Origin of the sequence: Marinobacter lutaoensis, from assembly GCF_001981305.1 — a bacterium.
Classification (GTDB): Bacteria; Pseudomonadota; Gammaproteobacteria; order Pseudomonadales; family Oleiphilaceae; genus Marinobacter; species Marinobacter lutaoensis.
In genome coordinates this window covers 1-56,431 of sequence record NZ_MSCW01000007.1, presented here as the reverse complement: position 1 = coordinate 56,431, position 56,431 = coordinate 1, and the positions used below count along the sequence as shown (strand labels likewise).

50 protein-coding genes and 1 pseudogene (1 of these 51 cut by a window edge) are annotated in these 56,431 nt (G+C 65.3%); 27 read left to right on the top strand and 24 right to left on the bottom strand.

Annotated elements, in window-relative coordinates:
• Positions 1-317, top strand: the final stretch of a protein-coding gene (locus BTO32_RS09835; protein WP_076724471.1) for a LysR family transcriptional regulator. The gene continues 589 nt to the left of window position 1, outside the view; 317 of the gene's 906 nt are visible here — the last part of the coding sequence; its start codon lies beyond the left edge, outside the window; it ends in the stop codon at positions 315-317.
• Between the two features lie 75 nt (positions 318-392).
• Positions 393-1,295: an NAD-dependent protein deacetylase gene (locus BTO32_RS09830; RefSeq protein WP_076724470.1), complete on the top strand. Its 903-nt coding sequence runs from the start codon at positions 393-395 to the stop codon at positions 1,293-1,295.
• A gap of 49 nt (positions 1,296-1,344) precedes the next feature.
• Here the strand turns inward: BTO32_RS09830 and BTO32_RS09825 are convergent, their stop codons facing one another.
• The 3 genes from BTO32_RS09825 to BTO32_RS09815 all read right to left on the bottom strand — a co-directional run bounded on the left by BTO32_RS09825 (position 1,345) and on the right by BTO32_RS09815 (position 7,490).
• Positions 1,345-2,757 carry a sodium-dependent transporter gene (locus BTO32_RS09825; protein ID WP_076724469.1) on the bottom strand — a complete coding sequence of 471 codons (1,413 nt, stop codon included), beginning with the start codon at positions 2,755-2,757 and terminating at the stop codon, positions 1,345-1,347.
• A gap of 83 nt (positions 2,758-2,840) precedes the next feature.
• Positions 2,841-3,941 carry a Glu/Leu/Phe/Val family dehydrogenase gene (locus BTO32_RS09820; RefSeq protein ID WP_076724468.1) on the bottom strand — a complete coding sequence of 367 codons (1,101 nt, stop codon included), beginning with the start codon at positions 3,939-3,941 and terminating at the stop codon, positions 2,841-2,843.
• A 66-nt stretch (positions 3,942-4,007) separates the two neighbouring features.
• Positions 4,008-7,490 carry an indolepyruvate ferredoxin oxidoreductase family protein gene (locus tag BTO32_RS09815; protein WP_076724467.1) on the bottom strand — a complete coding sequence of 1,161 codons (3,483 nt, stop codon included), beginning with the start codon at positions 7,488-7,490 and terminating at the stop codon, positions 4,008-4,010.
• A 541-nt stretch (positions 7,491-8,031) separates the two neighbouring features.
• On the opposite strand from BTO32_RS09815, the gene BTO32_RS09810 reads away from it, so the two are divergent.
• The gene (locus BTO32_RS09810; protein WP_076724466.1) at positions 8,032-8,787 is read left to right on the top strand and encodes an AzlC family ABC transporter permease; all 756 of its coding nucleotides are present in this window, start codon (positions 8,032-8,034) and stop codon (positions 8,785-8,787) included.
• The gene (locus BTO32_RS09805; RefSeq protein WP_076724465.1) at positions 8,777-9,094 is read left to right on the top strand and encodes an AzlD family protein; all 318 of its coding nucleotides are present in this window, start codon (positions 8,777-8,779) and stop codon (positions 9,092-9,094) included. The genes BTO32_RS09810 and BTO32_RS09805 overlap by 11 nt, the downstream gene beginning before the upstream one ends.
• Here BTO32_RS09805 and BTO32_RS09800 read toward each other — a convergent pair.
• On the bottom strand, positions 9,091-9,864 hold the full coding sequence (locus BTO32_RS09800) for a DUF3750 domain-containing protein (RefSeq protein WP_076724464.1): 774 nt from the start codon (positions 9,862-9,864) through the stop codon (positions 9,091-9,093). The two genes, BTO32_RS09805 and BTO32_RS09800, sit on opposite strands and share 4 nt — an antisense overlap.
• 65 nt (positions 9,865-9,929) lie before the next feature.
• Entirely contained in the window at positions 9,930-10,295 is a 366-nt protein-coding gene (locus tag BTO32_RS09795; protein ID WP_217904869.1) for a hypothetical protein, read from the bottom strand.
• Between the two features lie 196 nt (positions 10,296-10,491).
• Between BTO32_RS09795 and BTO32_RS09790 the strand changes: the two genes are divergently transcribed.
• The 6 genes from BTO32_RS09790 to BTO32_RS09765 all read left to right on the top strand — a co-directional run bounded on the left by BTO32_RS09790 (position 10,492) and on the right by BTO32_RS09765 (position 15,534).
• Positions 10,492-11,178: a response regulator transcription factor gene (locus BTO32_RS09790; RefSeq protein ID WP_076724463.1), complete on the top strand. Its 687-nt coding sequence runs from the start codon at positions 10,492-10,494 to the stop codon at positions 11,176-11,178.
• Positions 11,175-12,497 carry a sensor histidine kinase gene (locus tag BTO32_RS09785; protein WP_076724462.1) on the top strand — a complete coding sequence of 441 codons (1,323 nt, stop codon included), beginning with the start codon at positions 11,175-11,177 and terminating at the stop codon, positions 12,495-12,497. Before BTO32_RS09790 ends, BTO32_RS09785 begins: the two co-directional genes overlap by 4 nt.
• A 49-nt stretch (positions 12,498-12,546) precedes the next feature.
• Positions 12,547-13,152, top strand: a complete 606-nt coding sequence (locus tag BTO32_RS09780) for a YigZ family protein (protein ID WP_076724461.1) — start codon at positions 12,547-12,549, stop codon at positions 13,150-13,152.
• Positions 13,153-13,235: 83 nt separating this feature from the next.
• A complete protein-coding gene (locus tag BTO32_RS09775) occupies positions 13,236-13,763 on the top strand; it encodes a DUF4136 domain-containing protein (protein ID WP_076724460.1) in 528 nt (175 codons plus the stop codon).
• A 25-nt stretch (positions 13,764-13,788) separates the two neighbouring features.
• A complete protein-coding gene (locus BTO32_RS09770; RefSeq protein ID WP_076724459.1) occupies positions 13,789-14,142 on the top strand; it encodes a translation initiation factor Sui1 in 354 nt (117 codons plus the stop codon).
• A gap of 138 nt (positions 14,143-14,280) precedes the next feature.
• On the top strand, positions 14,281-15,534 hold the full coding sequence (locus BTO32_RS09765) for a D-amino acid dehydrogenase (RefSeq protein ID WP_076724458.1): 1,254 nt from the start codon (positions 14,281-14,283) through the stop codon (positions 15,532-15,534).
• Between the two features lie 50 nt (positions 15,535-15,584).
• Here the strand turns inward: BTO32_RS09765 and BTO32_RS09760 are convergent, their stop codons facing one another.
• The 9 genes from BTO32_RS09760 to BTO32_RS17905 all read right to left on the bottom strand — a co-directional run bounded on the left by BTO32_RS09760 (position 15,585) and on the right by BTO32_RS17905 (position 24,111).
• On the bottom strand, positions 15,585-17,228 hold the full coding sequence (locus BTO32_RS09760) for a fatty acid--CoA ligase (protein ID WP_076724457.1): 1,644 nt from the start codon (positions 17,226-17,228) through the stop codon (positions 15,585-15,587).
• 150 nt (positions 17,229-17,378) lie between these two features.
• Positions 17,379-17,660: a pyrimidine/purine nucleoside phosphorylase gene (ppnP, locus tag BTO32_RS09755; protein ID WP_076724456.1), complete on the bottom strand. Its 282-nt coding sequence runs from the start codon at positions 17,658-17,660 to the stop codon at positions 17,379-17,381.
• Positions 17,661-17,742: 82 nt separating this feature from the next.
• Positions 17,743-18,075: a Na+/H+ antiporter subunit G gene (locus tag BTO32_RS09750; RefSeq protein ID WP_076724455.1), complete on the bottom strand. Its 333-nt coding sequence runs from the start codon at positions 18,073-18,075 to the stop codon at positions 17,743-17,745.
• A gap of 9 nt (positions 18,076-18,084) precedes the next feature.
• Entirely contained in the window at positions 18,085-18,354 is a 270-nt protein-coding gene (locus BTO32_RS09745; protein WP_076724454.1) for a K+/H+ antiporter subunit F, read from the bottom strand.
• Complete coding sequence (locus BTO32_RS09740; RefSeq protein ID WP_076724453.1) at positions 18,348-18,839, bottom strand: Na+/H+ antiporter subunit E; 492 nt, start codon at positions 18,837-18,839, stop codon at positions 18,348-18,350. The genes BTO32_RS09745 and BTO32_RS09740 overlap by 7 nt, the downstream gene beginning before the upstream one ends.
• Entirely contained in the window at positions 18,839-20,356 is a 1,518-nt protein-coding gene (locus BTO32_RS09735) for a monovalent cation/H+ antiporter subunit D (RefSeq protein ID WP_076724452.1), read from the bottom strand. Before BTO32_RS09735 ends, BTO32_RS09740 begins: the two co-directional genes overlap by 1 nt.
• Positions 20,353-20,718 (bottom strand): Na+/H+ antiporter subunit C, encoded by a 366-nt coding sequence (locus BTO32_RS09730; protein WP_076724451.1) that lies wholly within the window; start codon positions 20,716-20,718, stop codon positions 20,353-20,355. The genes BTO32_RS09735 and BTO32_RS09730 overlap by 4 nt, the downstream gene beginning before the upstream one ends.
• Positions 20,718-23,519, bottom strand: a complete 2,802-nt coding sequence (locus BTO32_RS09725) for a monovalent cation/H+ antiporter subunit A (protein ID WP_076724450.1) — start codon at positions 23,517-23,519, stop codon at positions 20,718-20,720. Before BTO32_RS09725 ends, BTO32_RS09730 begins: the two co-directional genes overlap by 1 nt.
• 427 nt (positions 23,520-23,946) lie before the next feature.
• Positions 23,947-24,111: a hypothetical protein gene (locus BTO32_RS17905; protein WP_175618658.1), complete on the bottom strand. Its 165-nt coding sequence runs from the start codon at positions 24,109-24,111 to the stop codon at positions 23,947-23,949.
• A 186-nt stretch (positions 24,112-24,297) separates the two neighbouring features.
• Between BTO32_RS17905 and BTO32_RS09715 the strand changes: the two genes are divergently transcribed.
• Entirely contained in the window at positions 24,298-26,100 is a 1,803-nt protein-coding gene (locus BTO32_RS09715) for an acyl-CoA dehydrogenase (RefSeq protein ID WP_076724448.1), read from the top strand.
• 85 nt (positions 26,101-26,185) lie between these two features.
• On the opposite strand, the gene BTO32_RS09710 is transcribed toward BTO32_RS09715, so the two are convergent.
• Positions 26,186-27,499: an alkane 1-monooxygenase gene (locus BTO32_RS09710; RefSeq protein WP_076724447.1), complete on the bottom strand. Its 1,314-nt coding sequence runs from the start codon at positions 27,497-27,499 to the stop codon at positions 26,186-26,188.
• Between the two features lie 179 nt (positions 27,500-27,678).
• Here BTO32_RS09710 and BTO32_RS09705 point away from each other — a divergent pair, with 179 nt between their 5' ends.
• The 5 genes from BTO32_RS09705 (at position 27,679) to BTO32_RS09685 (ending at position 32,759) form a co-directional block, all read left to right on the top strand.
• A complete protein-coding gene (locus BTO32_RS09705) occupies positions 27,679-27,936 on the top strand; it encodes a hypothetical protein (RefSeq protein ID WP_076724446.1) in 258 nt (85 codons plus the stop codon).
• A gap of 91 nt (positions 27,937-28,027) precedes the next feature.
• Positions 28,028-28,318, top strand: coding sequence for a hypothetical protein (locus BTO32_RS09700; RefSeq protein ID WP_076724445.1), 291 nt, complete (start codon positions 28,028-28,030; stop codon positions 28,316-28,318).
• 160 nt (positions 28,319-28,478) lie between these two features.
• On the top strand, positions 28,479-30,485 hold the full coding sequence (locus tag BTO32_RS09695) for a PhoX family protein (protein ID WP_076724444.1): 2,007 nt from the start codon (positions 28,479-28,481) through the stop codon (positions 30,483-30,485).
• A gap of 209 nt (positions 30,486-30,694) precedes the next feature.
• Positions 30,695-32,335, top strand: coding sequence for a methyl-accepting chemotaxis protein (locus BTO32_RS09690; RefSeq protein WP_076724443.1), 1,641 nt, complete (start codon positions 30,695-30,697; stop codon positions 32,333-32,335).
• A 61-nt stretch (positions 32,336-32,396) separates the two neighbouring features.
• Positions 32,397-32,759 (top strand): DUF4870 family protein, encoded by a 363-nt coding sequence (locus BTO32_RS09685; RefSeq protein WP_076724442.1) that lies wholly within the window; start codon positions 32,397-32,399, stop codon positions 32,757-32,759.
• Positions 32,760-32,854: 95 nt separating this feature from the next.
• On the opposite strand, the pseudogene BTO32_RS09680 reads toward BTO32_RS09685, so the two are convergent.
• The 6 genes and pseudogenes from BTO32_RS09680 to BTO32_RS09655 form a co-directional block, all read right to left on the bottom strand.
• Positions 32,855-33,058 (bottom strand): annotated as a pseudogene (locus BTO32_RS09680) (hypothetical protein); the annotation flags it as partial.
• 51 nt (positions 33,059-33,109) lie between these two features.
• Entirely contained in the window at positions 33,110-34,207 is a 1,098-nt protein-coding gene (locus BTO32_RS09675) for a DUF1513 domain-containing protein (RefSeq protein WP_076724441.1), read from the bottom strand.
• 12 nt (positions 34,208-34,219) lie between these two features.
• Positions 34,220-35,263 carry an imelysin family protein gene (locus BTO32_RS09670; RefSeq protein WP_076724440.1) on the bottom strand — a complete coding sequence of 348 codons (1,044 nt, stop codon included), beginning with the start codon at positions 35,261-35,263 and terminating at the stop codon, positions 34,220-34,222.
• A gap of 9 nt (positions 35,264-35,272) precedes the next feature.
• Entirely contained in the window at positions 35,273-36,682 is a 1,410-nt protein-coding gene (locus BTO32_RS09665) for a di-heme oxidoreductase family protein (protein ID WP_076724439.1), read from the bottom strand.
• A 138-nt stretch (positions 36,683-36,820) separates the two neighbouring features.
• A complete protein-coding gene (locus tag BTO32_RS09660; RefSeq protein WP_076724438.1) occupies positions 36,821-38,116 on the bottom strand; it encodes an imelysin family protein in 1,296 nt (431 codons plus the stop codon).
• A 361-nt stretch (positions 38,117-38,477) separates the two neighbouring features.
• Positions 38,478-39,650 (bottom strand): cytochrome-c peroxidase, encoded by a 1,173-nt coding sequence (locus BTO32_RS09655; RefSeq protein WP_076724437.1) that lies wholly within the window; start codon positions 39,648-39,650, stop codon positions 38,478-38,480.
• A 120-nt stretch (positions 39,651-39,770) separates the two neighbouring features.
• Between BTO32_RS09655 and BTO32_RS09650 the strand changes: the two genes are divergently transcribed.
• The 7 genes from BTO32_RS09650 (at position 39,771) to BTO32_RS09620 (ending at position 49,675) form a co-directional block, all read left to right on the top strand.
• On the top strand, positions 39,771-43,001 hold the full coding sequence (locus BTO32_RS09650; RefSeq protein ID WP_139339055.1) for a carboxypeptidase-like regulatory domain-containing protein: 3,231 nt from the start codon (positions 39,771-39,773) through the stop codon (positions 42,999-43,001).
• Positions 42,998-45,523 (top strand): TonB-dependent receptor plug domain-containing protein, encoded by a 2,526-nt coding sequence (locus tag BTO32_RS09645; protein ID WP_076724435.1) that lies wholly within the window; start codon positions 42,998-43,000, stop codon positions 45,521-45,523. The genes BTO32_RS09650 and BTO32_RS09645 overlap by 4 nt, the downstream gene beginning before the upstream one ends.
• Before the next feature lie 69 nt (positions 45,524-45,592).
• Positions 45,593-46,432 carry a 23S rRNA (adenine(2030)-N(6))-methyltransferase RlmJ gene (locus BTO32_RS09640; RefSeq protein ID WP_076724434.1) on the top strand — a complete coding sequence of 280 codons (840 nt, stop codon included), beginning with the start codon at positions 45,593-45,595 and terminating at the stop codon, positions 46,430-46,432.
• Positions 46,433-46,451: 19 nt separating this feature from the next.
• A complete protein-coding gene (locus BTO32_RS09635) occupies positions 46,452-47,666 on the top strand; it encodes a hypothetical protein (protein ID WP_076724433.1) in 1,215 nt (404 codons plus the stop codon).
• 8 nt (positions 47,667-47,674) lie between these two features.
• Positions 47,675-48,496, top strand: a complete 822-nt coding sequence (locus BTO32_RS09630; protein ID WP_076724432.1) for a mechanosensitive ion channel family protein — start codon at positions 47,675-47,677, stop codon at positions 48,494-48,496.
• 2 nt (positions 48,497-48,498) lie between these two features.
• Complete coding sequence (locus tag BTO32_RS09625; protein WP_076724431.1) at positions 48,499-49,404, top strand: DMT family transporter; 906 nt, start codon at positions 48,499-48,501, stop codon at positions 49,402-49,404.
• The gene (locus tag BTO32_RS09620) at positions 49,397-49,675 is read left to right on the top strand and encodes a GIY-YIG nuclease family protein (protein ID WP_076724430.1); all 279 of its coding nucleotides are present in this window, start codon (positions 49,397-49,399) and stop codon (positions 49,673-49,675) included. The genes BTO32_RS09625 and BTO32_RS09620 overlap by 8 nt, the downstream gene beginning before the upstream one ends.
• Here the strand turns inward: BTO32_RS09620 and BTO32_RS09615 are convergent.
• Positions 49,605-50,546 (bottom strand): alpha/beta hydrolase, encoded by a 942-nt coding sequence (locus BTO32_RS09615; protein WP_076724429.1) that lies wholly within the window; start codon positions 50,544-50,546, stop codon positions 49,605-49,607. The genes BTO32_RS09620 and BTO32_RS09615 overlap by 71 nt on opposite strands.
• A 79-nt stretch (positions 50,547-50,625) precedes the next feature.
• On the opposite strand from BTO32_RS09615, the gene BTO32_RS09610 reads away from it, so the two are divergent.
• Positions 50,626-51,666, top strand: a complete 1,041-nt coding sequence (locus BTO32_RS09610) for an alpha/beta hydrolase (RefSeq protein WP_076724428.1) — start codon at positions 50,626-50,628, stop codon at positions 51,664-51,666.
• Complete coding sequence (locus BTO32_RS09605; RefSeq protein ID WP_076724427.1) at positions 51,663-52,319, top strand: YiaD family glycine zipper/OmpA-like lipoprotein; 657 nt, start codon at positions 51,663-51,665, stop codon at positions 52,317-52,319. The genes BTO32_RS09610 and BTO32_RS09605 overlap by 4 nt, the downstream gene beginning before the upstream one ends.
• A 73-nt stretch (positions 52,320-52,392) precedes the next feature.
• Here BTO32_RS09605 and BTO32_RS09600 read toward each other — a convergent pair whose 3' ends face one another.
• Together BTO32_RS09600 and serA are read right to left on the bottom strand one after the other, a co-directional pair.
• Positions 52,393-52,677 carry a FliH/SctL family protein gene (locus BTO32_RS09600; RefSeq protein ID WP_076724426.1) on the bottom strand — a complete coding sequence of 95 codons (285 nt, stop codon included), beginning with the start codon at positions 52,675-52,677 and terminating at the stop codon, positions 52,393-52,395.
• Positions 52,678-52,844: 167 nt separating this feature from the next.
• Positions 52,845-54,074, bottom strand: coding sequence for a phosphoglycerate dehydrogenase (gene serA / locus BTO32_RS09595; protein ID WP_076724425.1), 1,230 nt, complete (start codon positions 54,072-54,074; stop codon positions 52,845-52,847).
• A 189-nt stretch (positions 54,075-54,263) separates the two neighbouring features.
• Between serA and BTO32_RS09590 the strand changes: the two genes are divergently transcribed.
• A complete protein-coding gene (locus BTO32_RS09590; protein WP_076724424.1) occupies positions 54,264-55,667 on the top strand; it encodes an FAD-binding oxidoreductase in 1,404 nt (467 codons plus the stop codon).
• Positions 55,667-56,344, top strand: a complete 678-nt coding sequence (locus tag BTO32_RS09585; RefSeq protein ID WP_076724423.1) for an SIR2 family NAD-dependent protein deacylase — start codon at positions 55,667-55,669, stop codon at positions 56,342-56,344. Before BTO32_RS09590 ends, BTO32_RS09585 begins: the two co-directional genes overlap by 1 nt.
• The last annotated feature ends 87 nt before the right edge of the window (positions 56,345-56,431 follow it).

The following is a 56,431-nucleotide window of genomic DNA, read 5'->3' as shown; positions in this document are numbered from 1 at the left end:
ACTTGGCCACCGGCCGATGGTATCGCCGCCACCTCAGGCACGCGGTCTCGGTGATCCGCTGCAACAGCCTTCAGACCATGGTGTCGCTGGCCCGGGCGGGTGCCGGCCTGGCCGTGCTGCCGTGCTACATCGGCGAGCGGGCCGGCGACCTGCGGCGGCTGTCCCCGCCGCTGGAGGGGGAATCGGTCGACCTGTGGCTGCACGTCAACCAGGACACCCAACAGATGACCCGAGTCCGCGTGGTCATGGAGTTTCTGGCCGGGCGCCTCCGGGAACTGGCGGTGAATCCGGAGCCGGAGGCCGGTTCTTCGGGTTGATGGAAACGCGGCCGCCGGCCAGAATGAAGGTCACGCCACATGAAGGTCACGCCACGGCCGTGTTTCAGGACCCCCATGACCCGGACCCCGCACCGAATCCGCCCCTTCAGCGCCAGTCAGCGCCTGCCGGCGACCGCAGCCCCTTCCGAGCCGATGCCGCCGGAACGGGCTGGGGCGCGGCTGGCGGAATTCATCCACCGACATCCCCGGCTGCTGATTCTGACCGGTGCCGGGGTCAGCACCGATTCCGGCATCCCGGACTACCGTGATGTGGACGGAGGCTGGAAACGCCGGCCGCCGGTCCAGCATCAGGAGTTCATGGAGCGGGCCGCCACTCGCCAGCGCTACTGGGGACGCAGCCTGATCGGCTGGCCGGTCATCCGCGACGCCCGCCCCAACGCCAGCCACGCCGGCATCGCCGAGCTGGAGTGGCGCACCCACTGTCACCTGCTGGTTACCCAAAATGTCGATGGCCTGCACCAGAAGGCCGGTAGCCGAGCGGTGCTGGACCTGCATGGCCGGGCCGACCGGGTCCGCTGCATGGGGTGCGGCCTCCGCCTTGCTCGGGACGACGTGCATGCCCGCTGCGCAGACCTCAACCCGGCATTTCTTGGCCACACCGCCCACTCCGCGCCGGACGGGGATGCCGACCTGGACGTGGATTTCTCCGGCTTCCGGGTGGCGGACTGCCCCACCTGTGGCGGTATTCTCAAACCGGACGTGGTGTTTTTCGGCGACTTCGTGCCCCGGGAACGGGTCACCCGGGCGCTGGAGGCCCTGCGGGCCTGTGACGGGCTGCTGGTGATCGGCTCATCGTTGATGGTGTATTCCGGCTTTCGTTTCTGCCGCCATGCCCGGGACTGGGGATTGCCCATGGCCACGCTCAACCGGGGCCGGACCCGGGCCGACGAGCTGGTGGATCTGAAGCTTGATGCGGACATCGCCGGGACCCTGGCGGTGACGCTGGCGAGCCTGTAACCGGCGGGGGGGATACGGGGAGGGGAGCCCGGCTGGGCTCCCCGGAAGGTCAGATCAGGTTGTAGACGAACACCACGGCCACCGCCACCGGAGTGAGGAAGCGGACGGTGATGAACCACAGGTTGAACGCCGGCGCCGACAGCGACAGCTCGTTCTCCATGGCCTGGCGGGACATCACCCAGCCGGCGAACAGCGCCACCAGAAGACCGCCCAGGGGCAGCAGGATGTTGGCGGTGAAGAAGTCGAGCAGGTCGAAGATGGTCTTGCCTTCCAGCGCCGGGATGAACGACAGCGGCGCCACGTCGGACCAGAGATTCAGCGACAGGATCGAGGCGATGCCCAGCGCCCAGCAGATGAAGCCGGCGCCCAGGGTGCTGACGGCCCGGTTCAGGCCTTTCTGTTCCTCCAGCCATTCCACGATGGGTTCCAGCAGGGAAATGCCGGAGGTCCAGGCGGCGAAGATCAGCAGCACGAAGAACAGGGTCCCGAAGAAAGCGCCCAGGGGCATCTGCCCGAACGCCAGCGGCAAGGTCTGGAAGATCAGACCGGGCCCGGCGCCGGGTTCCAGGCCGTTGGCGAAGACCACGGGGAAAATCGCCAGGCCCGCCAGCAGCGCCACCGCGGTGTCAATCACCGAGACGGTGATGGAAGTCTTGGCGATGGACACGTGCTTGGGCAGGTAGGAGCCGTAGGCCATCATCACCGCCATGCCCAGGCTGAGGGTGAAGAAGGCATGCCCCAGGGCAATCAGTACGCCGGAGGTGGTGAGCTTGGAGAAGTCCGGCTGGAACAGGAACGCGGCGGCCCGGCCGAAGGCCCCGGTGGTCATGGCGTAGCCGACCATGATCAGCAGCAGCACGAACAGGCCCGGCATCAGGATGCTGACGGCCCGTTCGAGACCGGAGCGCACGCCCCGGGCCACCACCACCATCACCAGAGCCATGAACACGGTGTGCCAGAGCAGCAGTGTCATCGGGTCGCTCAGCAGATCGGAGAAGATCGCACCGACCGCTTCCGCGGACTGACCGGTGAGGGCCCCGCTGGCGGTGGTGCCGACGTAGGACACCGCCCAGCCGCCAATCACCGAATAGAACGACAGAATCAGGAACCCGGCCAGGATGCCAACCGCGCCAACCAGTTTCCAGGCCGGATTGAGCCGGTCCCGTTCCGCGATCAGGCGCAGGCTGTTAACCGGGCTGCGGCCACCGCGACGGCCGATCATCACCTCCGCCATCATGATGGGGATGCCCACCACCGCAATGCACACCAGATAGACCAGAACGAAGGCGCCGCCGCCATTCTCGCCGGTGATATAGGGAAACTTCCAGATGTTGCCCAGGCCGACCGCCGAACCGGTGGCGGCCAAGACGAAGGCGAGCCGGGAGGACCAGAGCCCGCGTTTGGCGTTGGCACCCTCGAGTGCCCCCGTGTAGGTGGCGGAACCGGATGAACTCAAAGACATGACTTGCTCCTGTCGTACTTGTTGTTGTCAGGGAAAAGGGGCCGCGGCGAACCGCGGCCCAAGGGGGATGCGCCGGCGTCAGGTCAACCGGCGCGAGCCAACCGCCCAGGCGCCAGCCCAGCACCGGCGGTGTGCTTCCGGAACCGCTCCTCCGCCAGTTCGTTGGCGATCTCGCCGGTCGGCAGGCCGGTCCGGCGCGAGCGGTTGAAGATTTCGGTCAGGGTGTCGCCGATGGTCTCGATGTGGGCGCGCACCTGCTCCGGGCGGCCGCCGGTACGCTCGTGGAACACATCGATGATGCCGCCGGCGTTGATGGCGAAGTCCGGGGCATAAAGGATGTCGCGTTGCTTGAGCAGGGCATCGTGCTCCGGACGTTCCAGCAGGTTGTTGGCGGCGCCGGCGACAATACCGGCCCGCAGTTTGGGAATGCTGCGGTCGTTGAGGACCGCGCCCAGGGCGCAGGGGGCGACCACGTCCACCGGCAGGAACAGAATGTCCTCGGCGGTGGCGGGCTTGGCTCCCAACTGTTCCACCGCCCGCTGCATGTTGTCGGCGTGGATGTCATACACCCACAGTTCGGCGCCGGCGTCCCGCAGGTGCCGGGCCAGCCGGAAGCCGACGTTGCCAACTCCCTGTATGGCCACCTTCAGGCCTTTGAGGTCGTCCTGTCCGTATTTGTGCCGCACCGCGGCCTTGAGGCCGATGAAGGTGCCGTAGGCGGTGGCGGGGGAAGGGTCGCCGTTGCTCGGCAGACCGTTGAAACCGGTGCGTTCGGCAATGCCCGCCACGTGGCGGGTGTACCGGCCCATCACCTTGAGGTCGGGCACGCTGGTGCCCGAGTCCTCGGCGGCGATGTAGCGACCGCCCAGGGTTTCCAGATGCCGGCCCATGGCCTCCAGCAGGCCCTCGGTTTTGTGCCGGCGCGGATCACCGATGATCACCGACTTACCGCCGCCCAGATCCAGGTTGGCCAGCGCGGATTTGTAGGTCATGCCCCGGGACAGGCGCAGCACGTCACGCAGTGCCTCCTCGTCGGTGGCGTAGGGGTACATGCGGCAGCCGCCGAGGGCCGGGCCACGGGAGGTGTTGTGGATGGCGACAATGGCCTTGAGTCCGGTTTCCGCGTCGCAGAAAAAGGACAGGTGTTCGTGCTGATCGAACTCGGGATGGCTGAATACGTTCATGGCGTTTCACCTCTGGTTCATGGCGGTCACCACCCGTGTGGGGCCCGTGACCGCCGTTTTTTGTTGTCAGACGGCCGCGTTGGCGATTTGCTGGTGCTCGCGTGCGCTCGGGTTGATTTCCGCCCGCAGCTGTTGACGCTCCTTGCGGGTGGCCTGATAGGCCTTTTCCTTCACCGGACCGAAGCCACGGATGCGGGCCGGCAGGCTGGCCAGGCCTCGGGCGGCGTCGGCGTGATCCCGGCTCAGGTGCTTGAGCAGGAAGCCGATGTCCGCCTCATACTCACGGATGATGCGCCGCTCCAGCCGGCGGTCGGCGGTGTAGCCGAACGGGTCGAAGGGGGTGCCGCGCAGCACCCGTGCCTTGGCCAGCCAGCCAAACACGGTCTCCATCCAGGGGCCGAACGTCAGTTTTTTCGGGCGCTCGCCGTTGCCAGCCCGGCTCAACAAGGGCGGCGCCAGGTTGAACTCCAGTTCGAAGTCCCCCTCGAACTCCTGCGCCAGCTGCCGGCGCAGGCTGCCGTTGCTGAACAGCCGGGCCACTTCGTATTCGTCCTTGTAGGCGAGCACCCGGGCGTAGTTGTCGACGATGGAGCGCAGCAGCATCGGGTCCTGGCCCAGCTTCTGCCGGATGGTCTGCTCGGCCTTGCGCACCAGTTTTTCGTAGCGCTGGGCCAGAGCGGCGTTCTGGTACTCGGTCAGGTACGCCATGTGGCGCTGAATCCGCTGCTCGGTGGTTTCCATCACCTGTACCACCTCGCCCTTGGCGGCGGGGAAGGCCAGTTGCCGGACCCGCTCCAGATCGTGGGCGGCACGGCGACCCCAGAGGAATGCCTGCTTGTTCTTGGCCACCGCCACGTTGTTCAGTTCGATGGCCCGCTCGATGGCCTCGGCGCTCAGGGGCAGCAGGCCCTTCTGGTAGGCGAAGCCGACGGTGAACAGGTTCACCGCCATGCCGTCACCCATCAGGGCCTTGGCCAGACCGCCGGCATCCAGGAACCAGCTGCCGTCCTCACGGCAGGCCTCGCGCACGCTTTGGGCCATGGACTCACCCGGGAAGCGGAGATCCGGGTCGCGGGTGAAGGCGGCGGGCATGGCCGGCTCGGTGTTCACCACGGCCCGGGAAAACCGGTTGTCGAGCTTGGCCAGGGCGTCGTCGGAGGCGGCCACCATCAGGTCGAAGGCCAGCATCAGATCGGCCTCGCCGGCGGGAATGCGCACTGCGTGGATGTCGTCCTGACGGTCACTGATCCGCACGTGGCTGACCACCGCGCCGAACTTCTGGGCCAGCCCGGTCTGATCCAGTACCGACACGCCCTTGCCTTCCAGGTGCGCGGCCATGCCCAGCAGGGCACTGACCGTGACCACGCCGGTGCCGCCCACGCCGGTCAGCAGGATGCCGTAGGGGGTGTTGCCGGTGACTCGGGTGGGCTCGGGCAGTTCCGGAAAGTCCACGTCCGAGCGCACCCCGGCGGGTTTCCGCAAACGGCCGCCCTTGACGGTGACGAAGCTCGGGCAGAACCCGCGCACGCAGGAGAAGTCCTTGTTGCAGGCGGACTGGTCGATGGTGCGCTTGCGACCGTGTTCGGTCTCCTTGGGCAGGATCGACAGGCAGTTGGACTGAATACCGCAGTCGCCACACCCCTCGCAGACGTCGGCGTGAATGATCACCCGCTGGTCCGGGTCGGCCAGGGTGCCGCGCTTGCGCCGCCGGCGCTTCTCCGCCGCGCAGGTTTGGTCGTAGATGATCACCGAGCAGCCTTCCACCTCGCGCAGTTCCCGCTGCAGCGCGTCCAGATCGTCACGATGATGGAACGTGGTGCCGTCGGCGAAATCGGCCCGGGACGGATACTTGCCGGGATCGTCACTGACCACGGCAATGCGCCGGACGCCTTCGCCGTAGAGCTGATGGGTGATCTGCTGAACGGTCAGGGTGCCGTCCACCGGCTGGCCGCCGGTCATGGCGACCGCGTCGTTGTATAGGATCTTGTAGGTGATGTTGGCGCCGGAGGCGATGGCCGCGCGGATGGCGAGGGTGCCGGAGTGGAAATAGGTGCCGTCACCGAGGTTCTGGAACACGTGTTTCTGACGGGTGAACGGCGCCTGGCCCAGCCAGGTTACCCCTTCACCGCCCATCTGGGTGAAGGTGTCGGTGCCCCGGTCCATCCAGGTGGCCATGTAATGACAGCCGATTCCGCCCAGAGCGCGGCTGCCCTCGGGCACCTGGGTGGAGGTATTGTGGGGGCAACCGGAACAGAAATGGGGCGTGCGCTCCAGCCGTTCCCGGGGCTTGGCCAGACTGTTTTCCTTTTCCGTCAGGAAGTCCAGTCGTTGCTTCAGCGTATCGGTGCAGTAGCGGCCGTCCAGCCGCGCGGCGATGGCTCGCGCCACCATGGCCGGGGTGAGCTCACCGATGGTGGGCAGCAGCTCGCGGCCCTGATCATCGTGCTTGCCGACCACCCGGGGGCGACGGCTGTCCTGCCAGGTGTAGAGTTGGGATTTGATCTGTTCTTCGATCAGGCCGCGTTTTTCCTCAACCACCAGGATTTCCTCGAGACCGGAGGCGAATTCGTAGATGCCCTCCGGCTCCAGCGGCCAGGGCATGGCCACCTTGTACACGGTCAGGCCGATGGCCTCCCGCTCCGCCTCGCCCAGGCCCAGGTCGGCCAGGGCCTGAATCACGTCCAGATAGGCCTTGCCGGTGGTGACGATACCCAGCCTGGGCTGGCGCGCGGAGAGCACGGTCCGGTCCAGTCGGTTGGCGCGGCAGAAGGCCTTGGCGGCTTCCAGCTTGTAACGATGCAGGCGCTCTTCCTGCTCCATCGGCTTGTCCGGCCAGCGTGCGTTCAGGCCGCCTTCGGGCATCTGGAAGTCCCGGGGCGTTACGATCCGGATTCGGCTCAGGTCCAGGTTGGCGGAAATGGAGGAGTCCATGTTCTCGGCCAGCGCCTTGAATCCGACCCAGCAGCCGCTGAACCGGGACATGGCCCAGCCGTACAGGCCGAGGTCAAGCATGTCCTGGATGCCGGCCGGGTTGAGGACCGGCATGCCGGCATCGATGAAGGCGAAGTCGCTCTGGTGAGGCAGGGTGGAGGACTTGCAGGCGTGATCGTCCCCGGCGACGGCCAGAACCCCGCCGAACCGGGAGGTGCCGGCGGCGTTGGCGTGTTTGAACACGTCGCCGGTGCGGTCGACACCGGGGCCCTTGCCGTACCAGAGGGCGAACACGCCATCGTATTTGGCGCCCTCGAAGATGTTGACCTGCTGGCTGCCCCAGACCGCGGTGGCACCGAGGTCCTCGTTGACGCCGGGCAGGAAATGGATGTGCTGTTTCTTCAGGTAGTCCCGGGCTTTCCACAGGACCTTATCGAAGCCGCCGAGCGGCGAGCCCCGGTAGCCGGAAATGAAACCGGCGGTGTTCAGGTTGTTCATGCGGTCCAGCTGGGCCTGCAGCAGCGGCAGGCGGGCCAGCGCTTGGCTGCCGTTCATGTAGACCGGGCCGGAGTCTTTTTCCCAGACGTCGTTCAGGCTGACGTTTCGCAGTTGTGTCATGGCAGTCACCGTTTCCAGATGCGTTGGGGCACCGGTGCGCGTTCGCGCCCCAGGATACCGGGCATGGGGTTATCGGGGTGTCGGTCAGGCGCGCGCCGTCAACGTGTTGACACGGCCGACGACGAAAGGGCCGTCAGGGGCGATCCCGAAGGACTGGAACGGGGGCTGGCCAGGGGGCCGGTTGGAACGGGCTGGACGGACCGGCGGTCCGCGCGAAGCGTGATGGTTGACATGTCGAAATCCTCTCCCACCTGCCGGATCTCGGCGAGCGTGGCGGTGTTGTTGTTGTCATCGTCCGGCTTTTGGCCGCCGGTCGATTTCGTCGTCCCTGCCCGAGGCGAGGTGCCGGGGCGTGCCCTTGTGGGGCTGGACGAAAAACACGCTAACCCCGTTTTACGTTAACGTCAACTGTTGTCGCCCGCCGGGCGGGGCGGAAAAGATGCAAAACTCATGTAACAGGCTGAGGCGGCAGTGAATTTCAGGTTGCGATTAGTGGTTTGTACCTATACGCTTTCCCTGGCTTCCACCCTAGCTTTGGCAGATGACCAGTCCGCGTTATCCCTACCAGTTTCAACCGCGCAAAGTTCGCGCGGAATTCTTCCGGCTCCTGCCCATCTCGTTGTTCGTGGTGGCGTTCGGTGCCGCGTTCGGCCTGGCGGCCACCCAGGAGGGGCTGACCCCCCTGGTGACCATCGTCATGAGCACCACCGTGTTCGCCGGCGCGGCGCAATTTGCAGTCCTGGATCTGTGGGGGGCGGACGTGCCGGTGCTGCCACTGATCGCGGTGGTATTTGCCATCAATTCCCGCCATCTGCTGATGGGCGCCTCGCTGTATCCCATGCTCAAGGATCTGTCTCCCGGCCGCCGCTACGGTCTGCTGTTACTGCTGACGGACGCCAACTGGGCGGTTTCGGCCCAGGATTACCAGAACGGCCGCCGTAACCTGGAGGTGATCCTCGGCGGTGGCCTGGTGCTCTGGCTGGCGTGGATTTTCGGCACCTGGCTGGGGGCCTATTTCGGTGGCCTGCTGGATAACCCCAAGGCATTCGGGCTGGACATGGTGCTGGGGTGTTTCCTGCTGGCGATGGCCCTGGGCGGGCGCAAGTCGCCCCGGGTGCTGACGGCCTGGGCGGTGGCGGCCGCCGCCTCGCTGGTGGCCTGGGCGTGGCTGCCTCCCAACACCCACGTGGTGATCGGGGCCCTGGCCGGTGGTCTGGTGGGTTACTTCTGGCTGGATCGCACGAGCGCCGATGGGGCGGCCGGGGCCCGGACCGAAGGAGGTGCCCGTGAGCATTGAGACGACCGGGCCGGGTCTCTGGCTGCTGATCGCGATCATGGCGGTGGTCACGCTGCTGACCCGTTATGGCGGGGTCTTCGCCATGTCCTTCGTGCGCATCAGCCCGCGCATCGAAAGCTTCATCAATACCATGGCCAGCTCCGTGCTCATCGCCATCATCGTGCCCATGGCGGTGTCCGGCGATCTCGGCGCGCTGGCGGCACTGCTGGTCACCGCCGGCGCCATGTTGCTGCTGCACAAGCCCCTGCCGGCCATCACCCTGGGGTTGGTGGCGGCCGCCGCGGTGCGGTATGGGGTGGGCGCCTAGGGGCTGCCGCCTTCGGGCATCGGGTTGGGGTTGAGCAGCGCCAGCTCGCCGATACCCGGCAGCTTGATGCCCAGGGCCCGTGGGTTGATGCCCAGGCTCAGACCCAGGACGTTCAGTTCGATGCCCTCGCGTACACCCGCCAGTACCCCCAGATAGCCGCCCAGGGACAACTGGTAGCCCAGGCCGCCGGGCACCGGCGCGGCGATCCGGTCGCCAAGATAATCCTTGCCGATGGCATGATTCGGCAGCGCCACGTCCAGACCGGGTACTTCGCGGATCACCCAGGCGGTGAAGGTGTTGCTGTTGGGGCCGGGCCAGGCTCGGTACTCGTCGGGGTAGGGGTAGGCGGCGATGGCGTCGTAGATGTGGGGAATCAGGCGGGCCGCCTGGTCGCCGCGCAGGTCGGCATACAGGGTAGGCTCGGCGCCGAACCAGTAGGTATCCGGCGCGGCGATCCGGGAGCGGACCACCGCACGCCGCCAGCCCGTGACTTCGTGCACCAGGTAGTGGCTGGCCCCCGCTTCCTTGGTGGCGATCCAGGTGTGAACGGCGAAATAGCCCCGCCAGCTCCAGGCGCGGGCACCGTACACCTGCACGATGGCCTCGGGGGCCTGCTCGGGCGTGGGGGCGATGTTGGCGCTGTCGCGGCGGGCGCTCTGCCAGCTTTCGGCCCCGTGTAGGGCACCGCTTGCCGCCAGCAGGAGCGGGCCGGCAAGCAGTGTCAGCAGGCTGGCGAAGAACCAGAGGGCGCTGGATTTGAGGCGTTTCATGGTCGCGTCCGGGGTGGTTACCGTAGGCTCCAGTATAGGCGCTCAGCTCCGGCGCACAATCGGGCTCATTCCTCCGCGCAGCGTTTTTCCAGCTTCTCTTTCCAGTGCTCGGCGCGCTCCTTGAACTTCTCGCGACGCTCCTGATGGATCTCGTCCCAGATCTTGCGCTGTTCCTCGGTCAGTTTCAGCCGCTTGGCCATTTCCTCCTGGTACTTCTCGGCCTCGGCACGGTGTTCCGCCATCCGTTTTTCACGGGCGTCCGGGTCGAACGGCCCCGTGCCTTCGCGGAACTGCTCGCACATTTTGTCCATGTCCGGCCGCTCGCCGAACGGCGGCTTGCCGTGATGGTCGGCCAGCGCCAGCGGGCTGCCGATGAGCAGGGCGGATGCCAGCGCACTGGCGGCGATCAGGGATGTCTTGTACTTGATCATGGTATTACCTCGTGTTGTGTCGAGTGTCTGCGTTGTTCGCCACCGGGGCGAATCAAACCGTGGGGCCATCTTACCCCTGGCGTGGGTCAAGGAACGTCAGGCTTCTGTAAAGGTTGTGCAAAGAAAAAAACCGGCGCGGCGGGGCCGGTGCGGCCCCGTGTTAGACTCCCGCCAAGTGATTGCGAGAGGGTGTGACATGCAGAACCGAGTACTTCTGGTCGAAGACGATGACGAGCTGCGCTCGCTGCTCGCCCGCTATCTGGACAATCAGGGATTCACCGTGCGGGAGGCCGCCAACGGCCGCGACGGCCTGACTCTGGCCCTGGGCCAGGACTGTGATCTGGTGGTGCTGGACATCATGCTGCCGGATATCAGCGGCCTGGATGTGCTGCGCCAGCTGCGGGCCCGAACGCACCTTCCGGTGGTGCTGCTCACCGCCCGCGGCGACGAAACCGACCGAATCGTCGGCTTCGAGGTGGGGGCCGACGACTACATTCCGAAACCTTGCAATCCCCGGGAACTGGTGGCACGGCTGCAGGCGCTGCTGCGCCGCATCGCCTGGGACCAGAAGGCGGAGCTCAACGCCAGCCGCGAGTATGGGGACCTGCGCATCGAACCGGCTCAGCGCCGTATTTACCAGAACGGCGAGCCGGTGGACCTGACCGCCACCGAGTACGAGGTGCTGTCGGTTCTGCTGGCCCACGCCGGCAGTGTGGTGCGCAAGACCGATCTGATGCAGTGGGCGTTGGGACGGCGCCTGGAAGCCTACGACCGTACCCTGGACATGCACATCAGCAACCTGCGCAAGAAGCTGGGTAACGACGACCCGCCCCGGATCGAGACGTTGCGCGGGCTCGGTTACAGCTACCGGGTGCCAACATGAGCCGGCGCCTGACCTTTCCGCTGTTCTGGCGGATTTTTCTGACGATCTGGTTGGCGATGGCGGTGGCGGTGGTGGCCAGCAATATGGTGACCCGCTACTTGATGGACCGGGAACGGGAGACCATTGAACGCCAAGTGGGGCTGCAGGACCTGGCCCGGGAAGCGGTGGACATCCGGGAACGGCTGGGCCGGGTGGAGACCTGGCGGTTCCTGCGCCGGGAAGGGGAACGGCGGGACCTGCACCTGCTGCTGATCGAGCGGGACCTGGATCTGGGGCGCCTGCCGAAATCGGTGCGTGAGCGGATGGATTCCTTCTGGCACCCACAGAAGCCGGCGGTGATCGACTTGCCCGGTGGGCGTTACCGCCTGGTGGCCTGGCCGCGCATGCACAGCAAGGGTTGGCTGGATCCCCGCTTCTTTCAGGCCATCGAATCCGGCCTGGCGTTCCTGCTGATTTCCCTGGCCTGCTGGTGGATTGCCCGCTGGGTGTCGCGTCCGCTGCGGCATATGGAAAGCACCGCCCGGTCCATCGCCCAGGGCGACAACACCCTGAGGGTCAACGCCCGGATTGCCGGCCGTCGGGATGAAATCGGCCAGTTGGCACAGGCCTTCAACGCTATGACCGATCAGCTGTGCCGTCTGCTGGAGCGTCAGAACCAGCTGCTGCGCGACATCTCCCACGACCTACGGACGCCCTTGGCGCGACAGCGGGTAGCCATCGAACTGGCCTGTGACAGCGGCGCCGACCCGGAGCTGATGACCAGTATCCTGCGGCAGAACGAGCGTCTGGAGACGATGACCGGGCAGATCCTCACGCTGTATCGGGTGACCGAACAGGGGCAGGACATCCAGCGGCAGCCGGTACAGCCGCTGGTGCTGGTCAACCGAGCGCTGCAGGAGGTGGCGGATTACGCCGAGCACCAGGGCGTCGACTGCCGGCTGGTGGCCGAACCCGAGGTGCGCGGGGCCACGTTGTTGGGGGATGAAGGCCTGCTGCACCGGGCCATCGACAATGTGCTCCAGAACGCCCTGGACCACACCCCACCGGGCAAGGTGGTGCGGGTGTCACTGGCACTGCAGGGGGAGGACTGCGTGGTGACGGTCGAGGACCAGGGCCCCGGGGTGGACGACCGGCTGCTGGCGCACCTGTTCGAGCCCTTTTTCCGGGCGGATCCGTCCCGGGGCGGCAACGGCTGGGGGCTGGGGCTGGCGATCGCCAGGAACATCGTCAGCGCCCATGATGGTACCATTGCCGCCGAGAACCGGCCCGAGGGGGGGCTGCGAGTGACGCTGCGGCTGCCGCTGCTGGCGTCGGGCTAGACGCCGTCCCACCCGCCCATGGCCGGTGGTGTGCAGACAGGTGGACAGCATGCGCAGAGACTACCCCGTACCCGCCGGGTTCCTGGAGCGGGAAACGGACGTGAAAAAGAGCCGGTTCATTGCCTGGGTGGCCCCGGTGAGCAGCCGGGACGACGTCCGGTGCTGGCTGGAACGGGCACGCCAGGCGCACCCGGATGCCCGGCATGTCTGCTGGGCCTACCAGATCGGTCGCCCCGGTTCCGCGGCGGAGGCCGCCATGAATGACGACGGCGAGCCATCCGGTACCGCCGGCAAACCGATCCTCAACGTCATCCAGCACAAGGACATGGGGGATGTTCTGGTGATCGTGATCCGTTACTTCGGAGGCATCAAACTGGGGGCCGGAGGGCTGGTCCGGGCCTACGCCGGCGCTGCCGAGCGTGTGTTGTCGGCGGTCGATCGGGTGATCCAGCAGGCCCGAGTGACGGCCCGGGTGCGCTTGCCCTTTGCCGACGAACAGCGGCTTCGCCACTGGTGCGAGGTGCACGGGGCGGAGATCGGCGCGGTAACGTATGGCAGCCAGGTGTCCGCAGAGGTCTCCCTGCCGGTGGACCGTCAGCCGGACTTCTCGGCATTCTGCGAGGCCCAGAAACTGGATTACAGTTTTGAAACCTGAGGGACCCCTGGGCCGGTCGCGACGTGTAACAGGCGTATACTCAAGACAACATGAACGGACAGCCTGATTCAGGGGAGGATTTCATGAGGTGGATTGTCGCAGGACTCATCGCCCTGGCGCTGGCGGGATGCGCCGCCAACGTCGTTACCGACTACAATCACGCCGCTGTGTTCGGCCACTACGCCACCTGGGCGTTCGCCGAGGACGCCGGGGAGGGGACCTTTGTTTCCCTGGACGGCAGCCGGGTTCAGCGCGCGGTCGAGCGGGAGCTCAACCGCAAGGCCATGCGTCAGGTGCCGGCGGACGAGGCGGATCTGCTGGTGAACTGGCAGATCGTCGAGGAGGAGCGGCTGGAACAGACCGGGGTCGGCCTGGGTTTCGGCTTTGGTTCCGGCCACTTCGGCTGGGGCGTGGCGGCCCCGCCGCCCGTGCGTGAGGTGCATGAGGGCAAGCTGGTGGTGGAACTGGTGGACACCGACACCCGCCAGGTGGTCTGGCGTGCCGCCAGCCGCCGTTACCTGAGGGAAAGCCAGTCTCCGGAAACCCGCAGCAAGCTGATTGACGAGGTGGTGTCGGAGATGTTTTCCAAGTACCCTCCCGGCCTGGATTGAGCACAGCAATGGGTTGGGACGCGCCATGAAAAAACGTTCCGGTGGTCTGGTCTATTCCACCGAGCAGGGCCGCATGTGCCCCGAATGCCGGAACCCGGTGAACCAGTGTGACTGTCGCACCCCGGCACCGCCGGCGGGCGACGGCATTGTCCGGGTCAGCCGGGAAACCAAGGGACGCAAGGGCAAGGGGGTGACTCGGGTGACCGGGGTGCCTCTGGCCGGTCCGGAACTGAAGGCCCTGGCGAAGGAGTTGAAGGCCCGGTGCGGCACCGGCGGTACCCTCAAGGACGGTGTGATTGAAATTCAGGGTGACCACCGGGACCTGCTGGTGTCGTTGTTGTCGGCCAAGGGCTGGACCGTCAAGCGTGCCGGCGGCTGATTTCCGGGCACGCAAAAACCGGGACCTCGACTACAATGGTCACTGTGAGGTTCCTCACGCCAAGAATAACCTGATCAATTCACGGACAGTGCGAACCCGGCCCGGCGCCGGGGTGGCGTCTATTGACTGGAGGCAAGCATGCACATCATGGTGTTGGGCGCGGGAGTGGTCGGCATAACCACGGCCTGGTTCCTGCAGAAGGAAGGGTATCAGGTCACGGTGGTGGACCGGCAGAACCGGGCCGGTCTTGAAACCAGCTACGCCAACGGTGGTCAGATTTCCGTGTCCCACGCCGAACCCTGGGCCAACCCCTCGGCGCCGCTGAAGGTGATGAAGTGGCTGTTCCAGCCGGACGCGCCGTTGCTGTTCCGGCCGCGCCTGGATCCGGCACAGTGGCGCTGGGCCCTGACGTTTCTCGGGGAGTGCACGGCCAGCAAGTCCGCCCACAACATTCGCCAGATGGTCAACCTGGGCACATACAGCCGCAGCCAGTTGCAGGCGCTCCGCCAGGAACTGGGTCTGGAGTACGATCACCTGGAGAAGGGGATCCTGCACTTCTACACCAACGCCGAGGAATTCGAGGGCGCAATCGAGCCCACCCGTATCATGCAGGACCTGGGGTGTGACCGGCAGATCATTGATGCCGCCCGGGCGGTGGACATCGAACCGGCGCTGGCGCCGATCAGGGACCGGATCGCCGGTGCAACTTACACCTCCGAGGACGAGTCCGGCGATGCCCGCAAGTTTACCCAGGCCCTGGCCGAACGTTGCCAGCAGGCCGGGGTCAACTTTTGCTACGGCGCCGAAGTGCTGGGCTTCGACCGCGCCGGGGATCGGGTCCTGGGGGTACAGGTTCTGAAGGAGGGACGCCACCAGACACTGCGGGCGGATAGCTATGTGCTGTCCCTGGGCAGCTTCAGCGCGATTCTGGCGCGCCAACTTGCCCTCACCCTCAACATCTACCCGGCCAAGGGCTACTCGATCACGGTGCCGGTGAAGAATCCGGAAGCGGCGTACCAAGTCAGCCTGACCGACGATGAGTACAAGCTGGTCTACTCACGGCTGGGGGATCGCTTGCGGGTGGCCGGAACCGCTGAGCTGAGCGGTTATACCCGCACCCTCAACCAGACCCGGTGCCGGGCGATCGTACGGCGCGCGGCGGAAATCATGCCTGAGGCCGGGGACTGGGACCGGGCGGAGTTCTGGACCGGCCTGCGTCCGGCCACGCCCTCCAATGTGCCGTACATCGGCCGCAGCCACTACGGCAACCTCTACCTCAATACTGGGCATGGCACCCTGGGCTGGACCCACTCCTGCGGCTCGGCCGCCGCTCTGGCGGACATCGTCTCTGGCCGCCGGCCGGAGGTGGATTTCGCCTTCACCGGCCTGTAAAGCGACGAAGCCAGCCCCCAGGGCTGGCTTCGGTGATCCCGCGGGCCGGGCTAGTTCAGCTGGTCCCGGATCAGCTTCTTGTTGATCTTGCCGACGCTGGTCTTGGGAATGTCGTCGACGAACCGGATCTGTTCGGGAATCGCCCACTTATTGATGTCGCCCCGTGCCACGTACTGTTGCAGGTGTGCCTGGATATCCTCCGGGCTGGCGTCCGCGTCCGGTTTCAGGACCACCAGCGCGTAGGGCCGCTCGCCCCACTTTTCGTCCGGGATGCCGACCACGGCGGCGGCGGCCACCGCCGGGTGCTGGCTGATCAGGTTTTCCAGATCCAGGGATGACAGCCACTCCCCGCCGGTCTTGATGACATCCTTGATCCGGTCCTTGATGACCAGGGTATGGTTCGGCTCCATGCTGCCGACGTCGCCGGTATGCAGCCAGCCGCCCTGCCACAGCTCTTCGCCTTTCTCCGGTTCCTTGAAGTAGCTCTGGGTCAGCCAGGGCGCCCGCACCACCACTTCACCTTTGGCCTCGCCGTCGTGAGGCACCGGGCGGCCGTTGGGGTCGACAATGTCCAGCTCCACCATGGGAACCGCGATGCCGGTCTTCACCCGCTGGTCCGTCTGCTGCTCCAGCGGCCGTTCCAGATCCTCCGGCTGCAGATGGGTGGTGCTCAACAGGGGGCAGGTTTCGGACATGCCGTAGCCGGTGTACAGGCGAATGCCCAGCTTGGCGCCGGCCTCGCACAACCCCTTGGTCAGGGCGCTGCCGCCGATCAGCACGTGCCAGTTGCTCAGGTCGGTGGTCTTGATGGATTCGGTGGCCATCATCATCTGCATGATGGTGGGGACACAGTGGGAGAAGGTGACCTTGTGTGTCTTGATCAGTTCCACCAGCCGTTCGGGCTCGTAGCGGCCGGGGTAGACCTGCTTGATGCCCAGCAGGGTGGCGGCGTAGGGCACACCCCAGGCATGCACATGGAACATCGGGGTCACCGGCATGTAGACGGAACTGGAGCGCAGCAGCGGCATTTCGTCGTAGGCCGCCAGGGCACCGGTCATGGACAGGGTGTGCAGCACCAGTTGCCGGTGGCTGAAGTACACGCCCTTGGGATTGCCGGTGGTGCCGGTGGTGTAGAACGTGGTGGCGACGCTGTTCTCGTCGAAATCGGGGAAGTCGAATTCGGTTCCGGCCTGGGCCAGCAGTGCTTCGTACTCACCCAGGACCGGCAGCGAGGTGTCGGCCGGCCGGTCGTTGTCGGTCAGCTGGATATAGCCCTTGACCGTGCGGATCTCGTCCTTGACGCCTGCCAGCAGCGGCAGGAAATCGTCGTGCACCAGCACCAGGTCGTCTTCGGCGTGATTCATGGTGTAGACGATCTGTTCCGGCGACAGGCGGACGTTGACGGTGTGCAGCACCGCGCCGAGCATCGGTACCGCGAAGAAACATTCCAGATAGCGGGGCGTGTCCCAGTCCATGACCGCCACCGTGTCCCCCGGCTGAACGCCGGCCCGGGTCAGGGCGTTGGCCAGCCGGTGAATGCGCTCAACCAGCGTGCTGTAGGTGTAGTGGCTCCGGTTGGCGTAGTGAATCGTCTGGTCCGGGTTGTAGCGCGGCCCGGACATCAGCAGGCGCTTGATCAGCAACGGATAGGGGTAGGCGTTTTCGGCCGGGGGCAAGAGGCGCGGCTGTGCCATGGGGAACTCCTTGTTCTCGGTATCTGTTTGTTATTGGTCGGGAAAGCTAAATCTGACACAGATTGGCGAAAACCGGAACCGGAGGACCTGGGAAATTTTCGGAAAGGCCCCGGCCGCGTGGCGGGGCCGGGGTTCCCGTGTTTCAGGGGGTTATTCGTAGGTGCACAGGTAGGCGGTGTCGATGTCGGCCTTGACCTTAAAGCTGGCTTGGCCGGCCACTTCGAAACTCTCGCCCGCGCCGTAGGTCATCCATTCCTCCATGCCCGGCAGGAGAACGGTGAGGGCGCCGCTGATGACCGTCATGGTTTCTTTCTGGGTAGTACCGAACTCATATTCGCCCGGACTGATCACGCCGACGGTGGCGGGCAGGGTCGCGGTCCGGAATGCGATGGACTTCGCCTTGCCGTCAAAATACTCGTTTACTTTCAGCATGGAGCAGCCTCCTGTGATTCGTTGGGCTGCCTACTATACGACAAAACCGGGAACGGCCAATGACAATTTTTCGCGGTGTCGGTTACTGCTCCCAGGGATTGCCTTCGGTGCCGTCCATGGTGGCCACGCCGATGTGCATGGCGGCCTTGGCCAGCAGATTGGCGCTCACCGGCGCGGTCATGAACAGGAACACGGTGATCAGCACCTCGGAGATGCCGATGCCCTCGCCGCGGCAGCTGAAGTAGAGCACCGAGCTGAGCATGATCGCGCCCACCCCGAGGGTGGTGGCTTTGGTGGGGCCGTGCAGGCGGGTGAAGAAATCGGGCAACCGCGCCAGGCCGATGGCACCAACCAGGGTAAAGGCCCCCCCGAGCAGAAGCAGGGCGGCAACCAGGTATTCGGCGATGGGGTTCATGGCACCTCCTTATTCGATGACGCTGCCGCGTTTGAGGTACTTGGCCATGGCCACGGTACCGACGAAGCCCATGACCGCGATCAGCAGGGCCGATTCCAGGTACATCCGGGTGCCGAGGGTGATCCCCAGCAGGATGATCAGGGCGATGGCGTTGATGTAGAGCGTGTCCAGCGCCAGCACCCGGTCCGGCGCATCCGGGCCCTTGATCAGGCGGTAGACGTTGAGCAGGGCGGCCAGGGTGACCATGGCGATGGTCAGGTACAGAGCGAAGGTCAGCATGGGAACATCTCCAGCAACGGCTGTTCGTAGCGTTCGCGGATGGTGTCGATCACCTGCTGGTCGCTGTCGGCGTCCAGGGCGTGGATCAGCAGGGTACGCTGATCGTCGCTGACGTCGGCGCTGACGGTGCCGGGGGTCAGCGAGATGGTGCTGGCGAGGATGGAAATGGCCAGCGGGTGTTCCAGTTCCAGCGGGTAGCAGACGAATCTCGGCCGGGGCCGGCGTCCGCTGAGGATCAGCGCCGCCACCTGGAAGCTGGCGGTGACGATGTCGCGGATCACCCGCAGCAGGTAGCGGGGCATCCGCCAGACGTTCAGGAACGACGGGCGTTCGGGCCAGAACCCCTGGGTGATTTGGGGAATCGCCCAGGCCAGCACGAAGCCGAGCACGAGGCTGCCGCCACTGATACCGTCACTGAGGAGCTGCCAGGTGATGAACAAGATCAGGCTCAGCCAGGGTTGAGGAAAACTCAAACGGTCAAGCATCAGTCGTCCTCCCCGACCACCGGGGTCTGCAGGATATCGAGATAGGCGTCACGGTCCTTGAGCTGGGCGGCCGTGGCGTCGGTGTACTGGGCAATGGGGCCGGCCAGGGCCACGATCACGATGCTCAGGGCGAGCAGGGCACCGGTGGCTGTGGCGGTGCGGGCCTTGAGCGGACGAGTGTCCTCAATGTGGCCGCTGACGGTGCGCCAGAACACGATGCTGCCGGCGCGGGCGTAAGCGATCAGGGAGAAGAAGCTGCCCACCAGCAACACCCCCCACAGCCAGGCCATTTCCGGGCCGGGCGTTACCGACTTCAGGATCAGTACCTTGCCAAAGAAGCCGCTCAGCGGCGGCAGGCCCACAGCCGCCACGGCGCCGACCAGGAACAGCACGCTCAGCAGGGTCCGGTTGTGCATCGGTGGCGCGGTGACCACCGTGTCCCGGGCGCTGCCGCGCTGGCTGGCCACCAGATCCGCCAGCAGAAACAGGCCGGCGACGGTCCAGGTGGTGCTCAGCAGGTAGAACAGGGCAGCGGACAGGCTGGCCTGGGAGCCCAGGGCAATCGGCGCCAGCAGCGTGCCGACGGAAATGATCACCTGCCACGCCACCAGGGTTTTCAGGCTCTGCGCGCCCAGGGCGCCGATCACGCCCATCACCAAGGTGGCCAGGGCCAGCGGGAACAGCCAGTGCATGCCCAGGTTGGCCAACGCGCCGGCGCTGTCACCGAAGATCAGCGGATAAACTCGGAGAATGGCATAGATGCCTACCTTGGTCATCACCGCGAACAGGGCGGCGACCGGCGCCGTGGCCCGGGCGTAGGCCCGGGGCAGCCAGAAGCACAGCGGCAGGACCGCCGCTTTCAGACCAAACACCACCAGCAGCATCATGCCGCCGGCCTTGACCAGGTTCAGGCTTTCGCCGTCGATGTGCGGAATTTTCAGGGCCAGGTCGGCCATGTTGAGGGTGCCGGTGACGCTGTAAATCAGGCCGACACTGATCAGAAACAGCGCCGAGCCCACCAGATTGAGCACCACATAGTGCAGGCCCGGCACCGTACGCAGGGTGCCGCCGCCATGCATCAGCAGGCCGTAGGAGGCGATCAGCAGGACCTCGAAGGCCACGAACAGGTTGAACAGGTCTCCAGTCAGGAAGGCCATGTTCAGTCCCATCAGCTGGAACAGGAACAGGCCGTGGAACTGCCGGTTGCCCTCATCGGCACCGCCGATCGAGAACAGGTGGCAGAACAGCGCCAGCACCGCCGTGAGCACCAGCATCAGGGCCGACAACCGGTCCAGCACCAGCACGATGCCAAACGGCGGCTGCCAGTTGCCGAAGGCGTACAGTCGGTGACTGCCGTCGCTGGCCATGGCCAGCAGCACCAGTGCCGACACCAGCAGCAGGGTGGTGGTGGCCAGCGCCAGGGTCCGGCGCAGGCGGATGGGGGCATACCCCATCAAGGCCTGCAGGATGCCACCCAGCAGGGGAATGAGGATGGGAGCCGTCAGCCAGTGGTTCATTGACGCGGGACCTCCTCACTCTTGGGTTGCGGGATCCGGCTCCCCTGGTGACCATCGACGTGGTCATCCTCGTTGTCGGCCAGGTTCCTCAGGGACAGCACCACCACGAACGCCGTCATGGCAAAGCCGATGACAATGGCGGTCAGCACCAGGGCTTGGGGCAGCGGGTCGGCGTAGGTGTCCGCACTGCCGATGACCGGCTGGGCGCCGGTGCTCAGCCGGCCGGTGGCGAACAGGAACAGGTTGACCGCGTAGGAGATCAGGGTCAGCCCCACCACCACCGGGAAAGTGCGGGCGCGCAACAGCAGGTAGACACCGGAAGCGGTCAGGGTGCCAATGATCAGGGCAAAAACGAGTTCCATCAGGTTCCCTCCCTCTTCGGCTTGATGGCGGAATGGGGTGACAGCCGGCCGATGCTGACCAGGGCCAGCAGGGTGGCGCCGATCACCGTGAGATACACGCCCAGGTCAAACACCATGGCCGAGGCCACCTCGAACGTGCCCACCACCGGCCAGGTGATATAGCCAAAGGTGGAGGTCAGGAACGGGTAGCCGAAGGCCAGGCTGCCGGCGCCGGCGATGACAGCGAACACCAGCCCGACGCCGATGACGTTGTGGTATTTGACGGCGATGCGCGCCTGAGTCCAGACCATGCCACTGGCGATGTACTGCAGGATCAGCGCGACCGAGGTGATCAGGCCGGCAATGAAACCGCCCCCCGGCAGATTGTGGCCGCGCAGGAAAATGAACACCGACACCAGCAGCGCCAGCGGCAGCATCGGCCGGGCAATCTGCTTGAGCATCAGCGGGTGGGCGTCCCGGGTCCAGGGGTGACCCAGGCCGTCGCCCGGTGGTGGCGTCAGGGCGGTGTCCTTGAGCATGGCGTAGATACCCAGTGCAGCAATCGCCAGTACCGTGATTTCGCCGAGGGTATCAAAGCCCCGGAAGTCCACCAGGATGACGTTCACCACGTTGGTGCCGCCGCCTCCGGGCTTGCTGTTCTCTAGGAAAAAGTCGGAAATGGAGCTGAACGGTTGGGTCAGCATGGCCAGGGTGACCAGCGTCATGCCGACACCCGCCAGCAGGGCGATGGCCACGTCCCGGACGCGTTGGCTGCGGCGGCTTTCCAGCGGTGTCCAGGAGGGCATGTAATACAGCGCCAGCATCAGCAGCACGATGGTGACCACTTCCACGGAAAGCTGGGTCATCGCCAGATCCGGCGCGGAGAAACGGGCAAAGGCCAGCGCCACGATCAGTCCCACCACGCTCAGCAGGGTCAGGGCGTAGAAGCGCTCGCGGTGCAACACTGCGGTCAGCACTGAAGCCAGGATCATGACCGCGGCGGCGATGGCGGTCGGCGCATCGACCGGCGACAGGCCCCGCTCGCCGATGAACAGGCCCAGGTCCAGCAGCGGTGCCAGGGTAACGGCGATCACGCTGATCAGCAGCAGCAGCAGGTAACGCTGCAGCGAGCCGTTCTCGATGCGGCCGGTCAGGCTGTGGGCGACGCTGGAGACCCGGGATACCACCGCCTCGAACACCGCCTTTTCATCGATTTCCCGGAAGCGCGCATGGAAATCGAAGAACCGCTGGCGCTGGCTGTACATCAGCAGGCCGCCGAAGAAAGCGACGAAACTCATCAACAGCGGCAGGTTGAAGCCGTGGACCACCGCCAGATGGTATTCCGGCACGTCGCCGCCGAGGGTGGCGGAGGCGGCGGCGTACAGCAGTGGGCCGATGGATACCGCCGGGAACATGCCCACCATGACGCAGGCGAACACCAGAATTTCCACCGGAATTTTCATGTAGCGGGGCGGCTCGTGCGGCGGGTAGATGGGGAGGTCCACCGGTTTGCCGTTGAAAAACACGTCATGGATGAAGCGGGCGGAATAGGCCACCGCGAAAATGCCGGCCAGGGTGGCGACGATCGGCGGCAGCCAGGCCCACAGTCCCGGCAGGTTCAGGGCCAGGGACTCGGCGAAGAACATTTCCTTGCTCAGGAAGCCGTTCAGCAGCGGCACCCCGGCCATCGACGAGGCCGCCACCATGGCCAGGGTGGCGGTATGGGGCATATAGCGCCAGAGGCCATTGATGCGGCGCATGTCCCGGGTGCCGGTTTCATGGTCGATGATGCCGGCGGCCATGAACAGGGATGCCTTGAAGGTGGCGTGGTTGATGACATGGAACACCGCCGCCACGGCCGCCAGCTGGGTGCCCATGCCGAACAGCAGGGTGATCAGGCCCAGGTGACTGACCGTGGAGTGGGCCAGCAGGCCCTTGAGGTCATGCTTGAACATGGCCACGTAGGCACCCAGCAGGAGGGTGGCCATGCCGGTGAAACTGACCATGTAGAACCACTGCTCGGTACCGGCCAGCACCGGATACAGACGGGCCATCAGGAACACCCCGGCCTTCACCATGGTGGCGGAATGCAGGTAGGCGGAAACCGGGGTCGGCGCCTGCATCGCGTGGGGCAGCCAGAAATGGAACGGAAACTGGGCCGATTTGGTGAAGGCGCCCAGCAGAACCAGCGTCAGGGCGATCGGGTACAGGGCATGCCCCTGAATCAGCTCGCCGGCGGCCAGGACATCGTCCAGCTCGTAGCTGCCGACCATCCGGCCTATGAGCAGGATGCCGGCGAGCAGTGCCAGACCACCGCCACCGGTCACCGCCAACGCCATGCGGGCACCGCGCCGGGCGTCCTGCTTGTGGGTCCAGAAACTGATCAACAGGAAGGACACCAGGCTGGTCAGTTCCCAGAACACCAGCATCAGCAGCAGGTTGCCGGACATCACAATGCCCAGCATCGCCCCCTTGAAGCACAGCAGCAGGGCGTAGAACTTCGCCACGTTTTCCTTGGGTTTCAGGTAGTAACGGGCGTAGAGAATGATCAGCAGGCCGATCACCAGGATCAGCAGGGCGAACAGCAGCGACAAGCCGTCGAGCCGGAAACTCACGGCAATGCCGATGGCCGGCAGCCAGTCCTGGTGAAAGCGCACCACACCGCCGTCGGCCAGAACCGGCCAGTGCGGGTACAGGGCCGCCAGGGCAATCAGGGCAGGTACCGAAGAGGCTATGGCAATTGCCGTTCGGCCTCCCTGGGCGAACAGGGGCGCCGCGATTGCCCCGAGAAAGGGCAGTAGAACAACCAGCGGTAGCGACATCGCAACCTCGTTATCGGTTTTTTTCTTTTCGGGTAAACAGGCGTGTGTGCAGGAGTTTAGTTGCCGGCCAGGTAACCTGCATGGCGTCGGGCATGCAGGCGCACACGGCGGACCGGGCGTCAGGCGATGGGCGGGTCCGGGAAATAGGGCAAACGGCCACGATGCAGCGCGATATCGGCCGTTACCGGAGAACGAAGGGTCTGTTTGCAGCCGAAGGACCTTGCGGTCATTGGGTGCTCCGTCAGTCAAACTTGGTGACCGATAATACGTGCCCCGCGTGTCAGGTCAAGTCGGAGGGTGATTGACGTGGCCTATGTCAGGGATAGGCTGGCCGTGGCGAAGGTCTCGTCGGACGGCCGGTCGAGTACCCGAATGGGTCACATGGGTGACGCGGAGCGTCAGGTGACGGGGATTCGTCGGAAGGTCGTCATCGGAGGGTTTTCAGAGCGTCGAGAATGGCACGGGCCTCGGCTTCCAGCACCTGGCAACGCAGGTGATTGCCCTGGCGGACCGCCTGTGAGAGCTGTTTCTGCTTCATGTCGTAAAGCCGATTCAGGATGCTGAGCTGGCTTTGTTTTTCCGGAGCGTTCATGGACACTCCCTCCCGTCGTTAGACTGCTGTCGAGATTTTTTACACTATCCGGCCGGGATTGGGCCGTTACCCGGATTCATGCATTTCCCGCGCCAGAGGCCGCCCGTCCGAAGAAAATATGCACGGACCGGGTTCAATCGGGCCGCCGGTTGTGCGACGCTTTCGCGGAACCCAAGGAGAGCCGCCATGACCGACACCCTGATCGACCGCCGCGACCTGGCCTTCCAGCTGTACGAGGTGCTGGATACCGAATCGCTGACCGCCCGCGAACGTTTCCGCGAGCATAACAAAGGCACCTTCGATGCGGTGCTGGAGACCGCCGACCGCATGGCCCGGGATCTGTTCGCCAATCACAATCGCGCCGCCGACCAGCACGAGCCCCGGTTTGAACACGGCGCGGTGACCATGCTGCCGGAGGTCAAGCGGGCGTTTGATGCCTATGCCGAAGCCGGTTTCATCGCCGGCCGCTACGACAACGAGCTGGGTGGCATGCAGTTGCCGGAGACGGTGATGGCGGCCTGCAACGGCTTTTTCACCGCCGCCAACCCCGGCACCGCCGGCTACCCCTTCCTGACCACCGCCGCCGCCAACCTGATCCGGGTGTTCGGCAGTGACCGGCAGCGTCGCACCTTTCTGCCGCACATGCTGTCCGGCCGGTTCAGCGGCACCATGGCCCTCACCGAGCCGCACGCTGGCTCCAGCCTGGCGGACATCCGCACCTCCGCCTCCCCGACCGGGGACGGGCATTACCTGATCAAGGGCGCCAAGATCTACATCTCCGGGGGCGAGCAGGCCATCACCGAAAACATCGTGCACATGGTGCTGGCGAGGATCAAAGGTGCCCCGGCGGGGGTTCGGGGGATCTCCCTGTTCATCGTGCCCAAGTTCCGGGTGGACGAGCAGGGCGCGTTGGGAGAGCGCAACGGCGTGGGCCTGGCCGGCCTGATTCACAAGCTGGGGTACCGGGGCACCACCTCCACCGCCCTCAGTTTTGGTGACGATGGTCCCTGCCACGGATACCTGGTGGGGGAACCGCACCAGGGGCTCAAGTACATGTTCCAGATGATGAACGAAGCCCGCCTGGGGGTGGGGTTTGGCGCCGCGGTGATTGGTTACCGGGGCTATCTGCACAGCTTGGCCTACGCCCGAGACCGGCTCCAGGGACGTAAGCCGTCGGAAAAGGACCCGGAAAGCCCGCAGGTGCCCATCATCGAGCACGCTGACGTCCGGCGCATGCTTTTGGCGCAGAAAGCCTACTGCGAGGGCGGCCTGGCGCTGTGTCTGTATGGCGCGCGCCTGGTGGACGACCAGCACACCCACCCGGACCCGGACCGGCGCCGGGAGGCCGGTAAGTTGCTGGACCTGCTGACCCCGATTATGAAAGCGTGGCCCTCCGAATATGGCCCCAAGGCCAACGATCTGGCGATCCAGGTATGCGGCGGCGCCGGTTACACCCGCGAGTATCCGGTCGAGCAGTGCTGGCGGGACAACCGTCTGAATCCGATTCACGAGGGAACCAACGGCATACAAGCCCTGGACCTGCTTGGCCGTAAGGTCTGGCAGGACCAGGGGCACGGCCTGCAGTTGCTGTTGCAGGCGATGCAGCGGGACCTGGAGGCGGCCAGTTCCGAACGCTGCCAGCCCTGGGCACTGTCCCTGAGCGAGACCCTGCAACAGGCGGTGCGGGTGACCCAGAGCCTGGGCCAGGCCCTGATGTCGGGCAACCCGGACAGACCCCTGGCCAATGCCGCCTGCTACCTGCACCTGTTCGGTCATATCGCGGTGGCCTGGATGTGGCTGCGCCAGGCCAATGCCGCCGTTGCCGGCCTGGACACGGCGACTGACGATGGCGAGCGGCATTTCTACCTGGGCAAGCTCCAGGCTGCCCAGTATTTCTTCCACTGGGAATTGCCCACCGTGGCCCAGGATCTGGTGTTGCTGCGCAACCAGGACGACACCTGCCTGACCATGCGGCCGGAGTGGTTCTGACCCGTGCCGTCCGGTTCAATGCCTGCACGGCCGGGCCTCTGAGCGGCGCTCCCGCCCGGAAGCCCGGCCGTCTCCGGAGCGGGCGTCAGGCCGCCTCGGAGGACTTGGAGGAACCTTCGCGCCGGGCCCGGGCCTCGGCCGCCACGTTCGCCGCGTAGTCGGCGTACTTGGCCATCAGTTCCTCCTTGCGATCCGGGTCCCAGTTGATTTTCGACAGATCCCCTTCGTAGTGCTCGATCACCCGCTTGTCCATTTCCTCGTACCACCACTTCGGAATGTACGCCGGCAACAACATAGAGGCGTAGCCGCCGGGTAGCTGGGGGGCCTTTTCGAAGTGCCGGAGCGCCTGGAAGCTCCGGGTCGGGTGGGCGTGATGGTCGGAGTGCCGCTGCAGCTGGTACAGGAACAGGTTGGTGACGATGTGGTTGCTGTTCCAACTGTGTTCCGGGCGGGTGCGCTCGTACTTGCCGTTGGCGTCCTTCTGCCGCAGCAGGCCATAGTGCTCGATGTAGTTCACGCTTTCCAGCAGGCTGGCGCCATACACCGCCTGGGCGGCCAGGAAGGGAAGGGCGCGGGGGCCGCAGATCAGGGTGGTGGCGCCAAAGAAGCCGGCGCTCATGAGCCAGCCCTGCAGCAGTTCGTTGTCCAGGCTCCAGAACGACTTGCCGCGCCGTGCCAGGCGTGCCTTCTCGATCTGGATCGAGGACCGGATGCCACCGATCACCGTGCGCGGCAGGAATTTCCAAAAGCTTTCACCCAGCCGGCTGCTGGCCGGGTCCTCCGGCGTGGCCACGCGCTTGTGGTGACCGAAATTGTGTTCCACCACGAAGTGGGTGTAACCGGTGGGTGCCAGCGCTGCCATGGCCAACAGCTTGTTCAGCCTGTTCGGTTTGTGGCCCAGCTCGTGGGCGGTATTGATACCGACACCGTTGATCGCGCCCACGGTCAGGGTCAGGCCGATCTTGTCCTCCAGGGGCGTTTTCTTGCGGCTGGCCAGCCAGGCGCCCAGGACGGTCATCGCATACTGGGTTGGAATGAAGGCCTTGACGATGCGGTCATAGTACTTGTCCTGCTCCAGGGAGCGGACGGCCGTCTCCGGGGGATTGCTTGGGTCCTCGCCGATGGCCCGGTCCAGCGCCGGAATGATGGCATGTACCAGAGCCGGTCCGGTCCAGGCCAGAGCCTTGAGCTTTTTCGGTGCCAGGGCGTATCCGGTCAGTGCGGCCAGGCCGATGCCGGGCAGCGCGGGTCCCAGCAGCCACAGGTAGCGCTTGGGATCTTTCCAATCGGCCCCGGCCGTGGCTGTGGTCTCAGGGGGTGGGGACTGGACGGGCGGGGACTGGACGGGCGGGGACTGGACGGGCGGGGACTCAGGGGGCTGGTGGGCTTGGGCGGTCATCTCGGACTCTCCTTGTGTTCAGGGTGTGCCTTCAATTTATGTCGGACAATCTGGCAATTCAACAGTCGTCCGTCTGTGGCGGAGGGTTGGCTCGATATGACAAGGCGCCGGCCAGTGGCGGAACCGGAGATCCTGGACCAGACTGAAAGGCGAGACCGCCCCCCGAACAGGACGTCGCCATGACCGCCTACAAGCCTCAGGACGCGCTTGCCCACTGGACAGTGCAGGACATGCTCCGTCAATGCCTGACCTCCGGCCGTATGGTGGAGGTGGTCTACCGGGACAGCGCCGGCCAGGTGTGCATCGCCCATGATGTCATCCGGGACCTGTTCAACCGGGCCGGACGGGACTTTATTCTGCTCGGGCGGGGCGCGTTGCTGAGCCTGGATCACGTGCTCACGATCGACGGTCTGCCGCCCTGCTCAAGCTGCGGTTAACCAAAGGGTAATTGCCCCGTAATTGCCTTTGTTCCGACCCCCCGCGTACCCTCTAGGTCGGTTTTCAATGACTTCAAGGGAGGGAAACGCGATGAAAAAGCAACTCGTACTGGCTCTGGCCCTGGCTTCGTCCATCACCCTGGTGGCCTGCAGTTCCGAGGACGAAGGCCCGGATTTTGACCAGGCCGCCGACAACGCCGGCGAGATGATGGACGAAGCCGGTAACAAGATCGAAGAAACCTACGAGGAAGCCACCGGCCAGGATGAAGGTGCGCTCGGTGAAATCCAGGAAGGCGCGGAGAATGCCGCCGATAACATCGGCGATGCCGCGGAAGAAGCCGGGGACGACATGGACGACGCCCGCCAGGAAATGACGCAGTAACCGTTCTGACCGGGGCCCCGTGCCAGGGCCCCGGCACGCTCTCCCGCATGTAAAAAAATGTTAACCGGACTGTCGTCAAACAGTTCCGGCCCTGTCATATTTGCCGCCGAAACTGGCCTCTCCAAAAAACACCCCATGTCGACCGTTGAGAGAGGCAACCATGGCCAAGCATCATCTTGATCCCCAGTATCTGGACCCCAACTACGAGCCGGTGGTGAACCGGTCCGGCAACACCCCCTTTGGCGACATCCTCGCCGCCCGTATGCAGCGCCGCACCATCATGAAAGGGAGCGTGGGCGCGGCCCTGGCCGGCCTGATGGGCGCGGGCCTGGCGGGTTGTGGCAGCGACGACGATGACGACCGTGCCTCCAGCAGTGGCGTTGCTTCCACCGAGCTCGGCTTCAAGGCGGTACCGGTATCGACCGAGAACCGCGTGGTGGTGCCGGAAGGTTACAGTGCCGTCGCGTTTCTGCCCTGGGGAACCCCAATCACCGGTGCCTACCCAGAATACCGTCCCGACGGTACCAACTCCGGGGAGGACCAGGAGCAGCAGGTGGGCATGCACCACGACGGTATGCACTTCTTCCCGATCGACCTGAAAGCGGGGGGCAACAGCTCCAGCGAGGGGTTGCTGGTGATGAACCACGAGTACATCAATCAGAATGCCCTGCACGCCACCGGCCCCTCCTATGTCAACGGCCTGCGCCCGGCGGACGAAGTACGCAAGGAAATCGCCGCGCACGGTGTCTCCGTGGTCCACATCAAGCGTGACAGTGCCGGCGTCTGGGACCTTGTTCACGGCAGCCCCTTCAACCGCCGCATCACCGGCAATACCGAGATGGACATCCGCGGCCCGTTGCGCGGCTATCACAAGCTGGTGACCAAGTTCAGCCCGGACGCCACCGAAACCCGCGGCACCCTGAACAACTGCTCCATGGGGCCGACCCCCTGGGGCACTTATCTGGCGGCGGAGGAGAACTGGCACGGCTACTTCGCCAACAAAGGCGCTTCCCAGCCCCGTGAGCAGGTACGCCATGGCGTCGGCAGCGAAAGCCGCTATGACTGGGAACTGGCGGACAGCGGCGCCGATGCCTATGTTCGTTTCGACATCACGCCGGGCTCCGGCAGCGCCGCCGACGACTATCGCAACGAGGCCAACACCTACGGCTTCATGGTCGAGATCGACCCCTTCAACCCCCAGAGCAAACCGCAGAAACGCACGGCGCTGGGCCGCTTTGGCCATGAGGGCGTGATTTTCGCGCCGGTGAGGGAAGGGGAGCCGGTGGTCTGCTACTCCGGCGACGATTCCCGCTTCGAGTACATCTACAAGTTTGTGTCGTCCCAGCCATACTACGCGGCCACCGCCGGTGGCTATCTGCTGGACGAAGGCACCCTGTACGTGGCGCGTTTTAACGATGACGGCAGTGGCGACTGGCTGTCCCTGGACCTGGAAGACCCGGACTTTGCCGCCAAGGTTCAGGCGGCCATGGGGACCACCGTGGGCGACATTGTCTTCGAGGGTTTTGAAAACCAGGCGGATGTTCTGCTCAATACCCGGCTGGCGGCGGACATCGCCGGCGCCACACCGATGGACCGGCCCGAGTGGGGCGCCATCGATCCCAACACCGGTGAGGTCTATTTCACCCTGACCAACAACTCGCAACGGACCGAGGATCAGGTCAACGCCGCCAACCCGGTTGCCAACAACCAGACCGGCCACATCATCCGCTGGCAGGAAGCCGGTAACGACCACGCTGCCACCGGCTTCCAGTGGGACATCTTCGTGTTCGCCGGAACCCAGGGCACGGAAACCGTGGTCGACGGTGAAGCGGTGGTGACCCTGGATGACGACAACATCTTCAACTCGCCGGACGGCCTGTGGTTCGACTACAACGGTCGCCTGTGGATCCAGACCGACGGTTCCGACGACGCCCCCTACCAGAACAACATGATGCTGGCGGCGAACCCGGAAACCCGGGAAATCAAACGCTTCTTCGTCGGCCCCACGGGCTGCGAGGTGACGGGCGTGGTGTCCACGCCGGACGTTCGCACTTTGTTCGTGAACATCCAGCACCCGGCCGGCAACTGGCCGGATGCCAGCGACCCGAGACCCCGTGACGCCACGGTGATTGTCACCCGCGACGACGGCGGCATCATCGGCGCCTGATCACCACCGGCCACCGATCACGCCGAAGGCCCGGACGATACCAGACGTGTCGTCCGGGCCTTCGGCGTTGTGGTTTTAGAATCGTCGGATTTGGCCGATACTCCCCATGACTGCACTAAAGTATGAGTTATTCAGCCGGCACGATTCATTAGGCTGGCGGATGGTGTGAGTACCAATGTGAAACCAACAACAATAACGATGGAACGGTTATGGGACTGCTTGATCGGACTGCGATGTACTGGGGGCTGGCGGTCGCGCTCGGCCTGGTCCTGGTGGAGGTCGTGATGGCGACCTTCTTCGGCCTGGATGTGACGGCCCTGTTGATGGGGCTTGTTCTGGGGCTGGCGGGGGCGCTGGTCTTTGTCATCGTCCGGGTCCTGGACCCGCTCGATCGCCGGCTGGCGGCCTTGGCCGAGGGACGTCTGGCCGAGGACGATCCGCTCCGGAAGCGGTGTGCCGGCCTGCTGGCGGACGCCCAGGCGGGCCGGGCGCTGGTGGAGACCTTGTCCGGCAGCGCCGATCGCAACGCCATATCCGCGGCCCAGGTGTCCCATGCGGTGGATCAGCTTAAGCTGCGCCTGGACCGCCAGGTCGATGAAATCGCCCAGATGGCCGACTATGCCGGGCAGATCACCGCGAGTGTCCGGGAGTCGTCGCAGCAGGCCACCGATGCCGCCACCATGGCCCACCAGGCCAGTGTCACCAGCGAGGAAGGGCGGGCGGCGCTGGCCGAGGCGATCGAACGGGTGCGGCAGGTGCACCGGCAATCGGGAGAAAACCTCCGGCTGATCCAGGAACTGAACGAGAAGTCCAACCGGATACAGGGGGTCACCGCCACCATCCAGGGGATTGCCGAGCAGACCAACCTGCTGGCCCTGAACGCGGCCATCGAAGCGGCGCGGGCGGGGGAACAGGGGCGGGGGTTCGCGGTGGTGGCCGACGAAGTCCGGCAGCTGGCCAGTCGCACCGGTCAAGCCACCAGCGAGGTTTCGGAAACGCTGGAGGAGATCCGTTCCGACACGGCACTGATCGTGCAACGAATCGAGGATCTTGCCCAGGGTGTCGACAGCGGCTTGGCGTCGGTGGAAAGCGTGGGCGAACGGCTGGAACAGATTCGTGACCAGTCCGATCGGGTCCAGCAGCAGGTCGCCCGTATCGCCGAGATTGATCAGGCCAACGAACAGAGCTTGGCCCGGGTGTTCGCCGCCATCGAGACCCTCAAGGACCAGATTTCCGAAAGTGACCAGAGCGTGGCCGGGCTGGCGGAACAGGCCGGCACGCTGATGGAGCTGGCGGAGCAGGGGAACGCGGCCTTTGCCCTGAACAGCGAGGCCAGTTACCACCGCTTCTTCTACGAGCAGGCCCGGGCCGGAGCCGAGCAGGTGGGACAGTTGTTCGAGCAGGCCATTCGCGAAGGCCGTCTGAGCGAGGCCGACCTGTTCGACAGCCACCGGGAGCCCATCCCCAACACCCGGCCGCAGAAGTACTCCACCCGTTTCGACGGCTTCACCGATCAGCATCTTCCGGCCATTCAGGAACGGATCAAACAGTCTCACGAGGCGCTGGTGTTTTCCATTGCCTGTGCCCGGGACGGCTATGTGCCCACCCACAACCAGGCGTTTGCCCACGCCCCCACGGGCGATCCGGACGTGGACCTGGTCCGGAGCCGCAGTAAGCGGCTGTTCAACGACCGGACCGGCATCCGCTGTGGCACCCACACCCAGGCCATGCTGTTGCAGACTTATCGCCGCGATACCGGTGAAATCATGCACGACCTGTCCGTGCCCATCTACGTGAACGGCAGGCACTGGGGTGGTTTCCGGTTGGGGTATCGGCCGGAGGCGCGTTGACGGCGGCCTGGCCCGGGCGCTGTGATAGACTGGCGTTTCCCTTGTCCCTGGAGAACAGATTTTGGCCGAACCCGACTACATTCCGGCGAACCCCGACCCCCGTGAGCAGCGCTCCGACCCGGCCCGGAACCTGGCCGTGGCGGTCTATATCCTGCAGGCGCTGGCCTTCTTTCTGGGGGGCGTGACCGCGCTGGCGGGGGTGATTCTCAATTATCTCAAGCTCGATGACGTGCGGGGCACCTGGATCGAACGTCATTTCCGCTGGCAGATCCGGACGTTCTGGATCGCGCTGCTGTGGGGGGTGATCGGCATGCTGACCGTGCCCCTGATCATTGGCTGGTTCATTTTGTTGGGCACCTCGATCTGGGCCATCTACCGGATCGTCAAGGGGGCCCTGGCCCTGAACGAGGGAAAGCCGGTGTAGCGGTAGCTCCGCTCAGACACCGGTGACCAGGAGCAGCATACCGATGACGGTGTTGCTCACGGCGGTGTCATCGGTGCGCTTGTTGCCACCGGCCATGTCCAGGGGCCGATCGGCCGATCTCCGAGCTGGGTCAGTACGTTGCTGGCGAGGATCAGAAAGAAATTCCGGGGGACGTCCCGGCAGGCCGACTCGGGAATGTCCTTGCAGACCCGGGCGTCTTCCTCGTTGGCGATCAGGCTGTAGAGCGGGTCCAGGGTATCCGGATGGTGGTTCGACAAGGTGTCGTCCTCCTGACACATGAGGGCCAGGGATAGCCGCAGCGATCCCGGCCCTGAAGGTCAGGGGGCGGTTCACACCAGATGGTGGTCCCAGTAAACCGGCAGGCTGGCCAGTTCCGTCGGGCGGTTGTCGCCGCCGAGCCGGACCAGCTTGCCGCGCCCGGAGGAAATCAGAAAGTCGCCGCCGGCCAGTGGCTGGATACCGGCGCAGTCCGGCAGCGACAGCCGGGCCCGCAGTCGGCCGCTGGGCCCCTCGAATATCACCGCGGTGCCGCCGACCGGAGAGGTTGCGGCCACCAGATCGTTTTCCGGGTGGGCGATGACACTGGCGATGTAGTTGGCCAGAGCCGCCTGGGTGTCGTCCTCGAACCGGATCTCCCGTAGCTGGCCGCCCTCGAGCCGGGACAGTAGCGCGGGCGTTTCATAACGGGGGCCCTGGTACTGGTAGGCGACATACACGGTGCCGTCGGGGCCAACGTCCACATGGCGGGTGCTCTGGTGATGATGGCCGGGCCGGACGCGGCCGACGATCTCGCCGCTGTGGCGGTCCATCAGGACCAGGGCCGGGTCCATGGTGTCCAGATTCAGTTTGATTCGGTCATAGTCCGGATGGGTGAGAATGCCGCCCAGGCCGACCACCAGGGTATCGCCGTCCGGATGCAGGGTGATCTGGTGCGGGCCGATACCGCCCAGATCGAAGGTGTCGGCCCGCCGGTACCCGTTCCGGGCATCGTATACCGCGACGATGGCTTCGCCTTCCTCGTAGCGGCTGGCGGTGGCGTACAGCCAGCGGCCGTCGGGAGAGAACACCCCGTGTCCGACGAAATGTTCGCCGTCGGCGGCCCGGATGTGGTAGCGGCGCTCGCCGGTGTGACGGTCGAACACATAAAAGGACCAGCCCGGACGCCGCTCGAAGAACAGGATTTCGTCCGCCGCCGGCCGGTTGCAGCCGCTGTGGCAGCGGGTGGCCACCGGCGATTGCCACAGCAGCCGACCCCGACGGTCGACGACGCCAACCCCGAACGTGCCGTCGGGGAGCCCCAACGCACCGCCGTACTGATCCGGCGCCGGCCCGGTCGTGCGGGGCAGCAAGCCGCACCCGGTCAGCGTCAGGGCCAGGCTTCCGGCCAGTCCGCCCTGGAGAAAACGCCTGCGGTTCAGCTGCGCCATGTCGCCGCCTCCTCAGTCACCGTCGCTGGAATTGAAGCCACGGACCACGCCGAGGGCAACCGCCGCCTGGTCATTGACCAGGACGGCCAGCTGGGACAGGTCCACGTACAGGCCCTGCAGGGCGCCAAAATGGCCCTCGGGGGCCAGCAGGGGGGCCATCGGCTGGCGCAGCGCCGGGAAGTGCTCCAGGACTTCCCCGAACTGGGCGTCGATCCATGGGCCCAGTTCCGGCTGGTCACTGTGCTCAAGCAGCAACGCCAGTCCCGGGAAAAAGTACTGGTGCAGACCGCGCACCGAGGCTTCGATGCCGGCCAGGCTGCGGCCGCTGCGCCAAGCGTCGGCGACGTAGACGGAGCGTTTGCCCGTGCCGCGCAGCCCCATGGGCTGGGCCAGGCGTCGCTCTTCCAGAATTTCCAGGGCGGCGACGCCGGCACGCAGGGTGGTGTCGCGGAACTGGGCGGTGTCGAGATAGTGGGGCCGGAACGCCTGCCAGTCGGCCAGCAGTTGCTGGCTGTTGTCGGCGATGTGGCCGGCCACCGCGGTCAGCAGGGCGCAGCTGGACGTTGCCGGCAACGCCTGGTCGCTGGTGCCGAAAGCGTCGTCGAACAACAGATACTCAGCCATGGGGAAACCCTGGACGGCGACGCCACCCTGTTCCACCTGCTCCCGGGTCACCGGGGCGCCGGAGGTCAGCAGCGCCCGGGCCTTGCGGGCGACCAGGTTCTTCGGATCGGGCCAGAACTGGAACTGCCAGGCCCGGTTGTCGTTTTCCACCGGCCCGAAATCGACGAAACGTACCGCCTGCCAGGCCAGGAATGCCCGTTGCCAGGCATCCCGTACCTGCGCCAGGGTGGTCTGCTCCGGAGCCTGGCAGTAATCACCGGCAACCCGGGCGAAGGTCTGGGCTTCCCGGGCCAGGGCCTGGTAGCCGGACAGGATGCCGTCATACCAGAGGTGTCGGGCTTGGCGGTCGAGGTCCGTGGTGTCGCCGGCGACGGCGAGTCCGGAAGCCAGCAGCCAGGTGCAGGCGAGCAGCAGTCGGGTCAGTCGTTGCATGTCAGTACCTTAGAGCGATTGCAGGAAGTCGATCAGCGCTTGGCGGTCCTCCGCCGGAAGGCGGCTGTACCGGTCGGCCGCGGCCTGGGCCTCGCCACCGTGCCAGAGGATGGCTTCCTCCAGGGTGCGGGCCCGGCCATCGTGGAGGTAGCCTGCCAGCGGGTTCACCACTTGTGCAAGGCCAATACCCCACAGCGGCGGCGTGCGCCATTCGTTGCCGTCGGCCAGGAACTCCGGGCGGCCGTCGGCCAGGCCCGGGCCCATATCGTGGAGCAGCAGGTCGGTGTAGGGCCAGATGGTCTGGTGGCTCAGGTCCGGACGCTCGGCGACCTCGCCGGTCTGGTAGGTCGGCCGGTGACAGGCGGCGCAGCCACTCTCGTTGAACAGCTCCGCGCCCCGGCGCACCGAGGGCGCATCCAGATTGCGTCGGGCCGGAACCGCCAGGCTCTTGGCGTAGAAGGTCACGAAACTGGCCACCTTGTCGCTGACTTCCGGTTCCCCGCCGGAGGCGAACCGTTCGCACTGCTGCTCGGGCGTGCAATCGGTGGTCGGTTTGAGGGTGGACGTCAGCCCCATGTCACCGGCGAAGGCGCCCATGCTCTGCTGGTGAACACTCGGCTCGCCGGCCTTCCAGCCGAACCGGCCGGGCACGGTTTGCTGGCTGGCCAGGTCCCAGACCTGGTTGAGCTTGCCGGAGATGCCGTCGCCATCACGGTCGTCCGGGTCTGCCTGGGCGGCCAGGGTATCGATGGGAATCGCCTCCAGCAGGCCCATGCCAATCATCTGGGGCGCCACCCGCGGGGAGATCAGCAGGTTGTCCGGCAGGGGGCCGTAGTTGGGGTTTTCAATCCGGTACCGGGGCTGGCGCAGTGCCACCTGGGTGCCGTCGGCCAGGGTCCGGGTGAGCGGCTGCCACTCCACGATCAGGTCGGCCTCCGGCCGGGCGGCGGGCAGGGCCGAGGTCTGCAGTTGGCTGCCGTAGACGGGGGCGGGTTTGAAACCGTGGACACGGAGAATCTCCGCGTCCGTGTCCGGATCGGCCGGAACTGCCAGCCGCAGGAACAGGGACACCGAAGGAGCGTCCGCGCTGGGCGGGTTGCCCCGGCCGTCCTTCAGGTGGCACCCCTGGCAGGAATTGGTGTTGAACAGGGGGCCGAGGCCGTCGCGGGCGTCGGTGCTGGCCGGTGCCTCCACCCAGGGGTTACGGAAGAAACTGTTGCCGACGCTGAAGTCCAGGCGCTTGGTCATGGACAGGTTGGCCTGGGGCAGGGAATAGGCGTTGGTGTCGGACTGCTCGACCGTGCCTTCGCCGCCGGTCATCGGGGTGGTCTGGATCGGATAGCCGGCATGGCTGTCGGCCAGCACCGGGGCGGCCCCGAGCGCCAGCGCCAGGGCTGGGAGTAGACGGTGTCGTTTCATGAATCACTCACGCATCAATTGAAGAAGCCATGGAAAACCCGCGTCATTCGAAACAGGCTTTCCATGGCTCGTTCTTGGTCTTTACAGGATATCGGGAGCCTTTGGCTCCCGATATCCGGATCTGGCAGACCGTATCGGTCAGAAGCTGTGGCCGGCGTCGTCCGGAGACAGCGCCTCGATGCCCAGTTCCTGGGCGGCCTGCTCAATGGAGCCGGTCTGCTCGACCAGCGCCATGATAGCACCGTTCACGATTTTCGCACCGGCGGCGTTGCCGGGGGCGATCATCATGTCAAAGCGCATCGGTGCCTGGCTGGACTCGGCCTTGGCTTTCAGCAGCCCCAGGGCTTTCATGCTGGCTTCCAGCTGGGCGTTGAGGCGGGCATCCAGTTCCGGATTGGTTTGCCGGACCAGATCGGACAGGGACGGCCCCTCGACCAGGCGGCCGTCCACGCGGCGGTAGCTGCCGGTGTAGACGTTCTGGATGCCCTGGCCATTGTAGTAATGGGAGTTGTGGGTGTTGTCGCTGAAACAGTCGTGCTCATCCTCGTAGGAGTTCGCTTCCAGGGCAACCTTCATCCGCTCGCCCGCCAGCTCGCCGAGGGACAGGGAGCCCATGCCGAACAGCATTTTCTGGACGCCGTCGTTGGCGTCCGCCGCCAGCAGCTGGGCCCGGTAGTTGTCGTCATGGCCCGGCGCCCATTGGTCGACCATCCATTCCAGGTCGGAGACCAGCAGGTCGGTGACTGCGTCCAGGTATTGGGCACGCCGATCACAGTGACCGTGGGTACAGCCGGCGCCGGTCACGTAGTCGGAGACCGGGCGCTCGCCGGCACCCAGCTCGAAACCGTGCAGGTCCTGCCCCCACAGCAGAAACTCGATGGCGTGGTAACCGGTGGCGACGTTGGCCTCGGAACCGCCGATTTCGTTCAGGTTGGCAAGCAGCTCCGGCGTGAGGTTGGACACGTCGATGGTTTCACCGCCCACGTTGATGCGGGTGTTGGCGATGATGTTGGCGGTGGCGCCGGCATTGCCGAGTTCGTGTTGGTAGTCGTCGGCCTTGACGTAGTCGATCAGCCCCTCGTCCAGAGGCCAGGCGTTGAGCTGGCCTTCCCAGTCATCAACGATGGTGTTGCCGAACCGGAACACTTCGGTTTGCTGGTAGGGTACCCGCGCTGCCAGCCAGGCCTGTTTGGCCGCTTCCAGATTGGCATCGGTCGGGTTGGCGATCAGTCGGTCGGTGGCTTCGTCCAGGGCCCGGGCCGTGGTCAGTGCGTCCTGATAGTTGGCATAGGCCAGGTCGGCGTAGTGCTCAACCACGTCCGCTTTGGTGACCGGCGCGGCGGTGTCCTTTGACCAGGGGGTGTGGGTGCAGCCTACCGTCAGTACGGCGGCAACGGTCAGCGCCAGCGGGGCTGGGCGAAACGGTGTTTTCATTGTGGGCTCCGTGTGTGGGTAAAAAATACAAATGGTAAGGATTCTCGTTCAGATTATGTTGGCTGAATCCACACAAAGCAAGGGGACTTTGCCGGGGATTTGACCTGAGTCGGTTGACAGCCAGAAAGCATTTTAAAATTTAATGAGAATGATTTGCAAAAACTTCCGTGAGTGCTAGATTCAGTCTCAGTGGTCATCACATGGGGAGGATGGGACGTGAGTTGGACTGCCGTTCAGTTGGCCGGTTCGCCGGAAAGCGTGTTTTCTGCCTGGCAATCACTGCGCAAGGCCGCGGTAACCCGTGAACCGGGGCGGTCGGAAGACCGGTCGCCGGATGCCCGGCCGGCGACCCCCCGTCGGTCTACGGCCCGGCGCTCTGGGTAACGACGGCCCGCCGTTCCCCGGTACCGGAGGTCAGGCTCCGGAGAAAACTCTCCAGGGCATCCAGCTCCCGCTGGGTCAGTCCCAGCGGTTGCAGGATCGGCGAGGTTTTCGGGAATAACGGATCGTCCGCCTGGTGCGCCTTGGGCGTGGGCCTGGGGCCGCCGCCGTTGTAGAGGGCCAGGACACCTCGAAGGTGCGGAAACAGGCCGTTGTGCATGTACGGTGCGGTCGCCGCCACCTCCCGCAGGGAGGGGGTTCGGAAACGGCCGACATCGTCCGGGTTCCGGGTGACCTGGTAACGCCCCAGGTCTTCGTATTTGCCGCCGTAGTAGGTCAGGCCGAGGTTGTGGAAACGGTCGTCTGACAGCAGCGGTCCCATGTGGCAGTTGATGCAGCGCGCCTTGGTCCGAAACAGGTGCAGGCCGAGGATGGCCTGATCGCTGAGAGCCCGATGATCGCCCTTCAAGAAGCGGTCGAAGGGCGATGATCGCGACCGCAGCGTGGCCTGCCAGCTCGCCAGAGCCTCCGCCACCTGCTCCAGAGTAATGGGGCTCTCCCCGAACGCTTCCGCAAATGCCTTCCGGTAGTCCTCGTCTTGATTCAGCCTGTGCTCGATCCCTTCCCGGCTTGCCGCCATCTCGACCGGATTGAGCATGGGCTCCATGGCCTGTGCCGCCAGGGAGCCCGCCCGGCCGTCCCAGAACCAGACCCGATGCAGCCCGGTATTCAGCAGGCTCGGACTGTTGCGATGTCCGGTCTTCAGGTCATGTCCACTGGACGTGCGTCGGCCATCGGCGAAGCGCTGATCCGGATGGTGGCAGGAGGCACAGGCAATCTGGCCCGAACGGGACAGGATCGGGTCGAAAAACAGACGGCGCCCCAGCGCCCGTCGCGACTCCTCGGCCGCGTTGGCGGGCGGCGTCACCGGTGGCAGTGGCCCCAGCTCCTGCCAGTGATCGATGCCGGCAGCCAGGGTTGGGGGCGGCCAGTGTGCCGGGGGCTGCTGATAGCACGCCCGGAGCGCGGCGGGGGAGGCCTCGCAGGTTTCGTTCTCCGCCAATGGGCCCGGCGTGCCGGTGGTCGCCGGCACGGCTTGGGTCGGAGCCGCCAGGCCTGCGGCCAGGGCGGCGATGAGCGTCAGTCTGATCATGCGGATGTCGGGTGATATTCCTGAGGGGTTTATGAATATGAATGATTTGCAATATGTATGCAAATGAGGATAATTCGCATTCGTTTTGGCGTTGTGAAATTTTCATCGCGGGGTGCGAGCATGACAAACACATGGCGAGGGCTGCCGGACCTACTGGCAGCATTGAAAGTATCGGTGATGCTGATCACCGTATCGTTGATGACCGCCTGCGGCGGCGGTTCCGGTGGTGGCGGCGACGGTGACAGCCGTGACGACGGCTCGGTAAGCATCACCGGCAAGGTCACCGATCCGGAGATTTCCGGGGCGGCGGTTCACTTGGAGGATGCCGACGGTCAGGCCCTGACCCGGATCGTGCAGACCGGCGACGACGGCCGGTTCAGTTTCACGCTGGACGCGGCCGCCGTGGATGAAGGGCTGCGGGTGATCGCCGTGGGCGGGCGCGACACCGCCACCGGACAGGACCTCGGCAGTCTGACCCTGGCCGCACCCTACGCGGGGACGGGCACGGACACCGTGGTGTCGCCACTGTCCACGCTGGCTCTGGCGTATCAGGACGCCAACGGCACCATCGCCGGTCTGGCCCAGTTGCTGGGGCTGTCCGAGCCGGAACTGCTGGCCGACCCCGCCGGGTCGTTGGCGGCGCAGCGCGCCAGCTTGCTGACCACGGATCTGCTGGTGGCCCTGAAAGGGGTGGAGGCGCCGGTACAGGACCTGCTGGAACAGCTGCTGATGGTGTCCGGAGATTTTGCCGCTGCCGCGGCGCGTTTGGCGGGCGACCCGGAGATCCCCGATGAAGTCGAGGCCTCCTTGCTGAGGGCGGCACAGCGTATTCAGGCCCTGGATGGCTTGGCCACTCCGCCGGCGGATGCCGAGGCCCTGGTGCTGGCCATGAACCGCATCCAGGTGCGTCAGGGGCTGGCCGCCTATCTGGAGCAGTCGCTTGGTTTCGTGCCGGCGAACGAGACCGAAGAACAACGTCTGTCGGATCTGGCGGAGGCCATACTGGCCGCTCTGGGTGGTGCGGGCGTGCCCGCGGACAGCGCCGCGCTGGTCAACATGGCCCGCTACCTGGTGGTGGCCCACGGTCTGACCGCCGAAGTGCTGTCGGCGGATACCTTCGAGGTGCCGCAACCGCTGGACCCGGACAACCTTCTGCCCCTGCTGGCCGACAGCGATGTGCTGGAAACGGCCTTGCCTCTGGCTCAGGAGGAACTTCTGGGTGATGACAACGAGGCCCGGCTGAACTACTTCATGCGTTCCGACCAGTCGCCGTACTATCAGGCGGCGCGCCTGTTCGATGGGGTGATCGATGACCAGGTGCTGGACCCGATCTATGCCTCGGTGGCGATCGGCCAGGCGGAAGCCGGCCTAGTGGAATCGGCCATGCTGACGGTGGCCTCCTCGATTTTCCAAAAAACCTGGAAAGCCCAAGCGTACAAGGGGATTGGTTTGGCCCAGGCCAGCTTCGGCGACCTCGACGGGGCCCAGGCCAGCTGGCAGAAGGCCCTGAGTCTGTACGACGCCTACCTGGCCACCACCGAGGATGGCTCCGGCGTACCGGTGATCAGCGCCGACGACGGTCTGTTTTATCAGTCATTGAGCCGGGCCCTTCGTGACGCCGGCTTCCCGGAACAGGCGGATCAGGCGCTGGCGCCTCTGAATACCTATTTCGATGCCATGGCGGGCCAGCCGTACACCACCGCCTATGGCCGCCTGGCGGTTGCGGCCGGCAGCAATGCCGAGGATCTGGTCACCGAAGCGGTGGCGCAGGGGCTGGCCGGTGACGCCTTCGACGCGGCCCTGAGCAGCGTGACCTTCTTCCACGACGTGGTGTCCGGCATGGGCAAGCGGGATTCCGAGGACAAGTGTTACGCACTCAAAACGATGCAGCTGGCGAGCGTTGGCGAAGATTATCTGCAGTTGGCGCTGCCGGATCGGGCACGGGCGGTACTGGAAGAATACGAGGCGTTGTTTGACGTGGCCTGCAACCAGGCGGCGGTGGCGACCTATGCGGATAACTTTGCCGGCATCTACGGCGCCCTGGGGCTGACGGATGAGTTTAAGGCCCTGGTGGCCGGAGATGTCCGTGCCTACGACCAGGCCCATGACAAACACTACGAGGCCGATGCCCTGGCGGCACTGGCGGTGTATGAGGCCCGGGACCTGGCCAATGCCGGTGAGGTCGAGGCGGCGATCGACACCGTGGTGGCGTCCACCGATGACCTGGCCGAACAAGTGGAGCTGCTGACCTTCACCGGCGAGGGTTCAACGCAGAGCGGTAAACGCTACCTGGCCCGCTTGCTGTGGGACGACGGTCAGCCCGAAGCGGCGCTGGCTGTGGCCGATGCGGCATTCGACATCGCCACATCCGCCGCGTTCGCCGCAGCCGAAACCACCCCCGGCAATTACCTGGGCCAGGGGTGCCGCAAGGTGGCGATCCTGTATCACTGGCTGGAGCGGACGGATCTGGCCAGAACCCGCATGGATGCCTGCGCCGCGCTGGGCGAGTCCCGCATGTCGCAATGGTCAACGGAAGAACAGGCGAAAGCTTGGGGGCAACTGGCCGGTGGCTACTACTTTATCGGTGCGTTCGAAACCAGCCAGACCTATCTTGACCGCTGGGAAAGCCTGATCGATCAGCTGGGGGATTCCGGAACCCGTGCCAGCCAGTACGCCGATATGGCCCTGTTCCGGGCGAGTAACGCCAGCTATGACCTGGCGTTGGCCTCAATGGCGGCATCGGTGCAGGCGAGCCTGTCCGCCGCGACCGTGACGGACAACCAGGAGACCCTGGATGACGCCATCCACGATGTCCTGGGCGGTTCCGGTAACACCGGACGGGTGGACGAGTATCAGTCCCTGATTGAATTCCTGCGCACGGCGATTGGCCCGGAGGCCCCGGAGACCGCTGCGGCGGCTGCCAGCGAGGCGAAGGCCCTGCTGCGTCGGGTGCTGGTCGGTGAGGACGGTGCCTCCGGATTGCTGCCACTGATTGCCGCGCTCAACGATCCGGAAGACCAGGAAACCTACCGCCAGGATTTGGTGTACTGGCTGACCTACGCCGGTTACGGTAGCGAGGCCGAAGTCCTGGCCCGGGAGGTTGAGCTCGCCACCAGTCGCAATGCCCGTCTGGCCCGGGTGGCGGAGGCCTGGGTCGCGGCCGACGACTATCCGTCGACCACAGTGGCTCGGTTCGACTACGACGGCGATGGCCGGCCCGACTTCTACAGCCCGGACAGCACCGAACAGCAACGCACCGAGTTCGGTCTGGCCCTGGATGCGGATATCGATGGAGACGGTATCCCCGACGCAACGGACGCGACACCCTACTGTGCCTCCTGTGATCTGTGAGGCCGGTCGCGGGGCGCCAGCGCAGCCATCACCCGGCACCGTGGCGCTGGCCCCGAAAAGCCACACTGGCCACCGTTCTGGTGGCCAGCAGCGGTGCCTCGGCGGAAACGCCCACCCCGTCTCCGGAAGATGCCGTGTCTCTGCCCACCCTGCTGATTACTGCGCCGGTGCAGAACCCCGGTGGGCTGGACGACACGGGCGCGGGCGAGACGGTGTTCGATCAGACCTATGTGGAACAATTTGGGCAGGCGGACGGTACTCTGGACGGCGTGCTCAAGCTGGTCCCGGGTCTCCAGTTCGGTGAGGACAGCGAAAGTGTCGAGGGCCTGACCGAGCTCAGGCCCCAGTCGGTTTCGATTTCCGGTGGCCGTTTCTACGAGAACCAGTTCGTGCTGGACGGGCTGAGCAACAGTAACCGGCTGGATCCGGCCTCGGATGGCGACGGCTCCGGGATTCACGGGGTTGCCGGTCATGAACAGTCCCTGTTTCTCGATGCGGGTGTGATCGACCGGCTGGCCGTCTACGACGCCAACGTGCCGGCGGCATACGGCGGCTTTACCGGCGGCGTGGTGGACGCCACCACCCGGCGCGCCGGGGACGAACCGGAAGGCCGTGTCCGGGTGTCTGGCACCCACGCAGGCTGGACCCGGTTCCATGTGCTTACCCGCGACTGGGATCCCGATACCCAGACCGAGCCTCCCGAGCCCCCGGACTCGCCAGATTTCAAGCGCTACCGGGCCAGCGCCACCTACGCCACGCCGCTGGCGGATGGGCTCGGCCTGCTGGCCAGTCTGAGCGAGTCCTATGCCAGCACGCCGGAGCTGACACTGGATCAGACCCGCAACCGGATTCAGCGCAACCGGAACCTGCTATTCAAGCTCAGCTCGGACGTGGGTGGCGCCGGGACCCTGGACCTGACCGCCACCTGGGCGCCTTATGAAAGCGAGGGCTTCATCGAGAATGTCCGCGACAGCGACTACACCCTGTCTGGGGGTGGCTATGGCTTGAAAGCCGGTTACGAGCACCTGGGCGCCCACCTGGAGCAGAGTCTGGACTTGGGCTGGACCCGAAGCGACAGTTCCCGGGAGGCGCCCAACGGGTACTTCCCCTGGGAGAACACCCGCAGCCGCCAGTGGGGGCTGGAGGCGGATGTCGGCCTGAGCCGGGAAGGGGGCTATGGCGACCTGGATATGGTCGAGGACGCCACCAGCCTGGGGTACAGCCTGCGGACACTGCCGGTGGCCTGGGGCGACGTGGACCTGCACCACGAGGCCGGCGTCGACGCCCGGCACAGCCGCTCCTGGTTCCGCCGGGACGACACGCTCTATGTGTACGACGACGCCGTCATCAACCCCGACGTCCAGTGCCGGGGTTACACCACCGACTGTGTTCAGGAGGAGCAGTACTTCTCCAGCCGCCGGGTCTATCAGGCCGATGATGTCACCGTGGCCCTGAACGAGATCGGGCTGTATGGCGAAACCACCGTCACCTGGCGCCGGCTCACCGGTACCCTCGGGTTGCGGTATGACTACAACGATTTCCTGCGCAATCATGACCTGGCTTGGCGCAGCCGGGCTCGATTCGATGTCTTCGGCGACGGTCGTACCCAGCTCATGGCGGGCCTGAACCGCTACTATGGTGCCCCTTTGCTCAGCTACAAGCTGCGGGAGGCCCGGGCGCCGTACTACACCGAGTACCGGAGCACCGAGCAGAACATCGTCACCGACTGGGAGCGCGCCGCCGGCCAGGGCGACTATCGCTACCGCTTTGACGGGCTCAAGACGCCCTACAGCGACGAAGTGGCCCTGGGCCTGAGCCAGGCGCTGTTCGGCGGTACCCTGACCCTGAAGTTGGTGCGTCGGGACAACCGGGATGAATTTTCCCGGACCACCACCGAAACCCAGACGGACGGTTACCGCTACTACCTGATGAACAACGAGGGCAGCAGCGACTACCGGGGTATCTCCCTGGGCTGGAACGGAGTGTATGGCCAGACTCTGGTGAACATTCATGGCACTTGGTCGGAAACCGAGACCCGCAACGCCGATTACGACGATCCGGTCGATGCCACGGCGTCGTCGGAGTACGTCTGGTACCGGGGCAAGCGCATCAAGTACGGGGAACTGGAAGCCCTGAGGGAGGACTACAACCGCCCACTGGTGATTCAGGTCGCGGTGTCCCATCGCTTCTCCGAGGCCTGGAGCGGTACCGTCAGTGGACGTTACCGGGGGGGCTACGACGCCATTGTCGAAACCAGCCGAACCGTCGACGGCGAGCTGGTGGACACCGGTAACGGAGAGGTGGTGCGGGAATCCCTGGAGGTGTACGAGGACGAGCGCCGCCGGGCAACCCTGCTGTTCGACGCCTCGCTCGAGCATCGCTATCCCATCGGCGACACCGAGCTTGTGGCGGGCGTCGAGGTCCGAAACCTGCTGAACGACCGGGTCTACACGGTGTCGGACGGCGACTCCGGCATCGAGCCTGGTCGCCAGCTCTGGCTGACCCTGGGCCTGGACTTCTGAGCTCCGGCCGCCGCTTGCAAGGGCGGGGCCTCTCGGGCTTAATGGCCTCCGGATCACCGGAGGCCATTCATGCTGAGTTACCTGCACGCATTTCACGCCGGCAATTTCGCCGATGTCCACAAACACGCCGCCCTGACCCTGGCCATCGCCATGATGCAGGCCAAGCCGTCCGCCATTGCCTGCTTCGATACCCACGCCGGCAGTGCCCGCTACGATCTCACGGACATGCGGGCCCGCAAGACTGCTGAAGCGGACAACGGTATCCAGAGGTTGTGGCGTCAGCGCGCCCGCCTGGCTTCTCCGGACTGGCAGCCGATGCTGGCGCTGCTGACGCAACTCAACCCGACCCCGGGAAGCCTGACGGTGTATCCGGGCTCGCCCGCCTGGCTGGCGGAACTCGCCCGGCCGGTCGATACCGTCACTGCGTTTGAACTGCATCCGAATGAAGGCCGGCAGCTGCAAGACTGGGCGGTCGCCTCGGGTGTCCGCGTTCTGTGTCAGGACGGTCTCAAGGGACTGCTGACCCAGCTGCCCCCCGCCCAGCCCCGGCTGGCGGTGCTGGTCGATCCGTCCTATGAGGTCAAGACCGAATACCGCCACGTCGCGGATACCCTGGCCCGGGCGTGGAAAAAGTGCCGCCATGGCGTCTATCTTGTGTGGTATCCCATTCTCACCAGCGGTTTGGAACAGGGCCTGCTGAGTGCGTTGGCGAACGGCCCGGTCCGCAAGGTTCTGCGCAGCGAGGTGAGGCTGCACGAGGCCCCCGGCCGGGGCATGGTGGGATCGGGCATGCTGGTCGTCAATCCACCCTGGACATTCGATCAGCGTTTTGCCGCGATGATGGCGGACCTTCAAGACGCGGAAGGTCCCTGGCTGTCGGCCACCCAGGATTGGCTAGTGCCGGAATAGCGTATTGGGAGACGCCCCTGTGACAACGGATACGGATGCGGAACACCCGGCCATGCCGGGCGGGCTGGTGCCTCTGGAGCAGTGGCAGCTGCCGGAAACCTCGGTGCACAGGACGGTGCGCAGTGCCCTCCGTGACATTCTCGCGCAGTTGCGCGCGGGGGTTACGCCGGAGGACACCACATTCCGCAGCCTGGATGCCTTGCCGGCCCTGTCGGCCCGCACGCTGGCCGAGGTCGCACCGGCGCCGGATCCGGCCACAACGGCGGACGCAGTCGGGCGGCAGCTGGCGCGCCTGACCCGGGGCGGCGGCCGCCCGCGTCGGGTCCCGGTGCTGGTGGCGCCGCCGTTTTCAGGGGTCCGGGAGGCGTTGGCCTGCCTGGATCGACGGCTGCTGACGCCTCCGGACGAGGTGTCGATGACGCCGGCCGCCGCTGCCTGTTGGTGGGACCGTCAGGCGCTGACGGATGGTGACTGGGTGTTGCCGGAGCTGGCGGACTTCTGGTTGCGGCACCCGTCCGGTCTGGCGCTGGTGCGCGAGTTCCTGTCCCGGGTCGCCCTGGATCAGGCCGGTGACGGCTTGGTGGGTTGCTCCAGCTGGTGCTGGACGTTTTGGACACATTACCTGCCCGAGTTGCACTTGGCCCCGGTGACGCCGGCGCCCCTGACCGGTGAACGACTGACCCGGTGGCTGGCATTCCTGGCCGGAGGAGCCTCCGGTCGCACGGTCACGGCACGGATGAGTCACGATGGCCTGTACGTGCTGCCGGCCCCTGACGACGGGCAGGAGCGCAAGTACAGTGGCTTTGCCCGGGACCTGGCTGCACTGTCCCGGGGCAATCCCGGGGTGGCCCTGGCCCTCTGGCGACAACGGCTGCGCTCACACCCGGAGGACGAAGCCGCGGCGAGGCCGCTCCGGGACGAGTCCGGCGGTGGCCGGCTGTACTGGGTGGCCCCTCTGGAGCCGATGAAACTGCCCGCGGTCCCTACGGCCGCCGGCCCCGGCGCCGGGCACATTCTGCATGCGCTGCTCTTGCACGACGGCTTGCCGCTTGACCGGCTTGCCCAGGTCACCGGCCTGGCCGAACCTGAGGCGCGGGTGGCGCTGTCGCTGCTGCTGCGGGCGGAGCTGGTGGCTCCGGCCGGGGCCGGGGAGGACTACCGGGTCCAGCCGCTTGGTTATCCCGCGGTTCGCAAGTACCTGCATGCCCGGGGCTACCCGGTGGACGGATTCTAGGAGGCACCATGGACACCCGCCCTGTCAGGGAGGCTCTCGCCTCCATCACCTCGCAAGCGATCCTGGAGGCGCTGGCGGTGATTGTGATCGCGGCCCTGCTGATCCTGCTGGTGCAGAAGCTGTTTCCGGCGCTGGCGGGGAAACTGTCGGGCAAGCCCCGGCTGTACCTGCTGGCATCGGTGCCACTGCTGCGGCTGCTGATCATCCTCCTGACCCTGTTGATGGTGGTGCCGATTCTGGTGGAGCCGTCGTTCGAGAACATGGTGGCGATTTTCGGCGCCCTGGGGCTGGCCCTGGGGTTTGCGCTCAAGGACTATGCCAACAGCCTGATTGCCGGGATCGTCACCCTGTACGAGATGCCCTACCGACTCGGTGACTGGATCGAGGTGGATGGGCGGTACGGCGAGGTCCGGGCCATCGGCGCCCGGGCTGCGGAAATCGTCACCCTCGACGACACCGTGGTGGTGATTCCCCACGGTGTGCTGTGGAATGCGCTGCTGGCCAACGGCAACGATGGCACCGACAATCTGATGTGCGTCGCCGACCTGTATCTGGAGCCCGACCACGATGTCGCCTTCCTGCGCGCGCGGTTCCGGGACGCGATCTTTACCTGCCCTCTGACCAGAACCTATCAGCCGGTCCAGGTGGTGGTGTCCGGTTGTGAGTGGGGGCTGCACTATCGGTTGAAGGCCTATCCCCTGGAGCCTAGGGCGCAACGCCGCTTCATTTCGGAACTCACGGCCCGGGCCGCGGCGATCTGCGAGGAAGCCGGGGTCGGAATGGTGGCTGGGCCGGGGCTCGGGTACCGGCCAATCCATCAAGGGAGTTGACAATGGTGAACCAGAAACACGCCATGGCTTATGGCTTGGCGGCCGTGCTGTTGTGGTCCACGGTGGCCACCGCTTTCAAGCTGGCGCTGGCCTCCCTGGCGCCGGTGCAGGTGTTGCTGGTGGCCTGCTCGTCGTCGGTGCTGGTACTGGCCCTGGTGTTGTGGCTTCAGGGCCGGTGGCGGGCGGTGTTCCGGTTGCGGCGTGCCCAGTATGCGCAGTCCCTGGCCATGGGGCTGATCAATCCCTGCCTCTACTATTTCCTCCTGTTCGGCGCTTTTGACCGCCTGCCCGCCCAGGAGGCCCAGCCCCTGAACTATACCTGGGCGCTGGTGCTGGCTTACCTATCGGTACCGTTTCTGGGACAGCGCCTGCGCGCCGTCGACATATGGGCCGGATTGGTGTGCTATTCCGGGGTTGTGGTGATCGCCACCCGTGGCGAGGTCACGTCCCTGACGTTCTCCGATCCGCTGGGGGTCGGTTTTGCCCTGGGAAGCACGCTGGTGTGGGCCTGCTACTGGATTCTGGCGACTCGCGACAGCCGGGATCCGGTGGTCGGGCTGTTCCTGAACTTCCTGTTTGGGCTGCCGTTCATCGCCCTGGCCTGCGCCCTGACCGCTGGTTTCACCTTCCCCTCGGGACGGTCCCTGGCCGCCGCCGGTTATGTCGGAGTGTTTGAAATGGGGGTGGCGTTCGTGCTCTGGTCCCAGGCCATGAAAAAGGCGGAAAACACCGCCAGGGTCAGCAATCTCATCTTCATTTCCCCGTTCCTGTCGTTGGTGTTCATTCACTTCGTGCTGGGGGAGGTGATTCTGCCCTCCACCTACCTGGGGCTGGGCCTGATTCTGACCGGCCTATGGCTCCAGCAGCGTCGGGTAGTCGCCAGGGAGGCGAGCCTGGCCCATGGCTGAGCAGTGGCATCTGTATCTGGTGCGTACCGCCACCGGAGCCCTGTACACGGGCATTTCCACGGATGTTGAACGGCGGTTCGCGGAGCACCAGGCGGGGGCGCCACGGGGGGCGCGCAGCCTGCGTGGCAAAGGGCCGCTGGCGCTGGTGTTCCAGGCACCGGTGGGGGATCGCCGGCAGGCCTCCCGTGTGGAGTGGCGGGTCAAGCGCTGGCCCAGGCCCCGGAAGGAGGCGCTGGTGCGGGGGGAGATCCGTCTGTCAGATGCGTTCTGATGTGCTCGCCGGCGGTCGCCATGGCCGCGGTGGCCCTCGCCAGCGGCCCGCTGTGCACCTGAAACACATGCCAGAGGCCGTTGTGGATGTCGAGGCGAACCTCGGTACCCTGTCGGCGCGCCCGGGTCGCCAGCCGTTCGGAGTCGTTCAGCAGGATTTCGTCACCACCGACCTGGATCAGCATCGGTGGCAGGCCGCTCAGGTCGCCGAATACTGGCGACAGCAGGGGGGTGTCGAGGGCGTGGTCGCCGGCATAGAGACGCGCGGCATGGCGGGTCCATTCCGCTTGCAGGACCGGTTCGCTGGCCGGCGAGTAGAGCCGGCTCTGGGTCAGGTCGGTCCAGGGTGAGAACAGGGTCAGTGACGACGGCAACGGCTGCCCCGCCGCCTTCAGCCGCAATGCCAGGGCCAGGCACAGGCCGCCACCGGCGGAGTCTCCGGCGAAGGCAATGCGGTGCGGTGGGCGACCCCCTTCGAGCAGCGCCAGATAGCTGGCCTCGGCGTCGTCCAGGGCGGCCGGGAAAGGGTGCTCCGGTGCCAGTCGGTAGTCCGGTGCGATCACCTCGCATCCGCTGGCCTTGGCCAGGTGCCCGGTGATGCCCCGGTGGGTGTCGGGGGAGCCGATGATGTACGCACCGCCATGGAAGTACAGCACCACCCCGGCGGGCGTATGGCTCCAGCAGGTCCGCAGTGCCGGTACGCCGCCCAGCGTTTCCCTGGAATAGCGGGTCCCCCTGGGGGGGATCGAGCTGCGGTAGGCCTGGCGGATCAGCAACCGTTGGGCACTGATGGGCAGTCTCGGAGTCAGTAGCGGACGCACCAGTCGTTTCATGGTCTGGCGCAGGCCGGCTTCAAGGGCAGGCTGTAACATCTGGGTTCATCTCGCGCGATACGGTAGGATTGCAGTCCATCTCGTGCATCGACGGACCATGACAGGCGTTTAACTCTACGTGTACTGGAAAACGGATACCATAGAAATACCCGATTGGGACAGGCGTTCGCTGCTGGAGCGGCTCGAGCCCTTTGACCCCGAAGCCCCCCGGGCGCTGTCCCGGGAGATGGAGGCGTACTGTCGGTTCTACGGACTGGATCTCTGGGTGGAACATCCGGAGGCGCGTTACCATCAGGGGTACGTGCACGCGGGCGGTCACGAAGTGATGGTCCACTACTACCGGCTGCCGCAGGCGCGGGGGACCGTGTTTATCCTGCACGGCTATTTCGACCATGTGGGACTGTACAGTCAGCTGATCGACCGGTGCCTGGGGGCGGGGCTGGATGTCCTGGCCTATGACCAGCCCGGACATGGCCTGTCCAGCGGCACGCCGGCGGCCATCGGCAGCTTTCTGGAATATCAGGAGGTGCTGACCGCCGTGATGACCCAGGTCCGGGGCAGGGTTCGCGAGCCCTGGTTCGCCGTGGGTCAGAGTACCGGAGGCGGCATTCTGATCGACTACCTGTTGTCGAACCAGCATTCGGTGGACTCCTCGGATTTCAAGCGGGTGGTGCTGCTGGCCCCTTTGGTCCGGCCCACGGGCTGGCTGGGGGCCAAGATCCTGCACACTCTGGTGCGACCGTTCCTGAGCCACTGGCGCCGGGTGTTCGCCGAGAACAGCGGCAACACGCGGTTCCTGCGCTTCCTGCGGGATCATGACCCGCTTCAGGCGCGGGCGGTTCACGTCGACTGGGTCACCGCGTTGCGGCAGTGGGTGCCGCACATCGAATCGGCCCGGCCGGTCGACTTTCCGGTGACGGTGGTGCAGGGGGAGAAGGACACCACTGTGGACTGGCAGCACAACCTGAGGATCATAAGGAACAAATTTTCCTCGGTGGAGGAACTCCGGATCCCGGATGGGCGTCATCACCTTGTGAACGAAGCCCAGGATTTGCAGGCGCAGGTTTTCAATACCATTATCGATACATTCACCCGGGCGGTGGGCTCTCCGCCGCAAGCGGCCGCCGCCCAGAGTTCCAGGCACAGGAGACAACCGTGAAAAAAACCATTCTGGCATTTGCCACCGCGACCGTCGTGCTGGGCGGTTGCATGACCTATGACCCCTACACCGGCGAGGAAAAAACCTCGAACGCGACCAAGGGCTCCATCATCGGGGCCATTGGCGGTGCGGCCATTGGCGCGGCGACCTCCAGCAAGAGTGACCGGGGTAAGGGGGCGCTCATCGGTGCGGCCAGCGGCGCCGCCCTCGGAGGGGGGATCGGTTACTACATGGACAAACAAGAGGCGGAGCTGCGCCACAAGCTGGAGGGTACCGGCGTGCGGGTGGTGCGCAACGGTGACCAGATCGAACTGGTGATGCCGGGCAACATCACCTTCGACCTGAACCAAGCGACCATCAAGCCGTCGTTCACGGATACCCTGGAATCGGTGGCCCTGGTCCTTAAGGAGTACGACAAGACCATCATTCAGATCGAAGGCCACACGGACAGCTCCGGCTCCGACAGCTACAACCAGCTGCTGAGTGAACGTCGTGCCAGCGCGGTGCGCGACTTTTTGCTGAATCAGGGGATCGAGCCGCGGCGGACCCGCGCCGTGGGCTACGGCGAGCGTTACCCGATCGCCTCCAACGACACGGCGGCCGGTCGTGAGCAGAACCGCCGGGTCGAGCTGACCCTGGTGCCCATGCAGTAAGCGTACAGCCAGTAAAGCAAAAGCTCCGGAGCCGGCAGGCCCGGAGCTTTTTTTGTATCGGCCGGTGCCAGGGTCAGTTGGTGTTGCTTGGCAGCCAGTCGTCGATTCGCCGGCGCAGTTGTTCCAGCTGGTCTTCGCTGGCGTCCTTCAGTTCGCCAAGCTTGTCGCGTGCGGCGTCGATCCTGTGCTCCAGGGACTGCATATGCTCGGAGAACTCCCGCTGGATCTCCGCCTTGGCCTTCTCGTCCTCCGCCCTGGCCATGCGGGTTTCCGCGTCGGCCCGGAGACGTTCCAGCTCCTTGCTCCACCGTTCTGCCTGGGTTTCCAGTTTCCGCTGCAGGGATTCCTTCAGGGACATGATGACCTCCTTGGTTGACGTGCTGCGTGGATTTGCAGAGTAACGTCTATCACCATGGCCTCGGCCGGACACATATCAAGGGGCGGGTGGTTACGGCCGAATGACGGCTGGGTAATCCGGGCAAAAAAAACCGGAGCCGAGGCTCCGGTTGTGGCGTCGCGTCGGGCTTAGAACAAGACCCGGCAGCGGATGGTGCCTTTGACTTGGCGCAGCTTCTCCAGCGCCAGTTCGCTGTAGGCCTTGTCGACATCGATGACGACATAGCCGATGTCTTCCTTGGTTTGCAGATACTGGCCGCAGACGTTGATGCCGTTCTCCGAGAACACTTGGTTGATCTCGGACATCACGCCCGGAACGTTCTCGTGAATGTGCAGCAGGCGGTGCTGGTTCGGGTGCGAGGGCAGGGCAACTTCCGGGAAGTTCACGGACGAGACGGACGTGCCGTTGTCGCTGTACATGGCCAGTTTCTCCGCCACTTCCCGGCCGATGTTCTCCTGGGCTTCCATGGTGGAGCCGCCAACATGGGGCGTCAGGATCACATTGTCGAATTCACGCAGCGGCGAGACGAACTCCTCGTCGTTGGACTTGGGCTCCACCGGGAACACGTCGATGGCCGCACCCAGCAGCTTGCCCGAGCGCAGAGTGTCGGCGAGGGCGTCGATGTCGACCACGGTGCCACGGGAGGCGTTGATCAGGATGCTGCCCGGTTTCATCTGCGCGAACTGCTCGGCCTTGAACATGTATTTGGTGGCCGGGGTTTCCGGTACATGCAGGGATACTACGTCGGCGATGTTCAGCAGTTCCTGCAGAGTGCCGACCTGGGTGGCGTTGCCAAGCGGCAGTTTGGAAACCACGTCGTAGAAGTACACTTCCATGCCAAGTGCCTCGGCCAGCACACTCAGCTGGGTGCCGATGTTGCCGTAGCCGATGATGCCCAGTTTCTTGCCCCGGATCTCGAAGCTGTTCTTCGCGGATTTGAGCCACTTGCCGCGATGGGCCTTGGCATTCTTCTCGGGAACGCCGCGCAGCAGCAGGATGGCCTCGGCCAGCACCAGCTCCGCCACCGACCGGGTGTTGGAGAAGGGCGCGTTGAAGACGGCGATGCCGCGACGGGTGGCGGCCTTCAGGTCCACTTGGTTGGTGCCGATACAGAAGCAGCCGACCGCCACCAGCTTGCGGGCGGCCTCAAATACGTTCTCGGTGAGCTGGGTGCGGGAGCGGATGCCGACAAAGTGGGCATCGGAGATCTTCTCGATCAGCTCCTCTTCGCCCAGGGAGTGGGTCAGATACTCGATGTTGGTGTAACCGGCCGCATTCAGGGTGTCGATCGCTGACTGATGGACGCCTTCCAGCAGCAGGATCCGGATTTTGCTCTTTTCGAGAGAGGTATTTGACATGGGCTTGCTTCCGAACCTTTCGTCGCGTGAGATGACCTGTGGCCGCAGATCGTCGGACCGGCTCACAGAACAGGGGCGGTATGATACCATAAACGCAAATTTTCACAGCGTGCCGTCCGGCCCCGATTCCCGGTGTGAGAAACCCGACAGCGGGCCCCCGGCCACAACGCCAGAGAGACTGACGTACCCATGAACTCCGAACAGATCATCGCTTCCCTCAACGACCTGGTGGCCACCGGCGACGCGCCGGGCAAGGTTCTTACCGACCCGGCCGATCTGGACGCCTACGGCAAGGACTGGACCCGGATGTACCCGCCCCGGCCCTTGGCCATCGTGCTGCCCAAAACCACCGAACAGGTGCAGGCGGTGGTCCGTTTCGCCAATGAACACGGCGTCGCACTGGTGCCCTCGGGCGGGCGCACCGGCCTCAGTGCCGGCGCCGTGGCTGCCAATGGCGAGGTGGTGGTGGCGTTCGACCTGATGAACCGGATCCTCGATTTCAACCCCAGTGATCGCACCGTGCGCTGCCAGGCTGGAGTCATCACCGAGCAGCTGCAGAACTTCGCCGAGGAAAATGGCCTCTACTACCCGGTGGATTTCGCCTCCGCCGGCTCCAGTCAGCTGGGCGGCAACCTGTCCACCAACGCCGGCGGCATCAAGGTGATCCGCTACGGCATGAGCCGGGACTGGGTCGCCGGTCTGAAGGTGGTGACTGGCAAGGGCGATATCCTGGAGTTGAACAAGGACCTGGAAAAGAACAACACCGGCTACGATCTGCGTCATCTGTTCATCGGCGCTGAAGGGACCCTGGGGTTCATTACCGAGGCCACCATGAAACTGACCCGCAAGCCGGATGATCTGACGGTGCTGGTGCTGGGGCTGGCGGACCTGAGCAACACCATGGATGTGCTGCAGGCGTACCAGAAAAAACTGGACCTGACCGCGTACGAATTTTTCTCGCACCAAGCCATGCAGCACGTGCTGGCCCACGGCCAGGTACAGGCGCCGTTCGACACCGAAGCGCCTTTTTACGCGCTGCTGGAGTTCGAGGCGGTGTCCGACCAGGTGATGGACGACGCCATGGCTCTGTTTGAGCAGTGTGTCGAACAGGGCTGGGTTCTGGACGGCGTGATCAGCCAAAGCGAAACTCAGGCCCGGAACCTGTGGCAGTTGCGCGAGCGCATTTCCGAATCCATTGCACCGCGCACGCCCTACAAGAATGACATCTCCGTGGTGGTATCCCGGGTGCCGGGGTTCCTGAGGGAAATCGATCAGGTGGTGACCGAGCACTATCCCGATTTCGAGATCATCTGGTTCGGCCACATCGGCGACGGCAACCTGCACCTGAACATCCTCAAGCCGGAAGACATGGCCAAGGAAGACTTCTTCGAGAAGTGCCAGCAGGTCAATCAGTGGGTGTTCGAAATCGTGCAGAAATACGAAGGCAGCGTGTCGGCCGAGCACGGTGTCGGCATGACCAAGAAACCCTACCTGCATTACACCCGCAGTGAAGCCGAGATCGCCTACCTCAAGGGCATCAAGCAGGTGTTCGACCCCAACGGTATCATGAATCCGGGCAAAATCTTCGACTGATGCCGGCGCATATCGTGGTGCTCTCTGGCGCTGGCATCAGCGCCGAGAGCGGCCTTTCGACCTTCCGCGACAACGGGGGCCTCTGGGAGCAGCACAGCGTCTACGACGTGGCGACGCCGGAGGCGTTCGAACGCAATCCGGAGCTGGTGCTGCGGTTCTACAACGAGCGTCGGCGGCAGTTGCAGGAGGCACGTCCCAACCCGGCCCACCGGCTGCTGGCGGAACTGGAAAACCGCTACCGGGTGACCGTTGTCACCCAGAACGTGGACAATCTGCACGAACGTGGGGGCTCGTCGTCGGTGCTGCATCTGCACGGGGAGCTGACCAAGGCCCGCAGCAGCCGTTACCCGGAGCTGGTGTACGACATCGGTTACCGCGACATCCGGCTGGGCGACTGTTGCGAGCGGGGAGCCCAGTTGCGCCCGCATATCGTCTGGTTCGGCGAGGAAGTGCCGATGCTGGCCCGGGCCGCAGAGTTGGTGCGCAGCGCCGACCACCTGCTGATCGTGGGGACTTCCTTGCAAGTATACCCGGCGGCGGGGCTGGTGCACGAAGTGGGCTGCGAGGTGCCCGTCACGGTGGTGGACCCGGGCGAGCCGGCGTCGGTGTCGCGGGCCCAGGTCATCCGCAAACCGGCCAGCGAAGGGCTGGCCGAGTGGATACGCAGCTTGCCCTGATCCTCCCCCGGATACCCCCTTTCACAGCGCCATCACCACGGGCTATAATCGCCCCCGACTCAGGATGAGTTGAGCCAACCCCCAACT

What these genes read in the sequence shown, in the direction of transcription:
- BTO32_RS09810 (WP_076724466.1), top strand. Translation starts at nt 8,032, where the DNA reads ATGACCAGTCCGCGTTATCCCTACCAGTTTCAACCGCGCAAAGTTCGC.
- BTO32_RS09640 (WP_076724434.1), top strand. Translation starts at nt 45,593, where the DNA reads ATGCTGAGTTACCTGCACGCATTTCACGCCGGCAATTTCGCCGATGTC.
- BTO32_RS09590 (WP_076724424.1), top strand. Translation starts at nt 54,264, where the DNA reads ATGAACTCCGAACAGATCATCGCTTCCCTCAACGACCTGGTGGCCACC.
- BTO32_RS09715 (WP_076724448.1), top strand. Translation starts at nt 24,298, where the DNA reads ATGACCGACACCCTGATCGACCGCCGCGACCTGGCCTTCCAGCTGTAC.
- BTO32_RS09760 (WP_076724457.1), bottom strand. Translation starts at nt 17,228, where the DNA reads ATGGCACAGCCGCGCCTCTTGCCCCCGGCCGAAAACGCCTACCCCTAT.
- BTO32_RS09830 (WP_076724470.1), top strand. Translation starts at nt 393, where the DNA reads ATGACCCGGACCCCGCACCGAATCCGCCCCTTCAGCGCCAGTCAGCGC.
- BTO32_RS09795 (WP_217904869.1), bottom strand. Translation starts at nt 10,295, where the DNA reads ATGATCAAGTACAAGACATCCCTGATCGCCGCCAGTGCGCTGGCATCC.
- BTO32_RS09775 (WP_076724460.1), top strand. Translation starts at nt 13,236, where the DNA reads ATGAGGTGGATTGTCGCAGGACTCATCGCCCTGGCGCTGGCGGGATGC.
- BTO32_RS09615 (WP_076724429.1), bottom strand. Translation starts at nt 50,546, where the DNA reads ATGTTACAGCCTGCCCTTGAAGCCGGCCTGCGCCAGACCATGAAACGA.
- BTO32_RS09695 (WP_076724444.1), top strand. Translation starts at nt 28,479, where the DNA reads ATGGCCAAGCATCATCTTGATCCCCAGTATCTGGACCCCAACTACGAG.
- BTO32_RS09600 (WP_076724426.1), bottom strand. Translation starts at nt 52,677, where the DNA reads ATGTCCCTGAAGGAATCCCTGCAGCGGAAACTGGAAACCCAGGCAGAA.
- BTO32_RS09785 (WP_076724462.1), top strand. Translation starts at nt 11,175, where the DNA reads ATGAGCCGGCGCCTGACCTTTCCGCTGTTCTGGCGGATTTTTCTGACG.
- BTO32_RS09820 (WP_076724468.1), bottom strand. Translation starts at nt 3,941, where the DNA reads ATGAACGTATTCAGCCATCCCGAGTTCGATCAGCACGAACACCTGTCC.
- BTO32_RS09690 (WP_076724443.1), top strand. Translation starts at nt 30,695, where the DNA reads ATGGGACTGCTTGATCGGACTGCGATGTACTGGGGGCTGGCGGTCGCG.
- BTO32_RS09745 (WP_076724454.1), bottom strand. Translation starts at nt 18,354, where the DNA reads ATGCTGACCTTCGCTCTGTACCTGACCATCGCCATGGTCACCCTGGCC.
- BTO32_RS09705 (WP_076724446.1), top strand. Translation starts at nt 27,679, where the DNA reads ATGACCGCCTACAAGCCTCAGGACGCGCTTGCCCACTGGACAGTGCAG.
- BTO32_RS09740 (WP_076724453.1), bottom strand. Translation starts at nt 18,839, where the DNA reads ATGCTTGACCGTTTGAGTTTTCCTCAACCCTGGCTGAGCCTGATCTTG.
- BTO32_RS09665 (WP_076724439.1), bottom strand. Translation starts at nt 36,682, where the DNA reads ATGAAACGACACCGTCTACTCCCAGCCCTGGCGCTGGCGCTCGGGGCC.
- serA (WP_076724425.1), bottom strand. Translation starts at nt 54,074, where the DNA reads ATGTCAAATACCTCTCTCGAAAAGAGCAAAATCCGGATCCTGCTGCTG.
- BTO32_RS09800 (WP_076724464.1), bottom strand. Translation starts at nt 9,864, where the DNA reads ATGAAACGCCTCAAATCCAGCGCCCTCTGGTTCTTCGCCAGCCTGCTG.
- BTO32_RS09780 (WP_076724461.1), top strand. Translation starts at nt 12,547, where the DNA reads ATGCGCAGAGACTACCCCGTACCCGCCGGGTTCCTGGAGCGGGAAACG.
- BTO32_RS09770 (WP_076724459.1), top strand. Translation starts at nt 13,789, where the DNA reads ATGAAAAAACGTTCCGGTGGTCTGGTCTATTCCACCGAGCAGGGCCGC.
- BTO32_RS09815 (WP_076724467.1), bottom strand. Translation starts at nt 7,490, where the DNA reads ATGACACAACTGCGAAACGTCAGCCTGAACGACGTCTGGGAAAAAGAC.
- BTO32_RS09670 (WP_076724440.1), bottom strand. Translation starts at nt 35,263, where the DNA reads ATGCAACGACTGACCCGACTGCTGCTCGCCTGCACCTGGCTGCTGGCT.
- BTO32_RS09735 (WP_076724452.1), bottom strand. Translation starts at nt 20,356, where the DNA reads ATGAACCACTGGCTGACGGCTCCCATCCTCATTCCCCTGCTGGGTGGC.
- BTO32_RS09675 (WP_076724441.1), bottom strand. Translation starts at nt 34,207, where the DNA reads ATGGCGCAGCTGAACCGCAGGCGTTTTCTCCAGGGCGGACTGGCCGGA.
- BTO32_RS09585 (WP_076724423.1), top strand. Translation starts at nt 55,667, where the DNA reads ATGCCGGCGCATATCGTGGTGCTCTCTGGCGCTGGCATCAGCGCCGAG.
- BTO32_RS09655 (WP_076724437.1), bottom strand. Translation starts at nt 39,650, where the DNA reads ATGATCAGACTGACGCTCATCGCCGCCCTGGCCGCAGGCCTGGCGGCT.
- BTO32_RS09730 (WP_076724451.1), bottom strand. Translation starts at nt 20,718, where the DNA reads ATGGAACTCGTTTTTGCCCTGATCATTGGCACCCTGACCGCTTCCGGT.
- BTO32_RS09625 (WP_076724431.1), top strand. Translation starts at nt 48,499, where the DNA reads ATGGTGAACCAGAAACACGCCATGGCTTATGGCTTGGCGGCCGTGCTG.
- BTO32_RS09750 (WP_076724455.1), bottom strand. Translation starts at nt 18,075, where the DNA reads ATGAACCCCATCGCCGAATACCTGGTTGCCGCCCTGCTTCTGCTCGGG.
- BTO32_RS09710 (WP_076724447.1), bottom strand. Translation starts at nt 27,499, where the DNA reads ATGACCGCCCAAGCCCACCAGCCCCCTGAGTCCCCGCCCGTCCAGTCC.
- BTO32_RS09700 (WP_076724445.1), top strand. Translation starts at nt 28,028, where the DNA reads ATGAAAAAGCAACTCGTACTGGCTCTGGCCCTGGCTTCGTCCATCACC.
- BTO32_RS09725 (WP_076724450.1), bottom strand. Translation starts at nt 23,519, where the DNA reads ATGTCGCTACCGCTGGTTGTTCTACTGCCCTTTCTCGGGGCAATCGCG.
- BTO32_RS09630 (WP_076724432.1), top strand. Translation starts at nt 47,675, where the DNA reads ATGGACACCCGCCCTGTCAGGGAGGCTCTCGCCTCCATCACCTCGCAA.
- ppnP (WP_076724456.1), bottom strand. Translation starts at nt 17,660, where the DNA reads ATGCTGAAAGTAAACGAGTATTTTGACGGCAAGGCGAAGTCCATCGCA.
- BTO32_RS09825 (WP_076724469.1), bottom strand. Translation starts at nt 2,757, where the DNA reads ATGTCTTTGAGTTCATCCGGTTCCGCCACCTACACGGGGGCACTCGAG.
- BTO32_RS09660 (WP_076724438.1), bottom strand. Translation starts at nt 38,116, where the DNA reads ATGAAAACACCGTTTCGCCCAGCCCCGCTGGCGCTGACCGTTGCCGCC.
- BTO32_RS09765 (WP_076724458.1), top strand. Translation starts at nt 14,281, where the DNA reads ATGCACATCATGGTGTTGGGCGCGGGAGTGGTCGGCATAACCACGGCC.
- BTO32_RS17905 (WP_175618658.1), bottom strand. Translation starts at nt 24,111, where the DNA reads ATGAACGCTCCGGAAAAACAAAGCCAGCTCAGCATCCTGAATCGGCTT.
- BTO32_RS09790 (WP_076724463.1), top strand. Translation starts at nt 10,492, where the DNA reads ATGCAGAACCGAGTACTTCTGGTCGAAGACGATGACGAGCTGCGCTCG.
- BTO32_RS09650 (WP_139339055.1), top strand. Translation starts at nt 39,771, where the DNA reads ATGACAAACACATGGCGAGGGCTGCCGGACCTACTGGCAGCATTGAAA.
- BTO32_RS09620 (WP_076724430.1), top strand. Translation starts at nt 49,397, where the DNA reads ATGGCTGAGCAGTGGCATCTGTATCTGGTGCGTACCGCCACCGGAGCC.